Raw genomic sequence first — 56143 nt, 5'->3', positions numbered from 1 at the left:
GCCGCAACATGGCGCTTTTGACATCTGCAGCCGGCTGCTTCAGAGTGCGCGCTTTTTTCTGTCGTAATGAGGTAAGCCAACCATGAATGCAGTGATCGCCGCGGTCGGCATCATGCTGATACTCAGCCTGTCCCGCGTGCACGTGGTCATCGCCCTGATCATCGGTGCCCTTGTCGGTGGGCTGGTGGGTGGCCTGGGCATCGAAGGCACGCTTAAGGCCTTCAACGGCGGCCTGGGCGGTGGCGCCACGGTTGCCTTGTCCTACGCACTGCTGGGCGCTTTCGCCGTGGCCATTGCCAAGTCGGGCCTGGCCCATGCCTTGGCTGACCGTGCACTGGCCATGATCGATCGCCAGGGCCACGCCAATGGCGGCAAGGTCAAATGGCTGATGATCGGCCTGATGCTGGTGGTGGCGGTGTCGTCGCAGAACATCCTGCCCATCCATATCGCCTTCATTCCGCTGCTGGTACCGCCGTTGCTGTATGTGCTGACCCGCCTGCGCATTGACCGTCGGCTGATTGCCTGCGTGATCACCTTCGGCCTGATCACCCCGTACATGTTCCTGCCGGTGGGCTTCGGCAACATCTTCCTCAACGAAATCCTGCTGGCCAACGTCGCCCGTGCCGGTGTCGACGTGAGCGGTGTCAACGTCACCCATGCCATGGCCATCCCGGCTGCAGGTATGTTGGCGGGCCTGCTTTTGGCGGTGTTCATCAGCTACCGCAAGAAGCGGGACTACGACCTGGCGCGCATCGAGCAGGTGGAACAGGTGAGCGTGCAGTACAACCCGCTGACGCTGCTGGTGGCGGGGCTGGCGATTGCTGCAGCGTTCATCGTCCAGTTGTTGCTGGACTCGATGATCATCGGCGCCATGGTCGGTTTCCTGATTTTCTCGCTGTCAGGCATCGTCAAGTGGAAGGACACTGACGATCTGTTCACCGAAGGCATGAAGATGATGGCCATGATCGGCTTCATCATGATTGCCGCCTCGGGTTTTGCCGACGTGATGAAGGCCACCGGTGAGGTGAAAAGCCTGGTAGAAACCTCGGCCCAGTGGATCGACCACAGCAAGGGTATCGGTGCCTTGCTGATGCTGTTGGTCGGGCTGCTGGTGACCATGGGCATCGGCTCGTCGTTCTCCACCGTGCCGATCCTGGCCGCGATCTTTGTGCCATTGTGCGTGCAGCTGGGCTTCGACCCGCTGGCCACAGTGTGCATCGTCGGTACTGCCGGTGCCTTGGGTGACGCAGGCTCGCCGGCCTCTGACTCGACCTTGGGCCCGACCTCGGGCCTGAACGTGGATGGCCAGCACCACCACATCTGGGACACCGTGGTACCGACCTTTATCCACTACAACCTGCCATTGCTGGCGTTTGGGTGGGTGGCGGCGATGACGTTGTAAGGGGCGAGGGTGTCAGCCCTTGTCGGGCGGCGGCGAGATGCGGTTGAGCACGGTGCTGCCGTCCTTGCTGCGGGTCAGGTAGATAGGCAGCACTTTGGGCAGGTTGTTGACCAGGCGCGCGACCTCACGAGTGTTGTAGATACCGCTGATGCGGATGCGGCCGGTGCTGGCATCGGCCAGTTGCAGCGGCGCGTCGAGGTAGCGGTTGATCACTGGCAGCGCCTGCTCCAGGCTCAGGTTGTCGAGCACCAGCTTGCCGCTGCGCCAGGCAAGACTGTTGCCGTAGTCATTGCTCTGCTCCAGCTGCGGCTCGAAATCGCCCTTGTGATAGCTGGCCTGCATCCCCGGGCCCAGGCGGTAGCCACCGGCGCTGCCGTCGCTGGATACCAGCACTGAGCCTTCCACCAGGGTGACCTTGACCTGGTCCTGGTACTTCCACACGTTGAACTGGGTGCCGGTGACGCGGGTCTGGCCATGACCTGCATGCACGATGAACGGGTGGTTGCTGTCGTGCTGCACCTTGAAGAATGCCTCGCCGCGCTTGAGCGTGACCTGGCGCTGGTCCTTGTAGTTGAGGTAGGTGAGCTCGGTGTGGAGATTCAGCTGTACCGTGCTGCCGTCGCTCAGCTCTACGGTCTGCATGCGGTCGCCGGCTTCAAAGTGCTGGTAGTGGTTGGGCAGCCAGCCTTGTTCCCAGCCCACCCAGCCGGCCAGCGGCAGCACGGCCAGGGCGATGGCGGCGGCAGATGCCAGCGGACGCCAGTTGCGCCGGCGGGCAGGCTGACGGGTGGATGGGTTGAAGTCGACGACGGTGGCGTTGCGTGGCAACAGGTCGGCGGTTTGCCAGATTTCCAGCATTGCCTGGTATTCCTCGGCGTGCCGCGGGTCCGCCGCCAGCCAGCGGGCAAACGCCTCGCGCTCGGACGCCGTGCAATCTTCGGCGTGCAGGCGCATGCACCAATGCGCGGCGGCGTCGGTGATGGCATCGTCAGGGCTGGTGTTGAGGCGGTCGTGGTTCATTGCGGCTCCGGATTTTGCGTATTCTACCCTTGCTAGAGGGCTCCCGAGAACCGACGTAATGGCGAATGACTATCAGTTGTGACGGTTTTTCGTCGGATTTGCAACGGTTTTTCAGCGTCTGAGAACCCTTCGCGTAAAGAATGGCGATGGCCGGAATTGCTTTTGTAGGAGCAGCCTTGTGCTGCGAAGAGGCCAGTGTTTGCTGTACAGATGTGGCAATCCTGCGGGGGCCTCTTCGCAGCGCAAGGCTGCTCCTACAAAAAGCGTGCGCTCGGTACGCTGTTTAGAACTGCGCCCCCTCCAGCCCATAAAGGCTGCCACTGCCCGCCTTGATACTGGCTTCCAGCCCCAGAACACGCGGCAGCACGCGCTGGAAAAAGAACGCCGCACATGCAAGCTTGGCCCCATGAAACGCTTCATCCTCCTCACGCCTGGCCAAGGCTACCGCCGCCATCCGTGCCCACATATAGGCATACGCTGTCAGCCCGAACAGCTGCAGGTATTCCACCGCTACCGCACTGACCAGGTTTGCATCCTCGCCTGCCTGTACACGCAGCCAGGCGCTGGTGGCCTCCAGCCCCGCCAGGCTCGCTTGCAAGGCTTCACGGTGGAGTGGTGCAGCAACGCTGAACGCTCGTACTTCGGCGGCAAAGCTGGCCAGCGCCTGGCCGCCGTCGCCCAGCACCTTGCGCCCCAGCAGGTCGAGTGCCTGGATACCGTTGGTACCTTCATATATCTGTGCGATGCGCACATCCCGCACCCGCTGTTCCTGCCCCCATTCGCGGATGTAGCCATGGCCACCATATACCTGTTGGCCGAGTACGCAGCTTTCCAGGCCGTTGTCGGTGAAGAATGCCTTGGCCACTGGCGTCAACAGCGCCACCAGGCGCTGGGCGTGCTCACGCTCACCGGCGTCTTCGGCGTAACGCGCCAGGTCCAGTTGCTGGCCGACATAGGCGGCAAACGCCCGGCCACCTTCGGTGAGGGTGCGCATGGTCAACAGCATGCGCCGTACATCCCCGTGGTGGATGATCGGGTCGGCAGCCTTGTCCTGCGCCCGAGGGCCGCTGGCGGCACGGCTTTGCAGGCGCTCGTTGGCGTATCGGGCGGCGCTCTGGTACGACGCTTCGGCACAACCGATGCCCTGGATCCCGATGGACAGGCGCTCGTAGTTCATCATGGTAAACATCGCCGCCAGGCCCTTGTTCGGCTCGCCCACCAGGTAACCCTTGGCATCGTCGAAGTTCATCACGCAGGTGGCCGAAGCCTTGATGCCCATCTTGTGCTCGATCGAGCCGCAGTGGGCGGTGTTGCGCGCGCCCAGTCGGCCATCGGCCTCGACCAGGTATTTGGGCACAAGGAACAGCGAGATGCCTTTGGCGCCGGCGGGGGCATCCGGCAGCTTGGCCAGTACCAGGTGGATGATGTTCTCGGTCAGGTCCTGCTCGCCGCCGGTGATGAAAATCTTGCTGCCGCTGATGCCATAGCTACCGTCGGCCTGGGGTTCTGCCCGGCTGCGGATCAGCCCCAGGTCGGTGCCAGCGTGGGGCTCGGTCAGACACATGGTGCCGGCCCAGCGGCCTTCGTAAAGTGGTGGCAGGTAAGTGGCCTTGAGCGTCTCGCTGGCGTGGGCATCGATTGCCAGGCAGCTACCGGCGCTCAACGCCGAATACAGGCTGAAGCTGCAGTCGGCGGCGTAGAGCATTTCTTCGAACAGCACACCTAGCATTTTCGGCATGCCCATGCCGCCAAATGCCGGGTTGCCGCCCAGGCCGACCCAGCCGCCTTCGCGGTAGGTTTGCCAGGCTTCGCGAAAACCGTCCGGCGTGGTGACCTGGCCGGCGTCGAAGCGCACACCTTGCTCGTCGCCGTTACGGCTGAGCGGGGCGATCAGCTGGCCAGTGACTTTGGCTGCTTCTTCCAGGATCGCGTCGGCGGTGTCGGCATCGATGCGCTCGGCCAGGGCGGGCAGGCGGGCCCACAGGGCCGGGGCGTTGAACACGTCATGCAGGACGAAGCGCATGTCGCGCAGGGGGGCGGAGTAAGTAGTCATCAGGGGCTCTTGAAGTGAAGACGATATCTGTGAAGGTTGCGCCGTACCCGTGTAGGAGCAGCCTTGTGCTGCGAAAGGGCCGGCATGGCTGAAGGTAGTCTTCGCCGGTGAGGACCCCTTCGCAGCACAAGGCTGCTCCTGCAGGGAAACGTCGGAGCCGTTACGGCTTCAGAGGGCTTTGGCCCGGTCGCGCAGGACGTACTTCTGGATCTTGCCTGTGGAGGTCTTGGGCAACTCGCCAAACACCACGGTCTTCGGCACCTTGAAACCGGCCAGGTGCTCGCGGCACCAGCCGGTGATGTCGGCTTCGCGGGTGTCCTCCCGGCCTGGCTTCAGGGCAATGAACGCGCATGGGGTTTCTCCCCACTTTTCATCCGGGCGTGCCACCACGGCGGCTTCAAGCACTGCCGGGTGTTTGTACAGGGCGTCCTCGACTTCAATGGTGGAGATGTTCTCGCCACCGGAAATGATGATGTCCTTGAGCCGGTCCTTGATCTCGACATAGCCGTCGGCGTGCCACACGGCCAGGTCACCGGTGTGGAACCAGCCGCCCCGGAAGGCTTCGGCAGTGGCCTCGGGGTTTTTCAGGTAGCCCTTCATCACGGTGTTGCCGCGCATGAAGATCTCGCCCAGCGTGTTGCCATCGCGTGCCACCGGCTCGAGTGTCTGCGGGTCGGCGACCATCAGGCCGTCCAGGGTCGGGTAGCGCACACCCTGACGTGATTTGATCCGCGCACGATCTTCCAGCGACAGTTCGTTCCACTCGTCATGCCAGGCACACACGGTCACCGGGCCGTAGACTTCGGTCAGGCCGTAGGTGTGGGTGACGTGGATGCCCATCTCTTCCACGGCGCCAATGACCTTGGCCGGTGGCGCGGCGCCGGCCACCATGGCCTGCACCGGGTGCTCGATGGCTGCCTTGGCCGCCTCGGGCATGTTGACCAGGGCGTTGAGCACAATCGGGGCGCCGCACAGGTGGGTGACCCGGTGTTCGCGGATCAGGTTCAGGATCTTTTGCGGGTCGACCCGGCGCAGGAACACGTGGGTGCCGGCCAGGGCGGTGATGGTCCAGGGGTAGCACCAGCCGTTGCAGTGGAACATGGGTAAGGTCCACAGGTACACCGGGCGGTGGCCCATGGCCCAGGTCATCTGGTTGCCCAGCGCGTTCAGGTAGGCGCCGCGGTGGTGATAGACCACGCCCTTGGGGTTGCCGGTGGTGCCGGAGGTGTAGTTGAGCGAAATGGCCTGCCACTCGTCATCCGGCCACTCCCAGGCAAATTCCGGGTCGCCTTCGGCGAGCAGGGCTTCATAGTCCAGCGCGCTGACCGCACGGCCTTCGCCGTACTCCGGGTCATCCACGTCCACCACCAGGGGTGGGTGTTCGAGCAACGCCAAGGCGGCTTCGATCACAGCATGGAACTCGCGGTCGGTAATCAGCACCTTGGCTTCACCATGCTGCAGCATGAAGGCGATGGCCTCCGCGTCCAGGCGCACGTTGAGGGTGTTGAGCACGGCGCCGGTCATAGGCACACCGAAGTGCGCTTCGAGCATCGCCGGGGTGTTGGGCAGCATCACCGCCACCGTGTCGCCACGCCCTATGCCACGGCCTGCAAGGGCGCTGGCCAGGCGCCTGCAGCGTTGGTAGGTTTCTTGCCAGTTGCGGCGGATGGCACCGTGGATCACCGCCGGGTAGTTGCCGTACACGGCAGCGGTGCGTTCGATGAAACTTAGCGGGGTGAGGGCGACATGGTTGACGGCAGCGGGCATCAGGCCCTGGGCATAGATCGACATGCGGTAATCCTGTAAGGGAGGCAGGCGCTGCTTGTGCGCTTGGCCCCCGATGGCTGATTGTTAGCTCTGTTCAGGGTGCAGAGAGGCGGACGGTGGGCCGCTTTCTCTGTCGCATTTTTACGCGAGTCGCTATGGTAGTAGGAATATCGACTATAGCAATATAGTAAAACTACTATAACAACGAGCCGCCTACCGTGGACCAGACTGCTTACCCCTTGCTTGCCAAGGATCCACAACCCAGCCTTTTGCTGGCAGCCGACGCCACACCACTGGCGCTCAACCCGGCGCTACAAGTGTGGGTTGATGAAGGCCCGGCGCTGAACTGCTGGCTGCCGGCCAACCGCGCCGCGCTGGTGCGCGCGTGCCTGCGCCAGCATCGCGCGATTGCTGATGTCGAGGTGCAGGTGGGGGCGCGCACCGTGCTGTGGTCTTTCATTCCGGACGACCAGGGCCAGCAGGTGCTCGGGCGCTGTCGCGATGCCAGCGAAGAGCGCCAAGGTGCACGCGAGGCCAGCCGCGCCCGGCGCCTGTACCGGCTGATCATTGAAAACACCACCGACCTGATCTCTCGGCACAGCCCGGATGGCCGGTTCCTGGATGCCTCGCCGGCAGCGTTTCGCCTGCTTGGCCTGTGGCCCGAGCAACTGCGTGGCATGGCCGTGTACGCCTTGCTGCACCCGCGTGAGCGCCGCCAGGTGCTGCGTCAGGCGGCCGCTGCCCTGGACCAGGATGGCTACCACACCATGACATGCCGGGTGCGCCAGGCCTCTGGCAGCTACCGCTGGTTCGAAATCGCCAGCCGGGCCATCCGCGAAACCTACACCGGTGCGGTGGTGGAGGTGGTCAGCGTGTCACGCGATATCACCCTGCGCATCGAAGCCCAGGAAAGCCTGGCGCACAGTGCCCGGTTGGTTACCTTGGGTGAGCTGGCTTCGGGCATCGCCCACGAAATCAATCAGCCACTCGCTGCGGTGGTCAACTACGCCAGCGCCAGTCAGCGTTACCTGCAGGGCCTGGAGCGTGATCCACAGGCCCGCGAGCGGGTAGGGCAGGGCCTGCAGCGCATCAGCGAGCAGGCCACCCATGCCGCTGAAGTGATCCGCCACCTGCGCGCCTTCCTGCGCAAAGGGCCACGGCGCCTGCAGGCGCTGGACGTGGCTGAAGTGGCCGGCGAAGCCATGCGGCTGTGCGCCTGGGAAGCCGCACGTGACCAGGTGCTGGTGGAACTGCGCGTGAGCGCGCAACTGCCCTCGGTGTATGCCGACCGGGTGTTGCTGGAGCAAGTGCTGCTCAACCTGTTGCGCAATGCCATAGATGCCAACCGCGAACTGCACGGTGAACAGCCGTCACGTATTCTGCTCGGCGCCGCGCGGGACGGCGACGGGGTACTGGTCGAGGTAGCCGACCAGGGCGCAGGTGTAGTGCCCGAGCGCCTGGATGAAATCTTCACGCCGTTCACCACCAGCAAGGCCGATGGCCTGGGCTTGGGCTTGGGCTTGAGCATGAGCCGCAGCCTGATCGAAGGCTTTGGTGGCAGCCTGTGGGCTCGGGCGGGTGATAATGGCGGTCTGGTACTGTGCTGCCGGCTGGCAGTCAGCAGGGGATAAGGGGGAATGGTGCAAGCGAAAGTGTATGTGGTCGATGACGACCAAGGTATGCGCGACTCGACGGTCTGGCTGCTGCAGTCGGTGGGCCTGCAAGCCTTGCCGTTCGCCAGCGGGCAAGCGTTTCTCGATGTCTGCCTGGACGACGGGCCTGCCTGCGTGCTGCTGGATGTGCGTATGCCGGGGCTGGGCGGGTTGGCGGTGCAGCAGGCGATGCGCGAGCGTGGCCTGGCGCTGCCGGTGATCTTCGTCAGCGGCCATGCCGATGTGCCGATTGTGGTGCGTGCATTCAAGGCTGGCGCCTGCGATTTCATCGAAAAACCCTACAACGACCAGTTGCTGCTCGATAGCGTGCAGGCTGCGCTGGAGCACGCAGGGCGGGCGCGGCAGGGCGACCAGGCACTGGCCATGGTGCAGGCGCGCATCGACGGCCTGACGCCGCGTGAGCGCGACGTTTTCGTACCGTTGGCCCAAGGGTTGAGCAACCGCGAGATTGCTGAGCAACTGGGCATCAGCGTGAAGACCGTCGACCTTTACCGCGGCCGGGTGATGAAGCGGCTGCAGGCGGGCAGCTTGGCAGAGCTGGTGGGTATGGCGATTGCCTGCGGGGCGGTTGAGGCGCTGGGCCTGCGGGCGCAATAACCGCCCTGACGCAGGCCCTTGTAGGAACGGCCTTGTGCCGCGATGGGCCGCAAGGCGGCCCCAAAAATTGCTGCCCTGGCACAAAACTGGGGCCGCTTCGCGCCCCATCGCGGCACAAGGCCACTCCTACAAAGGGCCGCATCTAAGGCAGAAAGTATGAAATTTTCCATAGCTAGCTAATCAAAGCTTTGACATTCACTGCCTAGGCAGTAATATTTCTACACAATTGCCTGAGCAGCTTCCGATGGCCCATTTTTCCCCCGAAAACTTCCAGACCTGCGCCATCGGCATGCTGCTTGGCCGTGCGGCGATCCTGAAGGACCGCATTCTCGACTGGCACCTCGAATCAGAAGGCGTCACCGCCGCGCAGTTCAAGGTGCTGATCATCGTCACCCAGTACCAGGTGGATACCCCGGCCGAGCTGTGCCGCTACCTTGGCCTGGACAGCGGTTCGATGACCCGCATGCTCGACCGGCTCGAGCAGAAGGAGCTGATTGTGCGCAACCGCTGCGCCGACGACCGCCGCCTGGTGCGCCTGGCGCTCACCGCCGATGGCCAGCGCCTGGCCGACCGCCTCCCGGAAATTGGCGCTGCCGCCATGAACGAGTTGTGCGGCGTGCTGGCGCCCGAAGAGCTCAAGGCCCTGGAAGGCCTGCTGGCCAAGGTCCTGCTCGGTGCCGGCGACCCGTTGACGATCCGCCGCTTTGGCGACCGTTGAACCCTGTCACGAATTATCCAAGGTATTGTCATGGCCACTCCCGCAGATACCCCGACTCCCTCCGCCGCGCCCGAGCCGTCGCGCAAGCGCAAGGCCTGGCTGCTTGGCCTGCTGCTGTTGCTGATACTTGCCGGTGCTTGCACCTGGGCCTGGTACAGCCTGGTGGGGCGCTGGCACGAAAGCACCGACGATGCCTACGTCAACGGCAACGTGGTGGAGATCACCCCGCTAGTCACCGGCACCGTCACCAGCATCGGTGCCGATGACGGCGACCTGGTCCATGCCGGCCAGGTGTTGCTGAAATTCGACCCAGCCGACAGCGAGGTGGCGCTGCAGTCTGCCGAAGCCAAGCTGGCACGCAGCGTGCGTCAGGTGCGCGGGCTGTACAGCAACGTCGACTCGCTCAAGGCCCAGCTGGAAACCCGCCAGGCCGAACTGCGCAAAGCCCAGCAGGACTTCAACCGGCGCAAGGTGCTGGCCGATAGCGGGGCGATTGCTGCAGAAGAGCTGTCCCACGCCCGCGATGACCTGAGTGTGGCCCAGGCCGCTGTCAACAGCGCACGTCAGCAGCTCAGCACCAGCAGCGCGCTGGTCGACGACACCGTGGTTTCCTCGCACCCCGAGGTAATGGCCGCCGCCGCCGACCTGCGCCAGGCTTACCTCGACCACGCTCGCACCACCCTGGTGGCACCGGTTACCGGTTACGTTGCCAAGCGTACTGTGCAACTGGGCCAGCGCCTGCAGCCAGGCACCGCGACCATGGCGGTAATCCCGCTGGACCAGGTGTGGATCGACGCCAACTTCAAGGAAACCCAGCTGCGTGAGATGCGCATCGGCCAGCCGGTGCAAATCAGCGCCGACCTGTACGGCAGCGAGGTCAAGTACAGCGGCACGGTCGACAGCCTTGGCGCCGGTACCGGCAGTGCCTTCGCCCTGCTGCCGGCCCAGAACGCCACCGGCAACTGGATCAAGATCGTCCAGCGCGTCCCCGTGCGTATTCACCTGAGCCCCGATCAGCTCAAGGACCACCCACTGCGTATCGGCCTGTCCACCGTGGTGGAAGTCGACCTGCATGACCAGAGCGGCCCAGCCCTGGCCCAGCAGCCCCCGCAGCAGGCCAGCTACACCACCCAGGTGTATGACCGTCAGCTGGTCGAAGCCGACAACCTGATCGCCCGGCTGATTCACGAAAACAGCGCACCCGGCAAGACGGCCCAGCGATGAGCAACAACGCCGCTGCCCAGTTCACGCCGCCGAGCCTGCTGCTGACCACCATCGGGCTGTCACTGGCGACGTTCATGCAGGTGCTCGACACCACCATCGCCAACGTGGCGTTGCCGACCATTTCCGGCAACCTGGGGGTGAGTTACGAGCAGGGCACCTGGGTCATTACCTCGTTCGCGGTGAGCAATGCCATCGCCTTGCCGTTGACTGGCTGGCTCAGCCGGCGGTTTGGCGAAGTGAAACTGTTTATCTGGGCCACGTTGCTGTTCGTGCTGGCGTCGTTCCTGTGCGGTATCGCCCAGTCGATGCCCGAGCTGGTCGGTTTCCGCATATTGCAGGGCGTGGTCGCCGGGCCGTTGTACCCGATGACCCAGACCTTGCTGATTGCCGTCTACCCACCGGCCAAGCGGGGGATGGCCTTGGCGCTGCTGGCGATGGTCACGGTGGTAGCGCCGATTGCCGGGCCTATCCTGGGGGGCTGGATCACCGACAGTTACAGCTGGCCGTGGATCTTCTTCATCAACGTGCCCATTGGCCTGTTTGCCGCCGCCGTGGTGCGCCAGCAGATGCGCGCCCGGCCAGTGGTCACTAGCCGCCAGCCCATGGACTATATCGGCTTGCTGACGCTGATCATCGGCGTCGGGGCGTTGCAAGTGGTGCTCGACAAAGGCAACGACCTGGACTGGTTCGAGTCGTCGTTCATCATTATTGGCAGCCTGATTTCGGTGGTGTTCCTGGCGGTTTTCGTGATCTGGGAACTGACCGACCGCCACCCGGTGGTCAACCTGCGCCTGTTCGTGCACCGCAACTTCCGCGTCGGCACCATCGTGCTGGTCGGCGGTTATGCGGGGTTCTTCGGTATCAACCTGATCCTGCCGCAATGGTTGCAGACGCAGATGGGCTACACCGCCACCTGGGCGGGCCTGGCGGTGGCACCGATCGGCTTGCTGCCGGTGATCATGTCGCCGTTCGTGGGCAAATACGCGCACCGCTTCGATCTGCGTGTGCTGGCGGGGCTGGCGTTCCTGGCGATCGGCACCAGTTGCTACATGCGTGCCGGGTTCACCAGCGAGGTGGACTTCCAGCATGTGGCCTTGGTGCAGCTGTTCATGGGCATTGGCGTGGCGTTGTTCTTCATGCCGACCTTGAGCATTCTGCTGTCCGACCTGCCGCCGCACCAGATTGCCGATGGTTCGGGGCTGGCGACCTTCCTGCGAACCTTGGGCGGTAGTTTTGCCGCGTCGTTGACGACCTGGATCTGGATTCGCCGGGCGAACCAGCATCATGCCTATCTCAGCGAGAACATCAGCCAGTTCGACCCGGCGACGCGACATACGCTGGAGCAGTTGGGCGGGGCCAGCCCGCAGAGTTATGCGCAGCTGGAGCAGATACTCAATGGGCAGGCTTACATGATGTCGACGGTGGACTACTTCACCCTGATGACCTGGGTGTTTGCCGGGTTGATCCTGCTGGTGTGGTTCGCCAAGCCACCGTTCACTGCCAAGGCTGGGCCGGCATCGGCGGGGCATTGAGCTAAGTCAAACGACCAGGGTTGAGCATTTTTGCTCTTGCTCTTGCTCTTGCTCTTGCTGTTGCTTCTAGGCGCGCGGTAGCTCAGGCGACGCAGATTGCGACTTCAGGAGGCCGAGCGCAGGGCTTGCGGAGGGAGGTGACGGGCATGGATGCCCGTCAAGCGCTGGGCCCCAGGATGGGGCCTGCAGCGCGGTCCTCCCGGGAGCAAGCCCGGAGCGAGGGGACCCCGGAGCGCAGCGCAGGGGCCGGATGATGGGAGCGGACGGCTTTGGTTACTTTGGCCAAGACCAAAGTAACCCGCCGGAAGGGCGGAAAGGTGACTCAGCGCCACCTGCGCGAACGAATGTCTACACTTGTATCAAGGCGCACATCGTAAAAGCCAAGAAGCTTAAGTGGTGGTTCTGATATGTCGAAAACTCCATTTGCGATGGCGACGCATACTCACCTTTTCGCCCTTACGGCGAGTCACTTTTTGTCAAACGCGACTGTAGAGACCGGACACATGGTGGACACGTGTACGGAGACATGGTTGACACTTTCTGGCAGCCCACTTGCCAGGATTTTCACCATGCCTTGGAACGTGAGAAACGCCATGAGCCTGAAAGAAGAGTTCGTATCCCTGGCGCGACAACCGGATGCCAATATTCGAGCGTTATGCCGACACTTCAGTATCAGCCCCCAAACCGGATACAAATGGCTGCGCCGTTTTGAAGAAGGCGGCTCGGCCGCTTTACAAGAACGATCTCGGCGGCCGGCTAGCAGCCCTCGCTTGACCGAGGCTAGCTTGGAAGCCCAAGTCGTAGCCCTTCGACAGGAGCATCCGGCCTGGGGTGGACGCACAATCAGCAACCTGCTGAGCAAGAGGATTGCCCCCAGTACCGTCACCAACGTGTTGCACCGCCATGAACTGATCCAGAGTCCTGAAAAGACGCGAGAGGCTCGGCTTAGGTTTGAACACGATGCGCCCAACGATCTCTGGCAGATGGACTTCAAAGGCCACTTCGCCCTGCAGCAAGGCCGGTGCCACCCGCTGACCATTCTTGACGATCACTCCCGCTTCAACTTGGCCATTCATGCTTGCGAAAACGAGCGAGGAGCGACGGTCAGAGAGAAAATGATCGAGGTCTTCCAGCGCTATGGCCTACCGGTACGAATCAACGTCGATAATGGTGCTCCCTGGGGTTCGCCGCGCAACCCTGGAGAGGTGACAGAACTAAGTATCTGGTTGATTCAGTTGGGAATAAGGATCAGTTTTAGTCGCCCGTACCACCCTCAGACGAATGGCAAGATTGAGCGTTTCCACCGCTCCTTGAAGGCTGAAGTACTCGATGGTCGGCAGTTCTCGACCCTGGAGCAAGCCCAAACGGCGTTTGATCGATGGCGTGAAATTTACAACCTACAGCGACCTCACCAGGCTTTGGGGTATCAAGTACTGATGGCCAGATATCACAACAGCCCGTGGGCCTACCCCAATCGGCTTGAGGAGTTTGAATATGGGCCGGACGATATCCTCGCCAAGGTTTATCACAGTCGCTTCCGCTTCCAGAAACGCTATTTCAGCATCGCAAAAGGCTTGGTTGGGCATACTGTAGCGATTCGCCCTGGGCGGGATGGCGGGGACATGTTCGATGTCTATTTTTGCCATCAGCGGCTGCGAACCATCGACGTGAATAAACCTGATTACGGACCATAATGTGTCAACCATGTCTCCGTACACGTGTCAGCGATGTGTCCGGTCTCTACAGTCAAACGCGACAAAAAGTAACCAAAAAACGCTGCGCTCCGATCATCCGGCCCCTGCGCTGCGCTCCGGGGTTCCCTCACTCCGGCCTCGCTCCCGGGAGGACCGCGCTGCAGGCCCCATCCTGGGGCCCAGCGCTTGACGGGCATCCATGCCCGTCACCTCCCTCCGCAAGGCCTGCGTTCGGCCTCCTGAAGTCGCGAAGATCAAGATCAAGATCAGAGCAAGAGAGGGTAGGGTCACGGTTATGTGAGCTGACCTCGGTCATTCCCATCCGTAGCCTTTTCGCCTATTGTCGATCCTCCCTTCCCCAAGCGATTGGCAAATTCATGGAGAACGTCATCGTCATCACCGGCGGCAGCCGCGGTATCGGTGCCGCCACGGCGCTGTTGGCGGCCCGCCAGGGCTACCGCATTTGCATCAACTACCACGCCGACGACCAGGCCGCCGAAGCCACCCTCAGCCAGGTCCGCGCCCTGGGCGCCGAGGCTATCGCCGTGCGCGCCGACGTCAGCGTCGAGGATGAGATCATCCACCTGTTTCAGCGCGTCGACGAAGAACTCGGCCCGGTCACCGCACTGGTCAACAACGCCGGCACCATCGGCCAGCAGAGCCGCGTCGAGGACATGTCGGAGTTCCGCCTGCTGAAGATCATGAAAACCAACGTCGTCGGCCCCATGCTCTGCGCCAAGCATGCCTTGCTGCGTATGGCGCGCCGGCATGGCGGGCAGGGCGGGGCCATCGTCAACGTGTCATCGATGGCGGCACGCCTGGGCTCGCCCAACGAATATGTCGACTACGCCGCCTCCAAGGGCGCGCTCGACACCTTCACCATCGGCCTGGCCAAAGAAGTGGCAAGCGAGGGGGTGCGGGTCAATGGCGTACGCCCGGGCTACATCCACACCGGGTTCCATGCCTTGTCTGGCGACCCTGACCGGGTCAGCAAGCTGGAGCCCGGTCTGCCCATGGGGCGCGGCGGGCGCCCCGAGGAAGTGGCCGAAGCCATCCTCTGGCTGCTCTCGGCCAAAGCATCCTACTCCACCGGCAGTTTTATCGACCTGAGTGGCGGGCGCTGAGCGCCCGCTTCTTCAATCTTCAAGCATCTGGCTGACTCGCGTTGCCAGTGCTGACAGGGTGAACGGCTTGGTCAGAACACTCATGCCGTCCTCCAGGGTGCCAACAGCAAGTACGGCATGCTCAGCGTACCCGGTGACGAACAATACCTTGAGACCCGGGTAGGACAAGCGCAGCCTGTCGGCCAGTTGGCGCCCATTGATACCCCCCGGCAACCCGACATCGCTGATGAGCAGGTCGGGGCGGGGGCGGCCTTCCATCCCGGCAAGCGCCATGGGGCCGTGTTCGAACATCCTGACTGTATGCCCCAGGTCATGCAGCGCTTCCTCAATGACCAGGCGCATCGCGCTTATGTCCTCGACCACTACAACCTCACGCACGGTGCTTGCTGGGGGATACGTCACTGACTTTTCCGGGTCGGGCAGGCGAAAGTCTGGACGCGCATGGTGCCGCGGCATGAACATGCTCACCCGCGTCCCCTGGCCCTGCGTCGACTCGATTTGCAACTGCCCACCTGACTGCCGCACGAAGCCATACACCATCGACAGACCAAGCCCGGTACCTTGCCCCAAGGGTTTGGTGGTGAAGAACGGGTCGACAGCGCGCGCCTGAACATCATCCGTCATGCCGCGTCCGTTGTCCTCGACGCTCAGGCATAGGTATTCGCCCGGCGCCAGATCCAGTGGCTTGGCACGTTCTGGAGACATCGGCAGATTATCCAGCGTTATCCAGATCATGCCCCCGGCAGGGAGGGCATCGCGGGCATTGATGCAGAGGTTGAGCAGTGCGCTTTCGAGCTGTGGCGGGTCGACACGCGCGACCCACGCAGCCTCGTTGCAACAGCAGCTGAGGGTGATGTGCGGGCCAATCGTGCGGCTGATCAGCTCCAGCATGCCACCGACCAGCTCTGAAACGTTCGTGGGGCATGGTTGCAAGGTCTGCTGGCGGGAAAATGCCAGCAAACGGTGGATGAGTGCGGCAGCCCGTTGCGAGGCATTGTGCGCACTGTCCAGCAGCGCAGGAAGCGTTGCGTGTTGATGCTCGTCGGTCACCCTGTACCTGGCTAGCTCAAGAGCGCCAAGCACGCCACCGAGCAGGTTGTTGAGGTCGTGGGCAAGCCCGCCCGTCAACTGGCCGACCGCTTCCAGCTTTTGCGCCTGCTGCAGGGCTGCTTCGGCTTTTTGGTGTTTGGCCACCGCCAGTGCCACACGTTCCTCCAGCTCTTCGTTCAGGAGCCGTAGTGCATTTTCAGCTTGCTTGCGTGCAGTCACATCACGAAAGATCACTGCGACCAGGTGATCATCGCAAGTGTCGATTCTAATCGCTGCCAAGCCCAGGCAACGCCCGGTAGTGAGCAGCTCATGCTCGAAGTACAGCGATTCTCCAGTGCGCTCCACGGTGCCAAAATAATTCAGCCAGACATCCGCCTCGTCAGGAATTACTTCACGCAGCCTGCGCCCCACTACATTGCTGAGCCCTGCATGGCGGCAGTAGGCCGGGTTGGCCATCAGGTGTACATAGTCACTCAGAGGCCCCAGGGGGCCGTCGATGAACCTGATGATGCAAAAGCCCTCCTCCATGTTCTCGAACAGAAACCGATACCGATCCGCCTCTTGCATGCGTTGAGCAATGCCTGTGAGTGCGGACTGCAGCTGGCGATTGTGCCGTTCGAGGTACGCAATTCGATCGTGCAGGTGTTGCAGTTCTTCGGCTACTCCCGAAGGGCCGTCATTGCTCATCCCTAGCGCTCCGTGTCCACAGCCTTTTGCCGCAGTAATTTTTTTACTTCGTCTACCAAGGTAGCATCGCCTGCGCTACCACCTGCGGCGACATAACTCATTGTCTTCGACAGCCAGGTGAAGATAGTCGCCTGGCAGCAAACCCAGTGCTTGCGCCCGCTGCCGGCCGACGCTGAGATTTTCACCGTAGAGCAACACCTTGTCGCCGTCCGGTAGGGCATCGCGTGCATTTAGGCACAGGTTGAGCAGGGCACTTTCCAGCTGAGGTGTGTCAATGAACGTTGGCCATAGCTGGTCGTTGATACTGTAATGCAGCTCTATGGCGGGGCCGACACTGCCTCCAGCTATGCCGGGGATGCCGGCGTGCTTGGCGTAGGCGGCGTTGGCGATGACGTGCACATAGTCGCTGAGAGGGCCATGCGGGCCATCCAAGAATTCGAAGATGCAGAACCCCTCGTCCATCGTGTCGAACAGAAAGCGGTAGACGCTGTTGTCTTGATCCTGCTGTTGCTGAAGCTGTGCCTCCAGTTGCGCGTTATGTTGACGCAATGTCTCGATTTCCCGGCGCAGGCCGGAGAGGTCGCGGTGGGGCATGGCGACATTCCTGAAAAGTATCAGTCAGACTTTACTGTGGCTGACCGTCGAACGTATAGCCGTTCATTGCGGCGGGTTTGCCAACAGGTTTTCGATTTGCTGGTCGAGTGACGCCACGCTGAATGGCTTGTACAGCACGCTACAACGCATTGATGGTGCGACACCTGCCTGGTCGGCGCTATAACCGGTGATGTAAAGCACTGCCACCTCTGCGGGAAGGGCTGCAGCCAACTGCGTGCCGTCGATGTCGCCCGGAAGACCGATATCAGTGATCAGCAGGTCAGGCCGCAAGCCACCCTGGAATGCAGCCAGTGCACTGCGCCCATCGTCGAAAGTGCGCACATCGTGCCCTAGCTCTTGCAGTAATTCTTCGATCACCAGGCGCAGGTTTACCTGATCTTCCACGAGCATGATCAGGCGAGGTGTGCATGGAGCTTTGGCGAGCGTGGGTTGAGGGGGCGCAGGCGCAGCCACTATTGCCGCAGTATCCTTGGGCAGATACAGGTCAATACGGGTCCCATGCCCAGGCTCGCTAACGATCTGCAATTGCCCGCCCGACTGGCGGATGAAGCCGTAGACGATCGACAGCCCAAGGCCTGAACCCTGTCCCAATGGTTTGGTAGTGAAGAATGGTTCCAGCGCGCGTTGGGCCACGTCGGCGGTCATGCCAATGCCGTTATCGCTGACACTGATCTGCAGGTAGTCACCCGCAAGAAGCTCCAGTGCGTGGGCCTGTGCCTGATCCAATGGAGTGTTCGCGCAACAGATACATACACTGCCACCCAAGGGCATGGCATCGCGAGCGTTGATGCACAGATTGAGCAAAGCACCTTCCAGTTGCAGAGGGTCGATCGCTATCAGCCATTGGCCGGCCAATGTCCGGTCAACGAATTCGATATCTTCATGCAGCGAGCTCTTGATCAGGTCGTGCATGCCAGCCACCAGCTGAGATACATCTGTGGTTTGCGGGATCAGCGTTTGTTGGCGTGAGAATGCCAGCAGACGTTGGACCAGAGAGGCGGCACGCTTGGCGTCCTGCCGGGCGATGGCAAGCAGCCGTGTAGCTTCCGGGTAACGCTGTTGTGCCTGGCGTTCGGTGGCCACCTCCAAGGCTGCGAGAATGCTGCCCAGCAAGTTGTTGAAATCATGTGATATACCCCCGGTCAGCTGGCCGACGGCTTCCATCTTCTGGGATTGGCGCAAAGCGTTTTCGATTTTCCGCAGCCGCTCCTGCTCAGCGACGCGTTCTGTGATGTCGTAGGCAAACAGGTAACCGCCCTGGATTTGCTGCTGAGCGTCACGCAAGGGGTTGTAGCGCAGTTCGTAATGGCGCAGTGTCTGCGCAGCCCCTAGGGCGATGGTCTCGATGAATGCCTCGCCCGCCAGGACGCGTGGCCATACCGGCTCCAGTTGGTTCTTGATATCCGGCTGGCGTGACAGGAATTGCGGAATGTAGTCGCCGACCTTGGGTACGAAACCGCGCAGGCGCTTGAACGTATCCTGTGCTGTGCGGTTGATCGCCAGCAACCTGAAGCTGCGATCGGCAGCGAACACGTTGGCCAGGCTGTGGTCGACCAACTCGCCAAGCAGCCTGCTGTTGGCTTGCTCCTTGTCGACCCTGTTCGACAATTCCTGGTTGAGTACCTGCAGGTTATCGAGGGTTATCTGTTCGCCCGGTACCCCGGTAAAGATGACCGCTACTCGTTTCTGGCTGGGAGGCTCCAGGCGATGCACTGACAGCTTGAGCCAGCGGTCGGTCAGCGCCAGCCGCTCCTCGAACTGCAAAGGTTGCCCGGACCGCGCCACTTCGGCAAAGCGCGGCAGCCAGGTGCCGATTTCGTCCGGGATCGTTTCACGTGCCGTCTGGCCCAAGTGTTTGGGGTGGGCGGTATGTTGCAGGCAGGCGTCGTTGGCAAGGATGTAACGGTAATCGTACAGCTCGCCATCACTGTTCTCGAGCATTTCGAGTACACAGAAACCTTCGTGCATGTGGCGAGCCATGACGTCATGACAAGCCGCCTTGAGGCGCAGTTCGGCATTTTGCGCCTCCAGTTCGAGCAGTCTTTCTTGTAGTCGCTCTATGCAAGCTTGGGTGTTGTCTTGAGACATGCTGGCTATCCTGCCTGCGAGACCGACAACTATAGCTGGCCTGCACCCGTTTTCCTTCAGAACGAGCGAATGATTCGCCCCAGGGTTTCCATGGCCTGTTCGGCGCCATCGTGCCAGGGGCTGCCGTAGTTCAGGCGGATGCAATTGCCGAAGCGGCGGGTGGGCGAAAAGATCGGCCCCGGGGCGATGCTGATGCCCTGCGCCAGGGCCATGTGGAACAACTTGAGGGCGTCCATCTGCTCGGGCAGTTCCAGCCACAGGAAGTAGCCCCCCGAAGGCTGGCTGACCCGTGTCTGCGCCGGGAAGTGGCGGGCGATGGCCGCCAGCATGTTGGCCTGCTGGCCCTCCAGGGCGTAGCGCAATTTGCGCAGGTGCCGGTCATAGCCGCCGTGTTGCAGGTAGTCGGCTATTGCTGCCTGCGCCGGCATCGAGGCGCACAGCGAGGTCATCAGCTTCAGCCGCTCGATCTTCTGCGCAAAGCGCCCGGCCGCCACCCAGCCGATGCGGTAACCGGGTGCCAGGCTTTTGGCGAACGAGCCGCAGTGCATGACCAGGCCTTGGGTATCAAAGGCCTTGGCCGGCTTGGGCGCCTGCTGCGAGTAGTACAGCTCGGCGTACACGTCGTCTTCGATCAATGGCACCTGGTGACGCGCCAGCAGTTCCACCAGCGCCTGTTTTTTCGCCTCTGGCATGCTGGCGCCTACCGGGTTCTGAAAGTTGGTCATGCACCACACGGCTTTTACCGGGTGCTTTTCCAGCGTCTGTGCCAGTACCCCCAGGTCCATGCCTTCGCGCGGGTGCACGGGGATTTCCACAGCCTTGAGTTTGAGCCGCTCCAGCACTTGCAGGCAGGCATAGAAGGCGGGGGCCTCGATGGCCACCAGGTCACCCGGCTGGGTAACCGCCTGCAGGCACAGGTTCAAGGCTTCCAGGGCACCGTTGGTGATCAGCAGCTCTTCCATCGGCAGCATCAGCCCACCGACCATGTAGCGCAGGGCAATCTGCCGGCGCAGCTGCGGGTTGCCGGGCGACAGGTCGGTCACCACCATGCGCGGGTCCATGCTGCGGCTGGCGCTGGCCAGCGAACGCGACAGGCGCTGCAGCGGAAACAGTTCGGGGCTGGGGAAGGCTGAGCCGAACGGTATGGTGTTGGGGTCCTTGATCGAGTCGAGGATCGAGAACACCAAGCCGCTGACGTCCACGTCCGTCGATTCGCTGACCGGCTGCAATGCCTGCGGCTCGCTGAACTGGCGCGGGGCGTGGGCGTTCACGAAATAGCCGGAGCGCGGCCGGGCACGGATCAGCCCGCGCCGCTCCAGCAGGTAGTAGGCCTGGAACACGGTGGACGGGCTTACCCCGTGGGTCTGGCTGGCGTAGCGTACCGAAGGCACGCGTTGGCCGGGCCCCAGGACGCCGGAGCGGATCAGTTCGGCAATGTCGTCGGCGAAGCGTTCGTAGCGTTTCATTCTGGCCTTCTGTCGAAGCCTGGCAGGCAAGGTGGAGTCAGTGTAAGGGATCAGCGGTTCATCGGTGCGACGAAGCGGCTTTGGGCCACGCTGCGAATGGCAGGGTCGTCGCGCTCGCTGATTTCGAAGCTCAGCGTTTGCGAGCTGCTGGCCGGGCGCTCGGCCAGCATCGCGACCGATACCGGCAGTTCGCTCATTTCGCCGGCCGGGATCACCAATGCGGTAGTGCCCTGCAAGGTGAAACCGTCAGCGTCCAGCAGGCGCAGCGCATAGTGCTGGGTGCGCTCGGTCTTGTTGATGACCTTGAGCAGGTAAATGTTCTCGATCTGGCCCTGGGCGTTTTCACGGAACAGGCCGCGGTCCTTTATCACGTCCAGCGAAACCATCGGGCGCATCTGCAAGGCCACCACCAGTGCTGCGATCATCACCCCGAGCGCAGCGACGTAGCCCAGCAGGCGCGGGCGCAGCCAGTGGGTGGTGCCGCCCTGCAAACTGTGTTCGGACTTGTAACCGATCAACCCGCGGGCGTAACCCATCTTGTCCATCACCCCGTCGCAGGCGTCGATGCACGCCGCGCATCCGATGCAGGCCATTTGCAAACCATCGCGGATATCGATGCCGGTGGGGCACACTTGCACGCACAGCGTGCAGTCGATGCAGTCGCCCAGGCCTTGCGCGCCTACGTCACTGCCTTTCTTGCGCGGGCCACGGGCTTCACCACGGCGCGGGTCATAGGCAACCGCCAGGGTGTCCTTGTCGAACATCACAGCCTGGAAGCGCGCATACGGGCACATGTGCAGGCACACCGCTTCGCGCAGCAGGCCTGCATTGATGTAGGTAGCAGCGGTGAAGAACAGCACCCAGAAAAGCGCCACGCCGCCCAGTTGCAACGTGAACAGTTCTGCGGCCAGTGGGCGGATTGGCGTGAAGTAGCCGACGAAGGTCAGCCCGGTGACTACACCGATGGCCAGCCACAGGCTGTGTTTCAGGGTGCGTCGCGCTAGTTTGTTCAGGCTCCACGGCGCGGCGGCAAGCTTGATGCGCTGGTTGCGGTCACCTTCTATGACCTTTTCACACCACATGAACAGCCAGGTCCAGGTGCTTTGTGGGCAGCTGTAGCCGCACCACACGCGGCCGGCGTACACGGTGATGGCGAACAGGCCGAATGCGCAGATGATCAGCAGCGCCGACAGCAGGATGAAATCCTGTGGCCAGAAGGTGGCGCCAAAGATGTGGAATTTGCTCTCGCTCAAGTCCCACAACACCGCTTGGCGGCCGTTCCAGTTGAGCCATGCAGTGCCAAAGAACAGCACAAACAGGGCGCCCGCAAAGCTGATGCGCAGGCTACGGTACAGCCCGGTAAAGCTGCGGGTGTGGATGCCGCTGTCGATGCGTCGCGGTTGTTGGCTGGCTGGGGCGGCGGCGATCTCTGTAAAAGGGATTCTGTTATTCATGGTTCGGTGCTCATCAGGCCTCGATCAGGCATGAGCACTATGGGCCTGAGGCTGTTATCAGCACAGGCTCAGATTTTGTGATAAAAACCGTATCAGATTCCCTGGTCGGCGCCGCCAGGCCTTAGATCACCGAGCCTGGCACGCTGGTCTTCAGATGCCTGCGGCTATCCACCGCACCCGCCACGGTCAGTGCATCGGCCTCGGATTCGGTGATGGGCACGCGTTGGCCTGCGAGCAAGGCCACAGACATGCGCAGTTGTTCGTCGGTGATTATTTCGATATCAGGGCCATCACCCTCGATGCGCAGGTCTTCGCCGATCAGGGTGCAGCGACGGGTGTTTTCGTCGATTTCAACGGGCATGGTGAAATCCTCCTCGGGGTTGTAAAGGGTGGACTGCGGTGAGGGGGTGGTTGCTGCATCAACAGGCTGAACGGCACTTTGACCTGTGTACAGAGGTCAACCTTTGCACAGGGTGCATAGGGCATGCCCGCGAAAAGGCCGAACCTGGCCACACAATGCTCAGCATGGGAACCACAGTGATGGACGTCATCTGGCAAGCAATCCAGGCTGAATTCGCCGATGTAACCGATGAGCGCGAGGTCACTCGCATTCTGGTGCGCCTGCTGATGGCAGCCATACTTGGCGCGGTGCTGGGCTTCGAACGCGAACACAAAGGCAAATCCGCCGGGGTACGCACCCACATGCTGGTCTCGCTGGGCGCCGCGCTGTTCGTGCTGGCACCCAGCATGGCCGGGGCTGATGAGCAGGCGCTAAGCCGGGTGATCCAGGGTATCGTCGCCGGTATCGGCTTTCTGGGGGCGGGTACCATCCTCAAGGGAAACGGCCAGGACACCAGCCATGTGAAAGGCCTGACTACCGCCGCAGGGCTATGGATGACCGCTGCCATCGGTACGGCTGCCGGTATGGGCCGCGAAGCCACGGCGTTGATCAGCACGGTACTGGCCCTGCTGGTACTGGGCACGATGCCGTTGCTGGTGGAGAAGGTCGAAGGACAGAACGAGGAAAAGCAGGAAGAGGAGGAGGGCAGGAAGCACTAAGGGGAGCCGAAGCTCCCCCCAAAGCGTTGCTGCTTGCTCTTTTTTTATTATTGAGACCGGCTTTTTGTTGTTTTTGTCAGCCTGCCTTGGTGTTGCGAGCGACCCCCATGCGGGGTCAAGAGCAAACGTATTTTTTTGAGCGCTGACCAGCTTTCATCATTGATCCGAACCTGGCTGTAGCTACCTTGAGGTAGTTTTATTGTTCTGTGCCAGACCGCGGGGCGTACCCCTGAAAAGCGTGTCGACTCCAAAAAGATCTGCTTGCTACGCCTCTGCCGTGTTGTTCTTGTTATGTCAGAGCCGTTACCTGTTGTTTTTATTGGGTGTCACATTTTTTTTGTTCTTGTACCAAAGATATAGCAGGGTGCGTGCCAACTTTTTCAAATCCTTTAAAATCAAGCGGTTAGCGATTTCCATTGAAACTGCCAGGCCTGAAATTTTGTCGATTTGTTTCCCTGTTACCCGATTTTTTGCTGTGAAACGTGGGGCCGGTAACACTCCACCCACACGTATGTGACACCCGTGTGACTTACTGCGCGTTGCGCGCCCGCGCTACCCGCGACCCATTGCCGCGGCCGAGCACATCGCTGATGCGTTGACCGGCGGCGATCAGCCGGTCCAGGTCGATACCGGTAGCAATGCCCAGCCCCTGCAGCAGGTACACCACATCTTCCGTGGCGATGTTGCCGGTAGCGCCTTTGGCATAAGGGCAGCCACCCAGCCCGGCCACCGAGCTGTCGAACACATTGATACCTTCGAGGAGGCTGGCATAGACGTTGGCCAATGCCTGGCCATAGGTATCATGGAAGTGCCCGGCCAGTTGCTCGCGCGGTACCAAGGCCGAAACCACCTCGAAGAGGCGCCGGGTATCGCCGGCGGTACCTGTGCCAATGGTGTCGCCCAGCGACACCTCGTAACAGCCCATGTCATGCAGGGCGCGGGCCACCGGGGCCACCTGTTCAGCGCTGACCTTGCCTTCATAGGGGCAGCCGAGTACGCACGACACATAGCCGCGCACCCGTACACCGTGGCTGCGCGCGGCGTCCATGATCGGTTCGAAGCGCTTGAGGCTGTCGCTGATCGAGCAGTTGATGTTGCGCTGCGAGAACGCTTCAGAGGCAGCTGCGAACACCGCCACCTCCTTCACCCCTGCAGCCACGGCGTCCTCGAAGCCGCGCAGGTTTGGCGCCAGCGCCGCATACGTCACGCCGGGGCGCTGCTGGATACCGGCGAACACCTCGGCGGAACCGGCCATCTGTGGCACCCACTTGGGCGAGACGAAACTGCCCACCTCGATATAGGCCAGGCCCGCTGCGGTGAGGTCGTCCACCAGGCGCACTTTGTCGGCAACGCTGATGGGCTGGGCTTCGTTCTGCAAACCGTCGCGGGGGCCTACTTCGACCAGACGGACTTCTTTGGGCAAGGGCATGGCGGGTTTCCTGTGGCGTTCAGCGGTTGTCTTTGTTGTTCAGGGTGGCGGCCAGGGCTTGTTCACAGCGCTCCTGGGCGGTGTCCAGTTCCAGCTGCATCTGGTGGATGTCGAGCATCTGCTGTTCCAGCTGGGCACGCCGTTCGGCAATTTTCGCCAGCATGCTGTTGAGCTGTTTGAGGTTGCCGCTGGTGGGGTCGTACAGCTCGATCAGCTCGCGGCACTCGGCCAGCGAAAAGCCGATGCGCTTGCCGCGCAGGATAAGCTTCAGGCTGACCTTGTCGCGTGGCGTGTAGATACGTTCCAGGCCTCGGCGTTCGGGGCTCAGCAGGCCCTGCTCCTCGTAGAAGCGGATGGCACGGGTGGTGATGTCCAGCTCGCGGGACAGGTCGGAGATGCTGTAGGTCTGGGTGCTCATGCTGGGGCTCGGCGTGGGGTATGCGGTTATCCTGAGGGTAGGTTGACGTATACGTCAAGCAGGGGCTGAAGATGCGTGTTGCCTGCGCCGGCATCTTCGCGGCCAACCACAATTCATTCCGGCTGCACCGACCGACGATATCCATTGGGCGTCTGCCCATTCAAGCGCTTGAACCAGCGGGCAAAGTACGTCGGGTCGGTGAACCCCAGGCTATCCGACAGCTGCCCGATACTCATCCGCGTATATATCAGGTTGCGCCGCGCTTCCAGCAACAAACGCTGGTGCAGCACCTGCAGCGCAGTCTGCCCACTCAGCGCCCGGCACAACTGGTTCAGTTGCAGGCTCGGAACATTCAGCCGCGCGGCGAAGTCCTCCATCGACAGGTGCTCGCGGTAATGCGCTTCGACCAATCGCAGGTACTGCCCCAGCAACTGGCGGTCACGCTCATCCCGATTTCGCGGCGCTTGCCCCAACTGCTGGCGGCGGCTGATCCACACCATCAGCGCGGTCACCAGCGCTTCGAGCATGGCCGCCCGCGCGGGGGCATTGCCCTGGTATTCCTGCTGCAAGGTGCTGATCAGGCTGCGCAGGTGCACGCGGTCCTGGCCCAGCGGGTAACACGCCGGTTTCGCAAGCACCGTCAGCGGCGCGCCCAGGCGCTGTTCCAGGTTCGCCACCAGTGCGGTGCCAAAGGTCAGCACATACCCCTGGATATCGGCACTGAAGCGAAAGCCATGCACGGTCATGGGCGGCACCACCTGGATCGCCGCCTCGCCGATGGCACTGCGCACGCCTTCGATCTCTACCTGCGCCTGGCCGCGCTGCACATAAAGCAGCTGGAACAGTTCGGCATGCTGGTGCAGCTTTATTTCCCAATGGTGCAGGCGGCTACGCGCCGGGATGGACTCGCAGTGCAGCAGGTCGGTGCCGGGCCAGGCCTGATTTTCGCCATACAGCTTGAACAAGGGCACGCCGGGGAGGGTGGATTTCATGCGGGCTGGTCTGTCCGTTAATCGAACGATTTTTGTAAAAGTGCAGGTTATTCATGGAATAGCACACTTAATAGGCTTTTTTTGCCAGTAAAAATGCAAGGGCAAACCCTAACAGCAGATGCCGCCCCACTGCCAGTCCAGGGCCGGCATCGTCCGAACAGAGACAACAACAATGAAAACTCAGGTTGCAATTATTGGCGCAGGCCCGTCTGGCCTGCTGCTGGGCCAACTGCTGCACAAGGCCGGTATCGATAACGTCATCGTAGAGCGCCAGACGCCCGAGTACGTCCTTGGCCGCATCCGCGCCGGTGTGCTGGAGCAAGGCACGGTCGACCTGCTGCGCGAAGCCGGTGTGGCCGAGCGCATGGACCGTGAAGGCCTGGTGCACGAAGGTGTCGAGCTGCTGGTTGGCGGGCGCCGTCAACGCCTGGATCTCAAGGCCCTGACCGGCGGCAAGACGGTGATGGTGTACGGCCAGACCGAAGTCACCCGTGACCTGATGCAGGCCCGTGAAGCCACAGGTGCACCGATCATCTATTCCGCCAGCAATGTCCAGCCGCATGAACTGAAGGGCGAGAAACCGTACCTGACCTACGAAAAAGACGGCCGTGTGCACCGGGTGGACTGCGACCATATCGCCGGCTGTGACGGCTTCCATGGTGTTTCCCGGCAAAGCATCCCCGAGGGCGTGCTGAAGCAGTACGAGCGGGTTTACCCGTTTGGCTGGCTGGGCCTGCTGTCGGACACACCGCCGGTCAATCACGAGTTGATCTATGCCCACCACGCGCGTGGTTTCGCGTTGTGTAGCCAACGCTCGCAAACACGCAGCCGCTACTACTTGCAGGTTCCTTTGCAGGACCGCGTCGAGGAGTGGTCAGACGAGCGTTTCTGGGACGAACTCAAAGCCCGCTTGCCCGCTGAAGTAGCGGCGGATCTGGTGACTGGCCCAGCCTTGGAAAAAAGCATCGCGCCTCTGCGCAGCCTGGTGGTCGAACCCATGCAGTACGGCCACCTGTTCCTGGTGGGTGACGCTGCGCACATCGTCCCGCCCACCGGTGCCAAAGGCCTGAACCTGGCAGCCTCGGACGTCAACTACCTCTACCGCATTCTGGTCAAGGTGTACCGCGAAGGGCGTACCGACCTGCTTCAGCAATACTCGCCGCTGGCCTTACGCCGGGTATGGAAGGGCGAGCGTTTCAGCTGGTTCATGACCCAGCTGCTGCATGACTTCGGCAGCCACAAGGATGCTTGGGACCAGAAGATGCAGGAAGCCGACCGCGAGTACTTCCTGAACTCCCCTGCGGGCTTGCTGAACATTGCCGAGAACTATGTGGGGCTGCCGTACGAAGAAGTAGTCTGAGTTTCTGTGTTGCCTGTGCTTGCCGGCGATCACGGGCGAAGCCCGTGCCATGCAAGCCTTGCCTACTGGGCCAGCAGCGCCTCCATCTCTCGATACCCCCGCTGGCGCGCATGTTCCAGCGCGGTGACCCCATCCTTGTCGGCAATCTGCCGGTCCGCCCCCGCCGCCAGCAGCCGGCGCACAATCTCCACATGCTGCGGCCCACCATCCCCCAGAATCACTGCTTCCATGAGCGCGGTCCAGTGCAGCCGGTTCAGGTGGTTCACGTCCACTCCGGCATCAATCAGTATTTGCACGGTCTCGACATGCCCGCGCTCGGCCGCCGGAATCAACGCAGTTCCCCCGTACCGGTTAGTGCTCTTGAGGTCGGCACCGTGGCTCAGGGTCAGCCGCAGGATGTCGTTCAGGCCCCGTGCGCCGGCATACAGATAAGGGCTGTCATCGATATTGTCCTTAGCGTTCACGTCGGCACCGGCGTCGATCAGCGCTTGCGCTGCCGCCACCCGGTTGCCGTGGGTGGCCACAAGCAGGGCAGTGCGACCTTGCTCATCACGGCTTTCCAGCCGGGCGCCTTGTGTCAGCAACTGGTGCAAGGTGCCCACGTCGTCGTGGCGGGCGGCGTTGTGCAGGCGGTTGTCCATGGTGGTGTTCTCGGCGTGGGCGACAAGGCTGGTGAACAAGGCGAACAGCATGGCTACGACGGGTTTACGCATAGGGTGGGCTCCTGAATGACCTGCCTGGATCCTGGATAAATCCACATCAGGTCTTGAACTCAAGTTTACGCATGGCGGACAGTGGCGTGCTGAACAGACAAGTCAGGAAACAAAACGATGAAGTTCTCCACACCGCTGATGAGCGCGCTATGCCTGGCGATCGGCAGTGGCTGGGCTTGTGCCGACCAGGTTTTGCCCGCGCCACCCGAACTCGCCTCCGGCTACCGCACCGGTCTGCAGCCGGTGCACGCCAGCCGGCATATGGCCGCCGCCGCCAACCCGCTGGCCAGTGAAGCGGGGCGGGCGATGCTGCGTGCCGGTGGCAGCGCCATCGACGCGGCCATCGCCATGCAGATGGTGCTGACCTTGGTCGAGCCGCAATCCAGTGGCATTGGCGGTGGGGCCTTTATCCTCTATTGGGACGGAAAGCGCGTGCAGGCTTTTGACGGCCGCGAGGCAGCCCCGTCGCAGGTCACCGAAAAGCTGTTCTTGCAAGCCGATGGTTCGCCGATGCCGTTCAGGTCGGCGCAGATCGGCGGGCGTTCAGTGGGTGTGCCGGGGGTACTGCGCGCGCTGAAGCTGGCTCACGAGCAGCACGGCAAGCTGCCTTGGCAGCAGCTCTTTGCCCCGGCCATTGCCCTGGCACGTAACGGTTTCCCCGTTTCCGAACGCCTTCACACACTGGTGGCGGGCGACCCCTATATTGTCCGTTCACCGGCCATGGCTCGCTACTTCCTGGATAAAAACGGCAAGCCGCTGGCAGTGGGCACGACGTTGCGCAACCCCGAACTTGCGCAAACGTTCGAGCAGATTGCCGCGCACGGTCCGCAGGCGTTCTACACGGGTGAGATCGCCCAGGCCATCGTGGCCAAGGTGCGCAGCCGCACCAATGCCGGTTACCTGTCGTTGCAGGACCTTGAGCAGTACACTGCCAAGGAGCGCGAGCCGGTGTGCGGCCCCTACAAGGCCTGGCGCATCTGTGGCATGCCGCCGCCATCATCGGGTGGGGTGACGGTGTTGCAGACGCTGGGCATGCTTGAAGCCGTGCAGCGCGCAACGCCACAACGCGACCTGGCGGCGCTGCGGCCGCTGGCGAGCGCGTCCCCGGCAGGCCTGGAGGCACCGCCGTTGGCCGTGCACCTGATCGCCGAGGCCGAGCGCCTGGCCTACGCAGACCGCGCTCAGTACCTGGCTGACAGTGATTACGTGCCGGTCCCGGTCAAGGCCCTGACCGACGCCACCTACCTGGCCAGCCGAGCAGCACAGATCGGCGAGTACAGCATGAAGCGCGCCCGGCCGGGCCAACCGCAAGGCGCCGACCTGGCCCTGGCTCCCGACCGCTCGCCATTGCGCATTTCTACTTCGCACCTCAGCGCAGTGGATGACAATGGTCAGGCACTGGCCATGACCACCTCGGTGGAGGCCGCGTTCGGTTCGCACCTGATGGTCAAGGGCTTCCTGCTCAACAACCATCTGACGGACTTCTCGTTCATCCCCCGGGAGCACGGCAAGCCTGTGGCCAATCGGGTGCAGCCGGGCAAGCGGCCGCTGTCGGCGATGGCGCCGACGCTGGTGTTTTCGCGTGCCTCTGGCGAGCTTGTGGCCAGCCTTGGTTCGCCAGGCGGCTCGCAGATCATTGGCTACGTGAACAAGGCGCTGATCGGCTTGCTGGATTGGCAGCTCGACCCGCAGCAAGCGGCCGGCCTGCCCAACTTCGGCAGCCGCAATGCCGGCACCGAAGTGGAAGCCGGGCTGGCCAGCCCATCGCTGGTCCGCCAATTGGCAGCCTGGGGCCATGAGGTAACGCCGATGACCATGACCAGCGGCATGCAGATCATCCAGCGCAACGGCGAGGGCTGGTCGGGTGGCGCAGACCCTCGGCGTGAAGGTGTGGCCCTGGGCGACTAGCCATGGTAGAACGCAGTCTTGCCATTCAGCAGTTGAATACCAAGATGTCTATCAGCGTGAAATCGAATAGAGCCCTGTTCGACCTCGATCTGCTACGCGCCATCGTAGTGGTGGCCGATTGCGGCAGCTTCACCACGGCGGCGGCGCGCCTGCACTCGACCCAGTCGACCATCAGCCAGAAGGTGCGCCGCCTGGAGGACATGGTCGGCCACCGCTTGCTGGTGCGGGGTAATCGCGATGTGCTACCGACCGACGCCGGGCAGACCTTGCTCGGCTACGCGCGGCACATGCTGGCGCTGAATGACCAGATGCTCGAAGCCCTGGCCGGGGCGATGGTCGGCACCACCGTACGCCTGGGCGTGCCGGAGGACTTCGTTGGCGGGCGCACCACCAATGCACTGTCGGCGTTCAGCCGGCTGCACCCGCAAGTGAAACTTGAAGTGACCAGCGGCCTGTGCCGCGACCTCAGCCAAGCCTACGACAATGGCGAACTCGACCTGGTGCTGCTCAAGCAGCGACGCAACACCCGCGAGGGCGTGGCATGTTGGCCAGAGCGCCTGCAATGGATCGACAGCGCGCGCACGCCAGCCTTCGAGCTGGATCCGATTCCGCTGGTGACCTTCCCGCCGCGCGGCCTGTACCGTGAAGACATGATCAATGCGATCGAAAGCATGGGCCGGCGCTGGCGCATCAGTTTCACCACCTCCAGCCTTAGTGGCATCCAGGCGGCAGTCGCCGATGGCATGGGCATCAGCCTGCTGCCGCCAAGGGCGGCAACGGCCGAGCATCGGGTGCTGGGGGCAGTGCAAGGGCTGCCGGAGGTCGACAGCTATGAAATCGTCATCGTCCACCGGCCGACGGCCGATGTGATGGTCAAGGCATTGGCCGAGGTCATGACACAACTGCTGGCGGGTGGTGGGATCTGACGATCTGGGCAGTGAACGCCCCGGTGTTCAATGGGTATCCAACATCCGGGGCGCAGCTCACATCACTGCGGGAGCGGGCGTGCCCGCGAACACGGGCGAAGCCCGTGCCAGGCACCGTGTTGGAGCCTTCGCGGGCGTGCCCGCTCCCACAGGAAACCGAGTCGGCCGACGGTTGATGGGTCAGGCGCAAGCCGCAGCCACGCGGGGCGACAGGTGAATGCCGGCAATCATGCAGCGCACCGAGCCCCCAGCCATTTCGATGGTCGGCACGTCCAGCGGCACCAGCCGCGCCGAGCGCTCGATACGCTGGCGCTGGTCGGCGCTCAGGCTGTCGAAGGCCTTGCGTGACAGCGCCAGAATACGCCCGTCACGCCCGGACAGTTCGATGGCGTTGCCGGCAAACTGGCTGATCTGCTGGTTGCTCAGGTCAATCACATCGCGGCCCGACTCGATCAGGCGCATGCGCACTTCCTTTGCCCGCGCCTTGTTGGTGAACGTGTCGAAGCCCACCAGGGCAAACTCGGTGGCCACGCACATCAGTACGTTGGTGTGGTAGATCGGCGTGCCTTGCTCGTCGGCAGTGTCGAATACCATCGGCTCGAAGTTGAAGTGCGTACTGAAGCGCTCCAGGGCTATCGGGTCGGCGCGGTTGGAGCGCGCGGTGTAAGCCACCCGCGACAGGTGGTCGAATACCATGGCGCCGGTGCCTTCGAGGAACAGCTCGTCTTGCTCCAGCCCTGAATAATCGATTACATCCTGCACACGGTACTCATGCTTGAGCATCTCGATCACATCGGCGCGCCGCTCGCGGCGGCGGTTGCGCGAGTACATCGAGTAGATCGCGATGTGTCCACCGGGGTGGGTCGAGAACCAGTTGTTGGGAAACACCGAGTCCGGGGTGTTGTGCTCGCCAAAATCGTCGAACAGGTGTACGCGCACGCCTTCGGCCTCGAGGCGGCCGACGGCCTGGGTGACTTCATCACGGGCAACCTCGGCGAGCGCCTGTGCGGCGAGGCTGGGGCTGCTGCGCTGGAATGAGTTGTCGGCTGCGGTTTCCGGGTTGGGAGTGAACGCATGTGGCCTGACCATGACCACTGCTGCAGGTGCTTGAATCGAACGCGCTGGGAATGCCATCTGGGAGTACCGGGTAGGAAGCGGGGTTAGGCAACGCGTCGGATGCGGCTTTTGGCAGCGCGGCCGCGGGTGTGGCTGAACAGGTCTTTCGGGTCGTCTTCCACCCATGGCACCAGGTCGATCTTCGAGCCCATGCCGCGCTTTTCAGCTTGCTGTAGTACGTAACGTAGTACGGTGTAGTCCTCCAGGGCGAAGCCCACCGAGTCGAATACCGTGACCTGGCTGTCGCTCTGGCGCCCCTCGGTCTCGCCGCGCAGAACACGCCACAGGTCAACCACCGGGAAGTCAGCGGGCAGCTGCTGGATGTCACCTTCGATACGGGTTTGCGGCTCGTACTCGACAAACACCCGGGCGTTGCGCAGCACATCGGCGTGCAGTTCGGTCTTGCCCGGGCAGTCACCCCCCACGGCATTCAGGTGCATGCCGGGTTCGAGCATGTCGGGGGTGATGATGGTGGCGTAGGCCTTGTCGGCAGTGACCGTGGTGATGATGTCCACGCCTTTCACCGCTTCGGCCACCGAGCCGGCCCGGCGAATGGTGAGGCCGCTGTATTCCTTGAGGTTGGCAATCAGCTTGGCGGTGGCCAGCGGGTCGGTGTCGTAGGCAACGATTTCTTCGATGCCCAGATGCTTGTGGAAGGCCAGCGCCTGGAATTCGCTTTGCGCGCCGTTGCCGATCAGCGCCATCTTGCGCGAGTTCGGTCGGGCCAGTGCCTGGGCTGCCATCAGCGAGGTAGCCGCAGTGCGCAGGGCGGTGGCAATGGTCAGTTCGGACAGCAACACCGGGTAGCCGGTTTCGACATCGGCCAATACGCCGAAGGCCATCACGGTATGCAGGTCACGCGCGGTATTGGCCGGGTGGCCGTTGACGTATTTGAAGGCGTAGCGGCTGTTGTCGGCGACCGGCATCAGTTCGATCACACCCACTTCCGAATGGCTGGCAACCCGTGCGGATTTATCAAACTCCTGCCAGCGTTTGAAGTCTTCACGAATGGCCGCAGCCAGTTCACCTATGAACGGCGCTACGCCGATGTCGTGCACCAAGTCCGACATGGTTGGAACATCAATGAAATACGTCATGCTCTTGCACCTTGTTATTGTGCGCTGCCCTTTGGATATTGCAGGGTGAGCGCATAGGATTATCGAAGTGTCGCCGGCTCGAACATTTTGATGAAAGGTTGCGTCAACAGGAAGAATGCAGGTTGCCAGTTTCGCCAACTTTCTAGACAATCTGCCACCCCAAAGTAGCAATCTGATTATTTGGCAGGCATATGGACACTATCGATCGGGAACTGATTGCGCTGTTGCGGGACAATGCACGTACCCCCGTGCTGACCTTGGCAAAAAAACTCAAGGTGGCCAGGGCAACGGTGCAAAACCGCATCACCCGCCTCGAAGAGCAGGGCGTGATCATCGGCTACACGGTACGCTTGCGCTCCGATGCGCTGGACCAGGGCGTGCGGGCGATCACCAGCATCGGCATCAGCGGCCACCACGCCGCAGAGGTCAAGCACGCGCTGCGTGGGCACCCCAACGTGGTGGCCATTCACACCACCAATGGCCGCTGGGACCTGATGGCAGAGCTGCGCGCAGACACCCTGGAAGCGTTCGACCGGGCGCTGAACACCATTCGCTCCATCCCGCACATCGAGAATACCGAGACCAGCATCCTGCTCTCCACCTACAAAATGTGACCGCTGGGTCAGGCCTTTTGACAGGCGCATTGCGCAAACTGTCACCCGCGCTTTCCACAGTGCAAAAAATCCCTTTGGCTGTGCGCATTCTGTAGCGTTCCGCTTGGCCCAAGCCACTGGCAGAATGAAACTGTTTTCGTGCAAGGGTACAAGGCGCACCACCCAGGGTGCGTTTCAAACAATAAAAAAGCCCGCAGCGAAGTTGCGTCGGGCGTGAGTGTCCGTTTTCGTTATTACCTGCGCTTTTATCATTTTCAATCACAGGGGAACCTGCACCTTAGTGCCAATTAAATGGTGCGGCGCGGGGCGCTGAAGTTTTACCAAAAAAGAATAAGAGGTCGACTATGCATCAAACGTGCAATGCGCAAAGCGCTGCTCCGCAAGAGGGCCGAGTGCTCAAGCGACGGCTGGAAAACCGACACATACAGCTTATTTCGATCAGTGGCGCCATTGGTACCGGTTTGTTCATGGGCTCGGGCAAGATCATTGCGCTGTCTGGCACTTCGATCATCCTCGTCTACGCCATCATCGGTTTTTTTGTGTTCTGCATCATGCGCGCCATGGGCGAAATGCTGCTGGCCAACCTGCAGATGGAATCGTTCGCCGACCTGGTGCACAACTACCTGGGGCCACGGGCCGGTTACATTCTCAGCTGGTCGTACTGGCTCAGCTGGGTGGTGGCGGCGGTGGGCGACGTGGTGGTGGTCGCAGGGTTCGTGCAGTACTGGTACCCCGATGTGCCTACCTGGCTACCGGCTTTCGGCACCATGTTCCTGTTGCTGGGCCTGAACATGCTGGCGGTGAAGGCCTTTGGTGAAGTGGAGTTCTGGTTCGGCCTGATCAAGATCGTCGCCATCGTGCTGCTGGTGGTAACCGGCCTGGTGATGGTCGCCACCTCCTATACCTCGCCGGGCGGGGTGACGGCGTCGTTCAGCCACCTGGTGGCGCCTGGCGTGGTCATGCCGCATGGCATCCTTGGCTTCCTCGCCGGGTTCCAGATCGCGATTTTCTCCTTCGTCGGCACCGAGCTGATCGGCACCGCAGCGGCGGAGGCCAAAGACCCCGAGAAGACCCTGCCCAAGGCGATCAATACCATCCCCGTGCGTATCCTGCTTTTCTACATCTGTTCGCTGGTGTGCATCATCAGTGTGGTGTCCTGGGCCAATGTGCCGGCCAACCGCAGCCCGTTCGTTGAATTGTTCCTGCTTGGCGGGTTGCCCGCTGCTGCTGGCATCATCAACTTCGTGGTGCTGACTTCGGCGGCCTCGTCGGCCAATAGTGGCGTCTACTCGGGCTCGCGCATGCTCTACGGCCTGTCGCACCAACAACAGGCGCCGACGGCGTTCGGGCGCCTGTCCGGCTCGGGTACGCCGGTGCGGGCGCTGGTGTTTTCCGGGGTGTGCATGGCGATTGCGCTGACGCTGCTGTTCGTGATCCCGGAAGTGATGACCGTGTTCACCCTGGTGTCGACCATATCCGCGGTGATGATCATCGTTACCTGGTCGCTGATCCTGCTGTCCTATTTCGCTTACCGCCGACAGAATCCGCAGGCGCATGAGCAGTCCAGGTTCAAGCTGCCCGGCGGCAAGGTCACCGCCGCGCTGGCGCAGCTGTTCCTGATTTTCGTGCTGTGCCTGCTGGCGCTGGAACCGGACACCCGCACGGCGCTGTACGTGATGCCGTTGTGGTATGCGGGCCTGTTGCTGGCCTATCGGCGCAGGACCAAGGCCTCTGCGCAACCGCAGACAGCGACTGCTACATAGGACCATGGGCTGCTGCGCAGCCCATCGCCGGCAAGCCAGCTCCCACTTGGACTGCGCGAGTCTCACGATTTGCGCTGTACCTGTGGGCGCTGGCTTGCAGGCGAGACACCTCAAGGCTGGCGTTCAGCAACCGCCCGCAACGTACGCAACGTCACCACCGGTGCATCCACCACGAACCGGTTGGCCAGCCAGCCGGGCACATCGCCGGCAGGGTCGGCCTGCAACTGGTAGGTCACCTCCGTCTCTCGCTCGCCCAGTGGTTTCATCCGCCACTCACCGCTCAGATGCTGAACCCGGATCAGGCCGTCAACCTTGGGAATCCTGTCGGGCTCGGCGCTCAGGCGCCGCAGCAGCGTGCCGTCGTCCAGGCGTTCGCTGGTCACTTTCAGCACAATGTCCCGCGGCATCGTCGGCCACGGCAGGTTGGTGGTCAAGTACACCCAGGTATTTGCGCCATCCACTTCCAGCAAACGCATCTGGTCACAGGCGTATAGCCATTTGCAGGCTACCCGCAGGTTCTCTTGCAGGTCGGTGAGGGTGCGCACGCTGGCTTTCATGGTGCTCACACCACGAAATTGCTGGTAGGACGAGTCAGCCGCGCCACTGAGGTACACGCGGATGCCTTCGCGGTCGTAGGCCAGGTTCCAGTCATCGTCGGCCGGGGCTGGGGTACACAAAAGCATGGCAGTGAGCAGCAGGCAGCGGTTCATGGCCGGTACCGCGCGGGGGATGGGTGTTTGAGTATGCGCGGCAAACAGAAAGCCCGCCAGGTTGGCGGGCTTGCGGGCATCAGCGTGGGCTTAGCGCTTAGGGTTCAGCGTCAGGTGCACGTGACGGTTCACGTCTTTGTACAGCAGGTAGCTGAAGTTGCCTGGGCCGCCCGCGTAGCAGGCTTGCGGGCAGAAGGCGCGCAGCCACATGAAGTCGCCGGCTTCCACTTCGACCCAGTCCTGGTTCAGGCGGTACACCGCCTTGCCTTCCAGCACGTACAGGCCGTGTTCCATCACGTGGGTTTCAGCGAACGGGATCACGCCGCCCGGCTGGAAGGTGACGATGTTCACGTGCATGTCGTGGCGCATGTCGGCCATGTCGACGAAACGGGTGGTTTTCCAGCGGCCTTCGGTGCCCGGCATCTCGATGACGGTGGCGTTGTCGCGGTGGGTGACGAACGACTCCGGTACGTCCAGGCCTTCAACTTTCTGGTAGTGCTTGCGCAGCCAGTGGAAGGTGACGTTGGACTTGCTGTTATTGCGCAGGCTCCACTCGGCGCCCGGGGCCAGGAAGGCGTAGCCGCCTGGTACCAGGGTGTGGTGTTTGCCTTCAACGGTGATGTCCAGCTCGCCTTCGACAATGAACACCACGGCTTCGGCGTTAGGGTCCAGCTCAGGACGCTCGCTGCCGCCTTCCGGGGCCAGCTCGACGATGTACTGGGAGAAGGTTTCGGCAAAACCGGTCAGCGGGCGGGCGATGACCCACATGCGCATCTTGTCCCAGAACGGCAGGTGGCTGGTGACGATGTCACGCATCACGCCCTTTGGGATGACAGCATAGGCTTCGGTGAACATGGCACGGTCAGTCAGCAGCTCGGTTTGAGCTGGGTGCCCACCGTGGGGGGCGAAGTACGAATGGTTCGACATGGACAATCTCGACTTGTTGTTCTCTCCCCGTGCCGTGAACCGCACCGGCCGGTGCGGCGCAGGGGATGTGGCAACAGAATAGGGTCGAGCGCGCGCCATCCACAAATTAAATGTTGGAATACCCGGTATTTGATCGCTGAATGTCTACCTGGCGTCCGGCGTGCTTTTCCGGCAGCCGATCGCCTTGGCCGAACAGTTTGTGGCGCAGGCTGCCTTCGGCGTAGCCCGACGGGTAGCGGCCGCGGCGTTGCAGCTCGGGGACCAGCAACTCGACCACGTTGGCCAGGTCGTCCGGCTGCACGGCGTAGGTCAGGTTGAAACCGTCGATGCCGGTCTGGTCCAGCCAGCTTTCCAGCTGGTCGGCGACCTCGCTGGCGGTGCCTACCAGCACCGGGCCGCGACCACCCAGGCCAACGAACTCGGCGGCCTCGCGTACGGTCCAGCGGCGGTTCGGGTCGGCGGCGGTAAACGCGGCCAGGGCAGCCCGGCCGGCGTCGTTTTCGACGTATTCGATCGGCGCATCAGGGTCGAGGCCGGCGAAGTCGATGCCGGTCCAGCCCGACAGCAGCGCCAGGGCAGCATCCAGGTCGACGTAGCGACGGTACTCGGCGAAGCGGGCCTCGGCCTCTTCCCGGGTAGGGGCGACGATCAACAGCGCCTGCGCATAGATCAGCACTTCATCACGACCTCGCCCGGCGGCTTCGGTGGCCTGGCGAATGCCGTCGGCGTAGCGGCGCAATACGGTGGGGGTCGGGCCGCTGATGAACACGCATTCGGCGTGGCGCGCGGCAAACTGCTGGCCGCGTGCCGAAGCGCCGGCCTGGAACAGCACCGGCGTGCGCTGCGGTGACGGCTGGCACAAGTGCATGCCGGGTACCTGGAAGTGCTCGCCCACATGGTTGATAGGGTGCACCCGGGTTGGCTCGATGTAGCGCCCGCTGTCGCGCTCCAGCAGCACCGCGTCATCGTCCCAGCTCTTCTCCCACAGCTTGTACAGCACCTGCAGGTATTCCTCGGCCAGGTCGTAGCGCTGGTCGTGGCCCAGCTGGCGCGCCAGGCCGAGGTTGCGGGCGGCGCTGTCGAGGTAGCCGGTGACGATGTTCCAGCCGACCCGGCCATTGCTCAGGTGGTCGAGTGTGGACATGCGCCTGGCGAACGGGTAGGGGTGCTCGTAGGTGAGCGAGAAGGTAACGCCAAACCCCAGGTGCTCAGTGACCCCGGCCATGGCTGGCACCAGCAGCAGCGGGTCGTTGACCGGTACCTGCACGCCACCGCGCAGGGCGGCTTCAGGGCCGCCCTGGTAGACGTCGTAGATGCCCAGCACATCGGCAATGAACAGGGCGTCAAACAGGCCGCGTTCCAGCAGGCGGGCCAGGTCGGTCCAGTAGCTCAGGCGGTTGAAGGCCACACTGGTATTGCGTGGGTGGCGCCACAGGCCAGGTGACTGGTGGCTGGCGGCGTTCATGCTGAACGCGTTGAAGCGGATCGGGCGGGGCATGTCAGGTGCGCTCCACTCAAGGCAACACGGAAGCCGGGTAGACCGCGTCGGCCACCTGCAGCTTGTGGGGAATCAGCCCCAGGCCCTGGAAGGTGTCAGCCAGTTTCTGCTGCTCGGCGACGATCTGTGGGGTGATTGCCACAGCGTTGTAGTTGCGGCGCTCGCTGGCCACTTCCAGCACGTTGGCGCTGATGCCTAGCTGCGGTGCCAGAAGTGCGGCAACCTCTGCAGGCTTGGCGTTGGCCCACTGGCTGACCTTGCCCAGTTCGCTAAAGAAGGTCTTGAGCAGCGCACGGTGCTGGTCGGCATAGCTGGCGGTGGACAGGTAGAAGGTGCGGTTGTTGGACAGGCCGCTGCCATCACGCAGGTTTTTCAGGCCTGGCTGGCTTTCTGCTGCGGCGAGGAACGGGTCCCACAGGGTCACGGCCTGCACGCTACCCGACTGCAAGGCGGCCACGGCATCGGCGGCATTGTTGACGTAGGCGGGGGTGATGTCCTGGTAACTCAGGCCGGCCTGCTCCAGTGCGACGGCCAGCAGGTACTGGGCGTTCCAGCCACGGCCTGTGGCTACGCGTTTGCCTTTCAGGTCCTGCACGCCGGCCACATGGTCCTGCTCGCGCACCACCAGGCCGATGCCGCGTGGATAAGGCTGCTCGGCGGCCAGGTACACCACCGGTTTGCCGGCGGCCTGGGCGAACACCGAAGGTGCGTCTGCGGCGTGGCCGAGGTCGATGGCGCCGGTGCTCAGGGCTTCGAGCAACTGCGGGCCGGCGGCAAATTCGTGCCAGCTGACCTTCACGCCTTGCGGGGCCAGGGCCTTTTCCAGGGCGCCGCTGCCTTTGAGGATGTTGATGCTGTTGAACTTCTGGTAACCGATGCGCAGGGTCTTGGCGTCGTCGGCCAGGGCTTCGGACCAAGGCAGCAGACTGGCGACACTGGCCAGCAGGCCGCCAATCAACAGGCGGCGCAGGGGGGAGAAGGCACGGGTTGGCATTGGATGCTCCTTGAAACGGGGTGGAAAGCGATGCGCCCAGACTAAGGAGACGGCGTTTGGCTTTCAATTTTTATATTCCGTTTCGTTAGATTTTTTTGTTATTTTTATATCCTTTTGTTTTGTAACGATTTGCATTCTTTCGACATTTTTTTCACATTCGCTTGCTAGCATCCCCGGCATTCCGAGGAGCCCTACATGCCGCAATTCCTGCGCAAGCGCAGCACCCGCATCGCCCTGACCGCCACTACCGGCTTGCTGGCCGCTACCCTGGGTTTCTTCGCCTGGCAGAGCTTCTACCCGGTCCAGGCCGCTTCTGGCTGGGATGTCCAGGTCCTGCATCGTGATGTGGCCAAGGCCGCATCGCTGTTGCCGCAAACGGATGGCAGCCTGTTGGTCAGCCGCGAACTGGATGATGGTCGAGGCAGCATCCTCAAGATCACCGCGACAGGCGACCGTGTAGTGGTAATCGACAACCTGTCCAAGCCCGATGGCATGGTCGCGGCACAAGGCGGCTGGGTGTTCAGCCAGGAAGGCGGCCAGGCGCCGGTAAGCCTGGCCCGCGATGGCCAGGTTACCCACCTGTTCGACGGTGATAGCGTGCAGGGTCTGTGGAATGACGGCGACCATCTGTATGCCATCGAAGACCGCAAGGGCAATGGCCGCCTGATGCGTTATGACTGGGCCAGCGGCCAGCTTGATGTGCTGCGTTCCGGCCTGACCGAAACCGAAGGCCTCACCCGCTGCAACGACGGCCGCTTGCTGTACACCGAAAAAGCCAATGGCAAGGTTCGCGCCCTGTCTGACGATGGCAAGGACCCGGTGGTGGTCGATGGGCTGCGCAACCCCACCTTCCTGTTCTGTGACCAGCGTGGCCTGTGGGTCAGTGAAGACAACACCCACCGCGCACGCTTGTTGCTGATCGACGCTGACGGCGTCCAGCACACCATGCTGACCTTCCTCAAGGCGCCGCAGTCGATCGTGGCGGACGGCAAGGGCGGCTACCTGTTGGCCGAGGGCGGGCGTAACCGCGTGCTGCACCTCACTCCGCCACCAGCGCACGACACCGCCCAGCGTTAGCTGGGCAGGCGCCGCTTGCGCGCTGGCAGCAGGCCCAGCACCAGCATGCAGCCGAGCAGAATCACCAGGCCACCCGCCGCCTGTAACAGGCTGAGGGCTTCATTGAGAAACAAGGCGCCCACCAGTACCGCCACCAGCGTGACCACGAATTCCACGCTGATGGCGCGGGTGGCGCCGATCCGTGCCACCAGGCCGAAGTACAATACGTAGGTGGTAGCGCTCATCACTGCGCCGCTGATCAACAGGTAAAGCCAGTCGCCTGCTTGTGGCATGCTGGGCACCGGTACTACCAGCAACAGCGGCAGGGTCAGCAGCCCGCCAGCCAGGAACGCGCCGCAGGTGACCGTCCACGGGTCCTGGCCGCGCAGGTGCAGGCTGGCGTAGTTGCTGCCGTAGGCGGCGCTGATGGCGCCAAGCAGCGAGGCGATGCAGCCGTGGATGAAGTCGTCATCGACCGCGCGGGCCGGAAAACCGACCAACATGGCGATGCCGGCAATGCCCAGCAGCAGCCCGGCCAGGCCTTGCGGGGTTATTTTCTCCAGCCCCCAGACCCGCCCGATCAGCATCGAGAACAGCGGAATGGTGGCGACAAAAATGGCCGCCATCGCTGTGCCGATGCGTGGAGTGGCGTACGACATGCCGATCAGTTGCCCGGCCACGGTGGTCGCACCCACCACCAGCAAGGGTACCAGCAGCGGCCGCAGGCGCAGCGGGCGGCGCAGCAGGGCTGCAAGGATCGCCAGGGTGCAACTGGCAATCAGTGCCCGCTGGCTGACCGCGCCCACCCAGCCAAAGGCATGCACCACCTTGAGCAGCACCAGGAACGAAAAGCCCCAGGCTATGGCCAGGAACAGGTAGGCGGCGAGGTCGCGCGGTTGCATGAGGCAGGGTCCATCCATGGGCAGGGGCAGGCAGGCTAGCGGGTTGCAGGGCGTGATATCAAGGCCGGCCAGGCGCAAGGCATTATGGCTACTCGACCAACAGCGTGCTTCCCTGCATGGCCGCGCTCGCGGATAATCCCCGGTATTCCAATAAATAGCCTGTGAGTGGGTATGAGTGATTCCGTAGTGAGCCTTGGCCAGCCTGAAACCGAGGGGGGGCGCAAAACGCGCAAAAACAACCCCGAGAAAACGCGCGAGGACATCCTCCAGGCGGCCATCAACGAGTTCGTCCAGCAAGGGCTGGCCGGCGCACGCGTCGATGCTATCGCCGAGCGCACGGCAACCTCCAAGCGCATGATCTACTACTACTTCGGCAGCAAAGAGCAGCTGTACTGCGAATGCCTGGTGAAGTTGTACGGCGATATCCGCAAGACCGAGCAAAGCCTGGACCTGGAGTCGTTGCCGGCTGAGCAGGCGATCCGTCGGCTGGTGGAATTCACCTTCGATCACCATGACCGCAACGTCGATTTCGTGCGGATCATCTGCACCGAAAACATCCATTATGGCGAGTACGTCAAGCAGTCGCCGGCGATCCGCGAAATGAGCAGCCTGGTGCTCGAAGCCCTGGGCAACACCCTGCGCCGTGGCGTGCAGGAAGGCGTGTTCCGCGCCGGTATCGAGGTGATCGACCTGCACATGCTGATGAGCTCGTTCTGCTTCTATCGGGTGTCGAACCGCCACACCTTTGGCGAGATCTTCCAGATCGACCTGTCTGACGACCAGGTCAAACTGCGCCACAAAGCCATGATCTGTGACGCCGTATTGCGCTATATCTGCGCCTGAACCCCGCTTACTCGCCCAGCCGTTGCTCGCGTGACGGCGGGTAGCCGAAGTACGCCGCATAGCACTTGCTGAAGTGCGACACCGAAACAAACCCGCAGGCCACTGCCACTTCCATCACCGACAGGTCCGAATACTGCAGCAGCCGGCGGCTTTTGGTAATGCGCAGTTCCATGTAGTAGCGCCGTGGCGAGGTGCCCAGCTGAGCCTGGAACAGGCGGTCGATCTGCCGGCGCGAGCGCCCGCTGTAGGCGGCCAGCTGATCGAGGCTGAGGGTTTCCTCCAGGTTGTTTTCCATCAGTTCGACGATGGTGCGCAGGTGCAGGCTCATGGATTTCTTCGCCCCCGGGCCAACCTGGCGGTAGCGGGCCCCGGAGAACGACAGGATTTCCTCCACGCCTTCGGCCAGCCCGTCGCCATACAGCCGGCGTACCAGGCCCAGCATCAGTTCCATGGCACCATTGGGGCTGGCGGCGCTGAGGCGGTCGCGGTCGAGGGTGAAGCTGGCCGGGGTGATGCGGGTTTGCGGGCTGCGCTCGGACAGGCTGGCGCGCTGCTCGGGGTGGATACTGCAGCCATAGTCGTCCAGCACCCCGGCGCGGCCAAGGAACCAGGCACCGTTCCACAGGCCGCCCAAGGCCATGCCGTGGGCGGCGCAGTCGTCCAGCAGGCGGTCGAGTTCAGGGTACTTCAGTGGGGTGCGCAAGCCGCCGCAGATCACCAGCAGGTCCAGTTCTTTCAGCGCCCCGGCGGACAGCTCGGTGGCCACCAGTTCCAAACCCAGGTCGCTGGTCACCCGGTCGCCATCCATCGACAGCGGGGTGAACTGGAAACTGTCGGCGCGCAGCAGGTTGGCCGTGACCAGCACGTCCATGGCCACGGTAAAGCTGGCCATCGAGAAGTGTTCGAGCAGGACGAAATCAACCCGATAGGGGGCCTGGGCATTGGCGCTGGTGGGTTTTAGCCGCAGCATGTTGCTGGTGCTGGTCTTCTTGCTGAACTGACGTGGCGTGGGCACTCTGGACTCCGCTTCCTGGCTGGCCCGCAGAGTGTGGCGGGTGGCTGGGGGAAAGACAATGTCCCGGGTGGGTGTGTCGTATTTCAGGTCGTGTTCAGGCAACCTGTCTGGCTTGGCCTATTGCCGCCATGTTGCCCCCTGTCACTGAGGACGCCCTTGATGAAGTACGCCGTTGCCCTGTTGTTCAGCCTTTTGCCGCTGCTGGCCAATGCCCTGGAACCGGGCGAGAAGCTGGCCCCGTGGACGCTGCTCGACCAGCACGACCAGGCCTACAGCCTCGATACCGGCACGCACATCCTGCTGGTAGCCCGCGACATGGACGGTGCCAAGCTGGTCAAAGCGGCGCTGGGCGAGCAGCCCCGGGGCTACCTGGAGGCGCGTGATGCGGTGTTCGTTGCCGACATCCAGCGCATGCCGGCGCTGATCAGCAAGCTATTCGCCATTCCGGCCATGCGCGATTACAACTACCGGGTGCTGCTCGATCGTGAGGGGCAGGTGGCCAGCCGCTACCCCGGGCAGGAAGGTCAAGTTCAGTGGTTGCAGCTAGAACAGGGCGTGCTGGTGAGCCAGCGGGCGTTTGCCGATGCCGCAGCATTGATGGCAGCGCTCGAGCGCGCCCCACAGCATTGATAGCATGACGCCGCTCCGGCAACGGTTCGCAATGCCATACTGTTAGCCAAATCAATCTGAACCCTCAACGCTGTTGGTAACCCAATGCATTACATGCCAAACGGGAGAGCGCTCATGGAAATAGGAACGATCTGGATCATCATCGCCGCCTTGGTCATCCTGCTGGAAATCTGGGCCATCTGGCACATCATCGGCAGCGACCGGCGCGCCGAGCGCAAGATGCTGTGGGTCGTGTTCGTCGTCTACGCCCCATTCCCCGGTTTGTTGTTCTGGGCCTGGCGCGGGCCGCGGGCGGTGAAGGGCAGGGCGGTCCTGCAGGAGAAATGAGGGTTTCCGGCATCAGGCGTGGGGGGAGCGTGATGCCGTCGATGTTCACTTGGGCAGGATCTGGAAGCGAAGGGCTGGGCCCAGCCCATCAACCATCAGGCAGCCGTAGAATTTCACGGTCGACAATACCCGCAGCTGTTTGAGCGCTTCGTGGATGTAATCGTGCAGCAGTTTTTCAGCTTCGCGCTTGCGGTCTGCGAGGGTGGTGCTTTGAAGCGTGATCACGCCGAGCAGGGTGGTTTCGATCTGCTCGACGGTGTTCAGGCCGAGCTTCTCTCGCAGGTGCAGGCGTGCCTGCGCGGCATCCGCTTCATCGTGGGCAGGGTTGTGCGGCTTGATGGTATAGGCCAGCTGAAAATCATATTTGCTCATGCGCTTTTCCTTGTGACGTGCAGGCCTCCATGCCGGGTCTTGCAATCTACCGCCTGAACGCTGCGGCGCAAACAGACGCGTGGTTCAAGCATGGCAATGCGTTGTGCGAAATGTCCTACCCTGCGCTTGACCTCGAGTTAACTTCAGGTCTGATACTGCGCCACTCTTCCAACCGAGTGAGGGCTTGTCGTGACCAAATCAACCGCATTCCAGTTGAGCAACCCTGAAGGCCTGTACGACCCCAGTGGCAATGCCTATTCCCATGTCGCCGAGGTGCGCGCTGACAGCCGCTTGCTGTTCATCGCCGGCCAGGGCGGGGAGGACAGCAACGGCCAGTTGTCGCCACTGTTCGCCGAACAGGCCCGTCAGGCGCTGGCCAACCTTGAACTGGCCTTGGCGTCCAAAGGTGCCAGCCTGGCCCAGGTGTTCAAGCTGACACTGCTGATTGTCGAGCATTCCGAAGCGCGCCTGCGCCAATGGGTGGTTGAGGCCGACAGGGCCTGGGGGCCGCACATGAAACCGACCTGCACGTTGATCCCGGTACCCCGGCTGGCGCTGGATGGCATGCTGGTGGAAATCGAGGCTATAGCGGCGCTGTAGCTGTAGCTGTAGCTGAAGCTGTAGCGCTTGGCGCTGGCACCACGGCGCTAGAAGAAGCTGCGCTGCGCCTTGAGCGTAACCACACTGTCGCAATAGGTGTTGATGCCCGAATAGGCATCGCAACCGCCGCCACTGAGATTGGAGTTGCTGTAGATCAGGTTAAGGTCGATGCCTAGCCAGGGCCGTGACAGCTCCAGCGACCAGTCGGAAAAGGCATTCACCTGGCTGCCGTCGCCAATGGTGAACGGCGTGCCCAGGCGATGGTGGGCAAGCTTGACGGTGAGGTCGACATCGAACAGGGGCAATTGGCCAAAGTCGGCGAACAGGGTGCCGGTGCGGTTGCCGGGGTTGTCGCGCAGCGCGCCGCCGAAGCGATTGCCCAAGAGCGAGATGCCACCGTACAGGGCATAGCTGTCGGGGCCTGCGATAGTCGGCTGGCTGTAATGGATCAACCCCACTTCATAGCCCAGGCTGCTGTCGAACTGGTGCTTGTAGCCCAGGTAGCTGTCCAGGCGCAGGGTCGAGTTGGGGGTGACGCCCATGCTTGGGGCGTACTGGCCCAGGTACCAGCCACTGGGGTGGCTGAAGTCGAGACCACCGTGGAATGCGCCGACGGCACTGGGTGAGATAAGGCCTTGGGCCATGCTGCGCGAGGGTGTGGTGCCGAGTGTGAAGTCGAAGTCGCCCAGTTCGCGTTTTATCTGCTGGGCCATCAACACTGGGCTGAACAGCAGTGCAGCACTCAGCAACAGAAAGGGCCTGGTCATGGTCTCCGTCCTGGAAGGCTTGCGGTTGAGCGGTAGAGGATACCTGCGCAGGTGAAAGGAGGGAACCTTTGCCTGGCCCGCTCAGCCTTTGGTCGAACGGTCTGCGTCGGCGGCTTCGGTCACCACGGGCAGGTTGTCGGCCCGTTGTATCACCCGGCGTTGCTGCTCGTAGTCGTCCAAGGACAGGCCGCGGCGCTGCAACGCTTCCAGTTGCAATTGGCGGGTTTCTTCGGCGCTGTACGCACGCAGTTCAGGGTGGCTGGCGCAACCGGCCAGTACAGCAATGCTGGCAGCGGCCAGGGCAGTGAGGAGGAGGCGGGCCTTGGTGTTCATCGAGCAGCTCCGGAATGCAGGGGATTCGCCAGGTTCGAATCGATGGAGCTAGGTTATTAAGCCTGCGCGATCAGTAGAAATTGCCTTGTTCGATAGTCACTATTGACGCAAGCATCAGTGCTAAAAGTTTGCGCCCCCGCATCTGGCCAAACGCATCGCCATTGCTACCCTTAACCCACGCAATCTGACCTGTTGGGGATAAGCGATGCGCATGCCATTGTTTGCTTTGCTGTCGGCGCTGATGTGCCTGAACGCGGCGCCCGGCCTGGTGCTGGCGCAAGACGTACCAGCCCCCGACCCAGCCCCGCAAGCCGACACGGTCGCGGCCAAGACCCCGGTGTTCACGCAAGAGCAGCTGGACCAGATACTGGCGCCGGTTGCGTTGTACCCCGATCCGCTGCTGGCCCAGGTATTGATGGCGGCCACTTACCCGGGGCAGGTGAGCGAAGCGGTGGCCTGGTCCAAGGCCAACCCCAAGGCGTCGGGCGATGCTGCAGTCAAACAGGTAGCGAAGCAGCCGTGGGACCCCAGCGTGCAAGCGCTGGTAGCCTTCCCGCAGCTGCTGGCGACCCTGGGCCAGGACCCAGTGTGGGTGCAGCGCCTGGGGGATGCGTTCCTGGCGCAGCCCGACGATGTCATGGGCGCGGTGCAGCGCTTGCGTCACCAGGCGCAGGCGGCCGGTAACCTGCAAAGCAACCAGTACCAGAACGTGACCGTGCAAGCCGCACCGGCGCCACAGGCTGCCAGCAGCCCACCCTCCACCATCATCATTCAGCCGGCCGACCCGCAAGTGGTGTACGTGCCCAGCTACAACCCGACCACCACCTATGGTACCTGGGCCTACCCGGCCTCACCGCCCGTGTACTACCCGCCGCCGCCGATGTACTACCCCGGTTCCGCGCTGGTGGCGGGCCTGGCCTTTGGTACCGGCGTGGCGGTTGTCGCCTCGTTGTGGGGCGACTGCGACTGGGGCCACAACGACATTGACATCGACGTGAACCGTTACAACAACATCAACGCCAACAACCGCATCACCAACAATCAGAACAAATGGCAGCACAATGCCGTCAACCGTGAAGGCGTGCCTTACCGCGATGCCCGTAGCCGCCAGCAGTATGGCCGCCAACTGGACGGCGCCACCCAACGCACCGCCTTCCGTGGCGACGACGCGCAGCGGGCGCAGGCGCGGGACAAGGCCCGGGCCTCGATGGACCGCGCGGGTATGGAACGGCCGGCCACCGACAACCGCCAGGCACGCCAGCAAATGCGCGAAGCGCAGGCGGGTAATTCGGTGGGCAACCGCATGCAATCCCGTGGCGATAATGCCAGAGCAACCGACCGTCGCCAGGAAACACGCAATACCCAAGGCCGGCAGGTAGCACAAAACCGGCCGGCCAACATCGCCGGCCAAGCGCGTAACAATGCCTTTGATGGCGTGCGTTCGCCGTCACGCACCAACTTGGAGGCCAACCGAGGTCGTACCAGCCAGTCGTTTGCCCAGCGGCCCAATGCATCCCGTGCTGCCGGCCACCAGATCTCCCGGCCCAGTGCGCCAGTGCGGCGCGGCGGAGGGGGCCGTCGATGAAACGTCCAGTTTTTGCAGCAATGCTGCTTGCGACAGGCTTGGCATGGGCTTCCCTGGCGGCTGCACAGGAAGCATTCCCGACGCCGGAGAAGGCCGTGGAGTCCTTCATTGCGGCGCTGGGCATGGAAAAGGCCGATGAAGCCCGCCTGGCCCAGTTGCTGGGTGATGACTGGCGCACCTACATACCGCGTGGTGGTGTAGAGCGCAGCGACGTGGACACCTTTCTGCAGCAGTATCGCGCGCAGCACAGTCTCGACATGGCAGGCGAGGGCAAGGCAATCCTGGCGGTGGGCAGTGGTCACTGGACATTGCCCATACCGTTGACCAGAAGCAGCCAGGGCTGGCGCTTCGACCTCAAGGCCGGCAGCACCGAAATCCGCACCCGGCGCATCGGCCGCAACGAACTGGGTGCCATGCAGGCGTTGTTGGCTTACCACGACGCGCAGATGGACTATGCCAGCCAGGACCGCAACGGCAACGGTGCGCTGGAGTACGCGCAGAAGATTTTCAGCGAGCCCGGCAAGCATGACGGGCTGTATTGGGATGACGACGGCGATGGCCAGGTCAGCCCGCTGGGGCCGTTGTTTGGCCAGGATGTGGTGGGTGATGACTGGTATGGCTACCACTTCCGCATCCTCGACGCACAAGGGCCCTCCGCCCCCGGTGGCGCCTACAGCTACCTGATCGGCAACCAGATGAGCCGTGGCTTCGCCATGGTCGCCTGGCCGGCCAGGTACGACGACACCGGGGTGATGAGCTTCATGATCAGCCATGACGGCCAGGTGTTCGAAAAAGACCTCGGGCCGCACGGCGACAGGCTGGCCAAGGAAATGAAGCGCTTCGACCCGGATGACAGCTGGAAGGTGGTGGATGTGGCAGCGGGGGATTGAGCCCGCAAATCACTGCAATCGCGCAGCCCTGACTTCTCGCGCCGTGCACCCGTAGTGCTGGCGAAACGCCCGGGTGAATTGCGCCTGGTCGGTAAAACCCCAACGGAATGCCAACTCGCCGATGGCCAGGTGGCAATGCGGGTCGCGCAGTTGGCGGTGTACGGCCTCCAGGCGCTGTTGGCGCACCCATTCGCCAAGGGTGTAGGGCGTGATCGCGAACAGCTTGTGCAGGTAGCGCAGCGACAGCCCGCAGGCGCTGGCGATGGTTTGTGGCGACAGTTCGGGGTCGCCCAGATGTTGCTGCACATACTGCTCGACCCGTGTCAGGTGCAGGGTGCTGAGGTTGTTGCCTTCGCTGCCCAATACTCGCTCATCCTGTTGCAGGGCCAGCAGCAGCGTGGCCGAAGCCTGTTCCAGCAGTAGATGCCGGGCAGCGGCCGGGCTGGCGTCGAAATGGCGGGCGCACAGGTCCAGTTGCTCTACAAAGATGCGCCCCAGGCCCTGGCTGGCATCGAAGCAATGCCGGGTATAGCGCTTGTGCCCGAGCAGGTTGGCCTTGAGTGCCCGCTCGGGCAGCTTTAGCACCCACAGGTCGTTCTGCGTGCCGTAATGGAAGCGGTAAGGCGCATCGCCGCGCTCGACGATGAAACCGCCCGGGCTGCAACTGAGCGGGTGGCCGTCCTGTTCGAAGTGAACTTCGCTGCTGCGCGGCACCGTCACCAGGTAGAACGCCTCATGGTCCTGGCCAACGTGCGCCTTGCTGCGCGAGTAGCCCAGCGGGCTGGAGCGCAGGCGTGAAAGGCTCAGTGGCGTGCTGGGCGTGCTCCAGCGCTGCAGGTGGCCATCGAATGGCTGCTCGCTGGCAAACTCCAGGCTCAACGGGAAATAGGTTTCACTGATGGCTTCGGCCCAGCGCGCCTGGCGCTCCGGCTGTGCCCAGCCGTGGGTCGAGATTTCTGTGGGCATGGTGGGTCCTTTTTCAAAGAGGGCAGCATTGAAAAAAGGAACTGCAGGCAAGCTACTCAAGCAGCTCTTGTTATTGTGCAAGCCGCCCGGCAGCGCAAGGCTGCCGAGCGGCTTCAGGCCCATGATCGGCGCACGCCGACCGTTTGATCAAGCCCCGCGTGTCACCCGGTAGGTGGCCGAAGGCTCCAGGCGCGCCTGCCAGCCAGGAGGCAGGACGATGTTGGTGGTGTCTTCCTCGATGACGCAGGGGCCATGCACGGTCTGCCCCGGCAGCAGGCGGTTGCCGTTGAACACCGGCGTGGGCTGCCATTGGCCCTCGGCACTGAACAGCATCGGGCGGACACTTTGCGCGGCCGGCGCGGGTGGTTGGGCCGGGCCCTGCAACTCGGGCTGTGGCGGACGCGGCAGGTGACCAATTACCGAACACTCCAGGTTCACCAGCTCCACCGGGCTGTCGGGCTCGCTGTACGAGTACAGGGTCTGGTGGCGGCTGTGGAAGCGGCTGATCAGTGCGGCCAGCCCCGTGTCATCCAGTGCATGCTGCTGCAGGTCCACGCTGCATTCATGGATTTGCCCCAGATAGCGCATTTCCAGGGTGTAGTGGCAGCTGCTGGCCTGGTCGCCAAAACCGTCTTCACGCAAGTTTGCCAGGCCTTGCTGGCGCAGTTCGGCCAGCGCCTGGTTGAGCTGCACAAGGTTCACGTGCCCGCCGTCCAGTCGCATGGACAGGCTGGTGAGCTGGTCGTAGCGTACGTCGGACAGGATCTGGCCGAATGCGCACAGGCCTGAGGCCACCTTGGGGATCAACACGGTCTGCATGCCGATTTCCTCGGCCAGGCGCACCACGTGCATGCCCGCTGCGCCACCCGCGCCGATCAGGGCGAAGTCGCGCGGGTCGTGGCCGCGTTCGATGGACACGCGGCGGATGCCGTTGACCATATTCAGGTTGACCAGGGTGGTGATCCCGAATGCTGCGCGTTCCACGCTGATGCCTAACGGTTCGGCGATATTGCTGCGGATAGCGTCCAGTGCGGCTTGGCGGTTCAGGCGGATGCTGCCGCCCAGTAGCGCGCCGTCGGGCAGGTAGCCCAGGGCCAGGTTGGCGTCGGTTACCGTGGGTTCGCTACCGCCTTTGCCATAGCAGACCGGGCCAGGCATGGCACCGGCGCTGCGTGGGCCGACCTGAAGCATGCCGAACTCGTCCAGGTGGGCGATGGAGCCGCCGCCGGCGCCGAGGGTCTCCACCTGGATCATCGGCACGCCGATGCGCTGGCGCAGGAAGTCGACGTCCTTGCTGAAGTTGGTACGGCCGGCGTTGGTCAGGGTGATGTCGAACGAGGTGCCGCCCATGTCCACGGTGATGACGTTATCGATACCGAACGGCCTCGCCACCGCCAGCCCCGCCTGTGGCGCCGAGGCGGGGCCGGAGTTGATGGCATTGACGGCGCGCTCGCGCATCAGGTGTCCGGGCGCCAGGCCACCGTTGGACTGGAAATAGCGCACTGGCTGCTGCGCGCCAAGCTCCTGGAACAGGCTGTCGATGCGCGCCACATAGCGCGCCATCACGGGGCTTAGGTAGGCGTTGACCACGGTGGTGGAGGTGCGGGTGTACTCGCGAATCTGTGGGAACACCTCGCAGCCGGTGCAGACGAACACCCCGGGCAGGGCGGCCCGTACCAGCTCGGCGGCCCGTTGCTCATGGCTGGGGTTGCGCACCGACCACAGGAAGGAAATGGCCACGGCCTGCACGCCTTCGGCACGGAAGTAGTCGATGGCGTCATGAATGGCGCGCTCGTCCAGCGGGCTGTGCTCACGTCCATCGCCGAGGATGCGGCCACCTACCGGGCGGCGCAGATGGCGTGGGGCAAGCATGTGTGCCGGCGGATAATGAGCGTCGTAGCGGTGGCCTTCTTCCTTGTGACCCAGGCGGATTTCCAGGCTGTCCTCGTGCCCCTCGGTGCACAGCAGGCCCACCTTGACCCCGGTTCGCTCGATCAGCGCATTGAGGGCCACTGTGGTGCCGTTGATGCACAAGTCGCAGTTGGCGATCAGCTCGGCCGGGCTGCGCCCGGTGGCGTCGGCGATCTGTGCCAGGCCGGCGCGAATGGCCAAGGTGCCATCCTGCGGCGTGGACGGGGCCTTGAACAGCTGCACGCCGCCGTCGCGGTCGGCCAGGATGAAATCGGTGAAGGTGCCGCCGGCATCGATGCCCAGGCGATATTGATTACGCATTATGGTTCTCCGGGCAGCGCGGGGTGCGGGCAAGGCGGGTTGCGGTTTCGTCGAGGCGGCCATCGTCATCGACGACCACGCCATACTCCAGGGCTGCCCCTTGTGGCGAGACCAGGCCGTTGCGTACATCCTCCAGTACTGCTGCGACCGGGCGGCGCAGCGGGTCGCCGTAGCCACCACCACCGGGGTTGATGTTGATGATGCGTTCGCCGGGTTGCAGGGTGAGCATCGGGTTTTGCGTGTAATGGTCTTCGCTGCCATCGGCGTGGCGGTGGATCAGCCGGCCCAACTTGGGCTCGAGCAGGGCATTGCGTGCCCCGGCGGCACCGGCGGTGGGCAGCTGGCGGCCCTCGCCGAAGCCGACCACAGTCATGGCGTGGTCCAGCGGTTCGATCTCCAGGCGGGTGCCCGAACCACCGCGCAATTCACCGGCGCCACCACTGTCGGCCATAAGGCTGTAGCGGTGGATCAGCACCGGATAAGCGTGCTCGAGCAGCTCGATATCACCGCTCATCAGCGCCCCGAAGCAGCACAGCGGGCCGCAGGCGTGCCATCCATCCATCACCTGGTTGGCACCGGCACCGGAAATGATCGAGGCCAGCACCATGGTCACGTACTCGCTGTTGCCGTTGCGCGGGTCGTGGCCGGCGATGTTGATGCCGCTGGTGTGCCCCCAGGACGCTGTTACCCGTTTGGGCGAAGCCTGTTCCAGCGCGGTGCGCACCGCATCGGCCAAAGTTTCCATTGGCGTGGTGGTGCAGTTGACATGGGGCGCCGGCTCCTCGGCGTTGCACAGGGTACCCCTGGGCCCGACATCGACCGTGACGCAGCGGTACAGGCCTTCGTTATAGGGCGGCGCCACCTGGGCGAACATCATCAGCCCCAGGTATACGCCCGACACCGAGTTGCCCTCGTAGGAGTTGATGAAGTAGGGCACTTGTGGCGGGCTGTCGATACGCACGTGGGCCTGGTCACCACGTATCTGCACATGGGCGGTGATGGCCAGTTCGCCAAGGCCGTGGCCGGCATCTTCGAGCACGGCGGTACCGCTGTAGTCACCATCTGGTACATCGCGCAACAATGCGCGCATGTGCCGGTCGGCCATGTTCTTCAGCTCGGCAATGCAGGCCCGCACCTGGGCCACGCCGTACTTGTCCAGCAGCTCCAGCAAGTGCCGCTCGCCGACCTTGCAGGCGCCGTACTGGGCGTTAAGGTCGCCTTCCTGATAGGGGCGGGCGCGCATGTTGGTGAGCATGAAGTTGATCACGTCTTCGCGGCGCTTGCCCTTTTCCCACAGCTTGACCGGTGGAATGCGCAGCCCCTCGGCGTAGATCTCCTTGGCGTCGGGATTATAGCCGGCGGGTACAGGGCCGCCGATATCGGTCAGGTGGCCTTTGCACACCGTCCAGAACACCAGTTCGCCTTGGTAGTACACCGGCTTGTACATGCAGCAGTCGAGAATATGGCTGCCCTTGTAGGCGGGGTCGTTGTGGTAGATCACGTCGCCTTCGGCAATGTCGTCGCCAAAGAATTCGGCCACGCATTTCATGGCCGGGATAAGCGAGCCCAGATGGATGGGTATGTCCTGGCCTTGCAGGATCATTTCCGGCAGGTGGTCGAACAGCGAGTTGGAATAGTCGTGGGCCAGGTTGAACACACTGGAGCGCCCGGTCTTTTCCAGGGTCAGGGTCATTTCGCGTTGCGCTGTCTCCAGCGCACCCCGGACAACCGCAAGGGTGATCGGATCTACTGTCTGCATAGGTCACCAACGTTTGTTCTTGTGCTTTGGGTGCGTGCCGCGGCGGCGCGGCGCGTGGTGACAGGCTACGGGGCAGGGCGGGGGGAAGGCTTGTCGCTGGGTGTACTGGTTGTTGTGTTATGGCGCACTACCGGGGGCGCTTAGGCAAGAGAACGTGACCCCCTGTAGGAGCGGCCTTGTGTCGCGATGGGCTGCTCAGCAGCCCCAAAATCTGGCAGGTTAAGACCTACTGCCCCAGCATCTGCTGCACCAGCCATTGCCCCGCCGGCCCAAGCGCCCGCCGGCTCGACCAGGCCACATCCATATCCACCCGGCGCGGGTAACCCGCTATCTGCAACTCCACCAGCTCGTTGCCAAACCGCGCCACCAGCGCCCTGGGCAGTTCGGCCCAGCCAAACCCGCGCACGGCAAATTCCAGCAGGGTGAGGTAATCCGGTGCTGACCAGGCCTGGCCGCGGCCGCGGTGCAGGCTGGGGGCATAGGTCTTGATGTACAGCTGTCGCGCGTTTTCAAGGTGTTGCGTTTGCACCGTTTTCAGCCCCGCCAACGGGTGCTCGCTGGCCACATACACACCGAACTCAGCCTGCTCGGGCAAGCGCGCTACGGCAACGTCGGCGGGGTAGCTGGGCTGTGTGGCCAGAATGCCGACGTGGGCCAGGCCCTGCTGGATCATATCGATCACATCAGCGTCTTCCGCCGGGCCGCAGCGCAATTCGGTGTGCGGGTAGTGCTGGGCAAAGCGGGCCATCACCGCGCCCTGGAAGGTGACGCTGTAGCTGTCCGACATCACCACCGAGACCAGCGCCTCGACGTTTTGCGCCAGCCTTACCGCCAGGGCATCGAGCTGGGCGCTGGCGTCCAGGATCGCTTCGACATGGCTTAGCACCTGTCGGCCCGCTTCGTTCAGCGTGGGGTGGCGGCCACCGCGATCAAACAGCGGGCAGCCGATATCGGCCTCGAAATTGGCAATGGCGATGCTGATCGTGGACTGGCTTTTGCGCAATTTGCGCGCCGCAGCAGAGAACGAACCCAGCGATGCGGCTTCGACAAAGGCGACCAGAGCTTCGGGTGAGTAGCGCATGGTATTGATAAAACCGATGGTAGCTATGTCGCGAGTATCAGTTCTATCGAAGAAGATAGGAAGCACGACTCACGCAATGGATGGAATTTGCAATGAAAACGGTCTCCTTCACCGAACGCCTGGTACACGCCGTGGGCTATGAAGTATTTGCTGTGCTGCTGTGCGCACCGCTGTTGTCCTGGGTGATGGGCAAATCGCTGGCGACGGCGGGTGCGTTGGCGGTCACCCTGTCGATGATCGCCATGCTGTGGAACATGGTTTACAACGCGCTGGTTGATCGCTGGGTGCAGACCGAACGCATCCACTGGAAGGCCAGTGCGCGCTTTGTGCACGGCCTGGGCTTCGAGGCCGGGCTGGTGGTGTGGTGCCTGCCGGTGGCGGCGTGGATGCTGGATATTTCGCTGCTGCAGGCGTTCATGGTGGAGCTGGGCTTCTTCGTGATCATTTTGCCTTACACCGTGCTGTACAACTGGGCGTTCGACAAAGCCCGGCATGTGCTGATGCAGCGCCGCGTGGCATAAAGTTGTTCGCGCAAAGCCGAAAGCTTGCACAGTCCCTGTGGGAGCGGGCAAGCCCGCGAAGCAGGCGACACGGTGGATGGCACCGGCTGCGCCGGTGTTCGCGGGCACGCCCGCTCCCACAGGGTCATCAACACCTTCAAAAAAAACGGGGCATGCCATCGCTGGCATGCCCCGTTTTATACAGCTGATACGGCTCAGGCGACCTTGACGATCCAGCCTGCCGGTGCTTCAACATCACCGCTCTGGATGCCGGTCAGCTCGTTGTAGAGCTTCTGGGTAACCGGGCCGACTTTTTCCAGGTCGTGGAACACGTGCAGCTTGCCGTTGTACTCGATACCGCCGATCGGGGTAATCACCGCAGCGGTACCGCAAGCGCCGGCTTCGATGAAGCGGTCCAGCTTGCTGATTTCGACGTCGCCTTCGATCACGGTCAGGCCCAGACGCGATTGCGCCAGTTCCATCAGCGACAGACGGGTGATGCCCGGCAGCACCGAGGCCGATTTCGGGGTAACGAACTCGTTGTTGGCGGTGATGCCGAAGAAGTTGGCCGAACCGACTTCCTCGATCTTGGTATGG

Annotated in this window: 50 protein-coding genes and 1 pseudogene (1 of these 51 only partly in view); 22 read left to right on the top strand and 29 right to left on the bottom strand. The window is 62.8% G+C overall.

Going from position 1 to position 56143, the window contains the following annotated elements; translation table 11 throughout:
- Positions 1 to 82 precede the first annotated feature (82 nt).
- On the top strand, positions 83 to 1402 hold the full coding sequence (locus ABI582_RS06835) for a Na+/H+ antiporter family protein (RefSeq protein WP_019473295.1): 1320 nt from the start codon (positions 83 to 85) through the stop codon (positions 1400 to 1402).
- Between the two features lie 12 nt (positions 1403 to 1414).
- Here the strand turns inward: ABI582_RS06835 and ABI582_RS06830 are convergent, their stop codons facing one another.
- The 3 genes from ABI582_RS06830 to ABI582_RS06820 form a co-directional block, all read right to left on the bottom strand.
- Positions 1415 to 2422 (bottom strand): FecR family protein, encoded by a 1008-nt coding sequence (locus ABI582_RS06830; RefSeq protein ID WP_442118750.1) that lies wholly within the window; start codon positions 2420 to 2422, stop codon positions 1415 to 1417.
- A gap of 283 nt (positions 2423 to 2705) precedes the next feature.
- The gene (locus tag ABI582_RS06825) at positions 2706 to 4475 is read right to left on the bottom strand and encodes an acyl-CoA dehydrogenase C-terminal domain-containing protein (RefSeq protein ID WP_442118749.1); all 1770 of its coding nucleotides are present in this window, start codon (positions 4473 to 4475) and stop codon (positions 2706 to 2708) included.
- A 168-nt stretch (positions 4476 to 4643) separates the two neighbouring features.
- The gene (locus tag ABI582_RS06820; RefSeq protein WP_338744199.1) at positions 4644 to 6266 is read right to left on the bottom strand and encodes an acyl-CoA synthetase; all 1623 of its coding nucleotides are present in this window, start codon (positions 6264 to 6266) and stop codon (positions 4644 to 4646) included.
- 194 nt (positions 6267 to 6460) lie between these two features.
- Between ABI582_RS06820 and ABI582_RS06815 the strand changes: the two genes are divergently transcribed.
- The 7 genes from ABI582_RS06815 to ABI582_RS06785 all read left to right on the top strand — a co-directional run bounded on the left by ABI582_RS06815 (position 6461) and on the right by ABI582_RS06785 (position 14804).
- Positions 6461 to 7873, top strand: a complete 1413-nt coding sequence (locus ABI582_RS06815) for a sensor histidine kinase (RefSeq protein ID WP_442118748.1) — start codon at positions 6461 to 6463, stop codon at positions 7871 to 7873.
- Positions 7874 to 7879: 6 nt separating this feature from the next.
- The gene (locus ABI582_RS06810) at positions 7880 to 8512 is read left to right on the top strand and encodes a response regulator transcription factor (protein WP_442118747.1); all 633 of its coding nucleotides are present in this window, start codon (positions 7880 to 7882) and stop codon (positions 8510 to 8512) included.
- Between the two features lie 244 nt (positions 8513 to 8756).
- Positions 8757 to 9230 carry a MarR family winged helix-turn-helix transcriptional regulator gene (locus ABI582_RS06805; protein ID WP_086974202.1) on the top strand — a complete coding sequence of 158 codons (474 nt, stop codon included), beginning with the start codon at positions 8757 to 8759 and terminating at the stop codon, positions 9228 to 9230.
- A 30-nt stretch (positions 9231 to 9260) separates the two neighbouring features.
- Entirely contained in the window at positions 9261 to 10454 is a 1194-nt protein-coding gene (locus ABI582_RS06800) for an HlyD family secretion protein (RefSeq protein WP_258651855.1), read from the top strand.
- Positions 10451 to 11986, top strand: a complete 1536-nt coding sequence (locus tag ABI582_RS06795) for a DHA2 family efflux MFS transporter permease subunit (RefSeq protein WP_442118746.1) — start codon at positions 10451 to 10453, stop codon at positions 11984 to 11986. Before ABI582_RS06800 ends, ABI582_RS06795 begins: the two co-directional genes overlap by 4 nt.
- Positions 11987 to 12555: 569 nt before the next feature.
- Positions 12556 to 13680: an IS481 family transposase gene (locus ABI582_RS06790; protein ID WP_442118745.1), complete on the top strand. Its 1125-nt coding sequence runs from the start codon at positions 12556 to 12558 to the stop codon at positions 13678 to 13680.
- A gap of 377 nt (positions 13681 to 14057) precedes the next feature.
- Positions 14058 to 14804, top strand: a complete 747-nt coding sequence (locus tag ABI582_RS06785; RefSeq protein ID WP_442118744.1) for an SDR family oxidoreductase — start codon at positions 14058 to 14060, stop codon at positions 14802 to 14804.
- 12 nt (positions 14805 to 14816) lie between these two features.
- Here ABI582_RS06785 and ABI582_RS06780 read toward each other — a convergent pair whose 3' ends face one another.
- The 6 genes and pseudogenes from ABI582_RS06780 to ABI582_RS06755 all read right to left on the bottom strand — a co-directional run bounded on the left by ABI582_RS06780 (position 14817) and on the right by ABI582_RS06755 (position 22525).
- A complete protein-coding gene (locus ABI582_RS06780) occupies positions 14817 to 16541 on the bottom strand; it encodes an ATP-binding protein (protein WP_442118743.1) in 1725 nt (574 codons plus the stop codon).
- 339 nt (positions 16542 to 16880) lie between these two features.
- Positions 16881 to 17135: pseudogene (locus tag ABI582_RS06775) on the bottom strand (hybrid sensor histidine kinase/response regulator); the annotation flags it as partial.
- A gap of 63 nt (positions 17136 to 17198) precedes the next feature.
- Positions 17199 to 19244, bottom strand: coding sequence for a PAS domain-containing protein (locus tag ABI582_RS06770; RefSeq protein WP_442118742.1), 2046 nt, complete (start codon positions 19242 to 19244; stop codon positions 17199 to 17201).
- 56 nt (positions 19245 to 19300) lie between these two features.
- Positions 19301 to 20710 carry a GntR family transcriptional regulator MpaR gene (gene mapR, locus ABI582_RS06765; RefSeq protein WP_338744194.1) on the bottom strand — a complete coding sequence of 470 codons (1410 nt, stop codon included), beginning with the start codon at positions 20708 to 20710 and terminating at the stop codon, positions 19301 to 19303.
- Between the two features lie 50 nt (positions 20711 to 20760).
- Positions 20761 to 22164, bottom strand: coding sequence for a cytochrome c oxidase accessory protein CcoG (gene ccoG / locus ABI582_RS06760; protein ID WP_442118741.1), 1404 nt, complete (start codon positions 22162 to 22164; stop codon positions 20761 to 20763).
- A 121-nt stretch (positions 22165 to 22285) separates the two neighbouring features.
- Positions 22286 to 22525, bottom strand: a complete 240-nt coding sequence (locus ABI582_RS06755) for a DUF3203 family protein (RefSeq protein WP_442118740.1) — start codon at positions 22523 to 22525, stop codon at positions 22286 to 22288.
- Positions 22526 to 22704: 179 nt separating this feature from the next.
- Here ABI582_RS06755 and ABI582_RS06750 point away from each other — a divergent pair, with 179 nt between their 5' ends.
- The gene (locus ABI582_RS06750) at positions 22705 to 23223 is read left to right on the top strand and encodes an MgtC/SapB family protein (RefSeq protein WP_049276615.1); all 519 of its coding nucleotides are present in this window, start codon (positions 22705 to 22707) and stop codon (positions 23221 to 23223) included.
- A gap of 529 nt (positions 23224 to 23752) precedes the next feature.
- Here ABI582_RS06750 and ABI582_RS06745 read toward each other — a convergent pair.
- The 3 genes from ABI582_RS06745 to ABI582_RS06735 all read right to left on the bottom strand — a co-directional run bounded on the left by ABI582_RS06745 (position 23753) and on the right by ABI582_RS06735 (position 26062).
- Complete coding sequence (locus tag ABI582_RS06745) at positions 23753 to 24652, bottom strand: hydroxymethylglutaryl-CoA lyase (protein WP_338744191.1); 900 nt, start codon at positions 24650 to 24652, stop codon at positions 23753 to 23755.
- A 19-nt stretch (positions 24653 to 24671) separates the two neighbouring features.
- Positions 24672 to 25070, bottom strand: a complete 399-nt coding sequence (locus ABI582_RS06740; RefSeq protein WP_132843420.1) for a MerR family transcriptional regulator — start codon at positions 25068 to 25070, stop codon at positions 24672 to 24674.
- 113 nt (positions 25071 to 25183) lie between these two features.
- Positions 25184 to 26062: a helix-turn-helix domain-containing protein gene (locus tag ABI582_RS06735; RefSeq protein WP_442118739.1), complete on the bottom strand. Its 879-nt coding sequence runs from the start codon at positions 26060 to 26062 to the stop codon at positions 25184 to 25186.
- Positions 26063 to 26234: 172 nt separating this feature from the next.
- On the opposite strand from ABI582_RS06735, the gene pobA reads away from it, so the two are divergent.
- On the top strand, positions 26235 to 27422 hold the full coding sequence (gene pobA / locus ABI582_RS06730; protein ID WP_442118738.1) for a 4-hydroxybenzoate 3-monooxygenase: 1188 nt from the start codon (positions 26235 to 26237) through the stop codon (positions 27420 to 27422).
- Positions 27423 to 27484: 62 nt separating this feature from the next.
- On the opposite strand, the gene ABI582_RS06725 is transcribed toward pobA, so the two are convergent.
- On the bottom strand, positions 27485 to 28135 hold the full coding sequence (locus tag ABI582_RS06725; protein ID WP_442118737.1) for an ankyrin repeat domain-containing protein: 651 nt from the start codon (positions 28133 to 28135) through the stop codon (positions 27485 to 27487).
- A gap of 117 nt (positions 28136 to 28252) precedes the next feature.
- Between ABI582_RS06725 and ggt the strand changes: the two genes are divergently transcribed.
- A complete protein-coding gene (ggt, locus tag ABI582_RS06720; protein ID WP_442118736.1) occupies positions 28253 to 30043 on the top strand; it encodes a gamma-glutamyltransferase in 1791 nt (596 codons plus the stop codon).
- Between the two features lie 44 nt (positions 30044 to 30087).
- A complete protein-coding gene (locus ABI582_RS06715) occupies positions 30088 to 30969 on the top strand; it encodes a LysR substrate-binding domain-containing protein (RefSeq protein ID WP_442118912.1) in 882 nt (293 codons plus the stop codon).
- A 180-nt stretch (positions 30970 to 31149) separates the two neighbouring features.
- Here ABI582_RS06715 and ctlX read toward each other — a convergent pair whose 3' ends face one another.
- Positions 31150 to 32058 carry a citrulline utilization hydrolase CtlX gene (gene ctlX, locus ABI582_RS06710; RefSeq protein ID WP_442118735.1) on the bottom strand — a complete coding sequence of 303 codons (909 nt, stop codon included), beginning with the start codon at positions 32056 to 32058 and terminating at the stop codon, positions 31150 to 31152.
- Between the two features lie 71 nt (positions 32059 to 32129).
- A complete protein-coding gene (locus tag ABI582_RS06705) occupies positions 32130 to 33182 on the bottom strand; it encodes an ornithine cyclodeaminase (protein WP_132843406.1) in 1053 nt (350 codons plus the stop codon).
- 191 nt (positions 33183 to 33373) lie between these two features.
- Here ABI582_RS06705 and ABI582_RS06700 point away from each other — a divergent pair, with 191 nt between their 5' ends.
- Entirely contained in the window at positions 33374 to 33796 is a 423-nt protein-coding gene (locus ABI582_RS06700) for an Lrp/AsnC family transcriptional regulator (RefSeq protein WP_016499380.1), read from the top strand.
- A 344-nt stretch (positions 33797 to 34140) separates the two neighbouring features.
- Entirely contained in the window at positions 34141 to 35559 is a 1419-nt protein-coding gene (locus ABI582_RS06695) for an amino acid permease (protein ID WP_041167696.1), read from the top strand.
- A gap of 110 nt (positions 35560 to 35669) precedes the next feature.
- Here ABI582_RS06695 and ABI582_RS06690 read toward each other — a convergent pair whose 3' ends face one another.
- The 4 genes from ABI582_RS06690 to ABI582_RS06675 all read right to left on the bottom strand — a co-directional run bounded on the left by ABI582_RS06690 (position 35670) and on the right by ABI582_RS06675 (position 39688).
- Positions 35670 to 36269 carry an START domain-containing protein gene (locus ABI582_RS06690; RefSeq protein ID WP_338744185.1) on the bottom strand — a complete coding sequence of 200 codons (600 nt, stop codon included), beginning with the start codon at positions 36267 to 36269 and terminating at the stop codon, positions 35670 to 35672.
- Between the two features lie 90 nt (positions 36270 to 36359).
- Positions 36360 to 37196, bottom strand: a complete 837-nt coding sequence (locus ABI582_RS06685; RefSeq protein ID WP_016499386.1) for a bifunctional allantoicase/(S)-ureidoglycine aminohydrolase — start codon at positions 37194 to 37196, stop codon at positions 36360 to 36362.
- Positions 37197 to 37302: 106 nt separating this feature from the next.
- Complete coding sequence (locus ABI582_RS06680; RefSeq protein WP_442118734.1) at positions 37303 to 38694, bottom strand: LLM class flavin-dependent oxidoreductase; 1392 nt, start codon at positions 38692 to 38694, stop codon at positions 37303 to 37305.
- A 16-nt stretch (positions 38695 to 38710) separates the two neighbouring features.
- Entirely contained in the window at positions 38711 to 39688 is a 978-nt protein-coding gene (locus ABI582_RS06675) for an aliphatic sulfonate ABC transporter substrate-binding protein (RefSeq protein ID WP_442118733.1), read from the bottom strand.
- A gap of 195 nt (positions 39689 to 39883) precedes the next feature.
- On the opposite strand from ABI582_RS06675, the gene ABI582_RS06670 reads away from it, so the two are divergent.
- Positions 39884 to 40765, top strand: a complete 882-nt coding sequence (locus ABI582_RS06670) for a hypothetical protein (RefSeq protein ID WP_442118732.1) — start codon at positions 39884 to 39886, stop codon at positions 40763 to 40765.
- On the opposite strand, the gene ABI582_RS06665 is transcribed toward ABI582_RS06670, so the two are convergent.
- A complete protein-coding gene (locus tag ABI582_RS06665; protein ID WP_442118731.1) occupies positions 40762 to 41646 on the bottom strand; it encodes a DMT family transporter in 885 nt (294 codons plus the stop codon). The genes ABI582_RS06670 and ABI582_RS06665 overlap by 4 nt on opposite strands.
- 171 nt (positions 41647 to 41817) lie before the next feature.
- Between ABI582_RS06665 and ABI582_RS06660 the strand changes: the two genes are divergently transcribed.
- Positions 41818 to 42489, top strand: a complete 672-nt coding sequence (locus ABI582_RS06660; RefSeq protein ID WP_016499391.1) for a TetR/AcrR family transcriptional regulator — start codon at positions 41818 to 41820, stop codon at positions 42487 to 42489.
- 7 nt (positions 42490 to 42496) lie between these two features.
- Here the strand turns inward: ABI582_RS06660 and ABI582_RS06655 are convergent, their stop codons facing one another.
- Positions 42497 to 43504, bottom strand: coding sequence for a GlxA family transcriptional regulator (locus ABI582_RS06655; RefSeq protein ID WP_132843393.1), 1008 nt, complete (start codon positions 43502 to 43504; stop codon positions 42497 to 42499).
- 159 nt (positions 43505 to 43663) lie between these two features.
- On the opposite strand from ABI582_RS06655, the gene ABI582_RS06650 reads away from it, so the two are divergent.
- Positions 43664 to 44134 (top strand): FAD/FMN-containing dehydrogenase, encoded by a 471-nt coding sequence (locus ABI582_RS06650; protein WP_442118730.1) that lies wholly within the window; start codon positions 43664 to 43666, stop codon positions 44132 to 44134.
- Between the two features lie 114 nt (positions 44135 to 44248).
- Positions 44249 to 44461 carry a PLDc N-terminal domain-containing protein gene (locus tag ABI582_RS06645; RefSeq protein ID WP_028613816.1) on the top strand — a complete coding sequence of 71 codons (213 nt, stop codon included), beginning with the start codon at positions 44249 to 44251 and terminating at the stop codon, positions 44459 to 44461.
- 45 nt (positions 44462 to 44506) lie between these two features.
- On the opposite strand, the gene ABI582_RS06640 is transcribed toward ABI582_RS06645, so the two are convergent.
- Positions 44507 to 44833 carry a hypothetical protein gene (locus tag ABI582_RS06640; protein ID WP_442118729.1) on the bottom strand — a complete coding sequence of 109 codons (327 nt, stop codon included), beginning with the start codon at positions 44831 to 44833 and terminating at the stop codon, positions 44507 to 44509.
- A gap of 189 nt (positions 44834 to 45022) precedes the next feature.
- On the opposite strand from ABI582_RS06640, the gene ABI582_RS06635 reads away from it, so the two are divergent.
- Positions 45023 to 45433, top strand: a complete 411-nt coding sequence (locus ABI582_RS06635) for a RidA family protein (RefSeq protein ID WP_442118728.1) — start codon at positions 45023 to 45025, stop codon at positions 45431 to 45433.
- Positions 45434 to 45480: 47 nt separating this feature from the next.
- Here the strand turns inward: ABI582_RS06635 and ABI582_RS06630 are convergent, their stop codons facing one another.
- Together ABI582_RS06630 and ABI582_RS06625 are read right to left on the bottom strand one after the other, a co-directional pair.
- Positions 45481 to 46200 (bottom strand): TorF family putative porin, encoded by a 720-nt coding sequence (locus ABI582_RS06630; RefSeq protein ID WP_368975390.1) that lies wholly within the window; start codon positions 46198 to 46200, stop codon positions 45481 to 45483.
- Positions 46201 to 46281: 81 nt separating this feature from the next.
- A complete protein-coding gene (locus ABI582_RS06625; protein WP_258911138.1) occupies positions 46282 to 46533 on the bottom strand; it encodes a hypothetical protein in 252 nt (83 codons plus the stop codon).
- A 205-nt stretch (positions 46534 to 46738) separates the two neighbouring features.
- Here ABI582_RS06625 and ABI582_RS06620 point away from each other — a divergent pair, with 205 nt between their 5' ends.
- Positions 46739 to 48118 (top strand): DUF3300 domain-containing protein, encoded by a 1380-nt coding sequence (locus ABI582_RS06620; protein ID WP_442118727.1) that lies wholly within the window; start codon positions 46739 to 46741, stop codon positions 48116 to 48118.
- On the top strand, positions 48115 to 49008 hold the full coding sequence (locus ABI582_RS06615; protein ID WP_442118726.1) for a DUF2950 domain-containing protein: 894 nt from the start codon (positions 48115 to 48117) through the stop codon (positions 49006 to 49008). The genes ABI582_RS06620 and ABI582_RS06615 overlap by 4 nt, the downstream gene beginning before the upstream one ends.
- A 9-nt stretch (positions 49009 to 49017) precedes the next feature.
- Here the strand turns inward: ABI582_RS06615 and ABI582_RS06610 are convergent, their stop codons facing one another.
- From ABI582_RS06610 to ABI582_RS06595, 4 genes are all read right to left on the bottom strand, one after another.
- Positions 49018 to 49974 carry a helix-turn-helix domain-containing protein gene (locus ABI582_RS06610; RefSeq protein ID WP_442118725.1) on the bottom strand — a complete coding sequence of 319 codons (957 nt, stop codon included), beginning with the start codon at positions 49972 to 49974 and terminating at the stop codon, positions 49018 to 49020.
- 147 nt (positions 49975 to 50121) lie between these two features.
- The gene (gene capA, locus ABI582_RS06605; RefSeq protein ID WP_442118724.1) at positions 50122 to 52206 is read right to left on the bottom strand and encodes a caprolactamase subunit alpha; all 2085 of its coding nucleotides are present in this window, start codon (positions 52204 to 52206) and stop codon (positions 50122 to 50124) included.
- Positions 52199 to 53965, bottom strand: coding sequence for a caprolactamase subunit beta (gene capB / locus ABI582_RS06600; RefSeq protein ID WP_442118723.1), 1767 nt, complete (start codon positions 53963 to 53965; stop codon positions 52199 to 52201). The genes capA and capB overlap by 8 nt, the downstream gene beginning before the upstream one ends.
- 226 nt (positions 53966 to 54191) lie before the next feature.
- Positions 54192 to 55046, bottom strand: a complete 855-nt coding sequence (locus ABI582_RS06595) for a LysR family transcriptional regulator (protein ID WP_442118722.1) — start codon at positions 55044 to 55046, stop codon at positions 54192 to 54194.
- 92 nt (positions 55047 to 55138) lie between these two features.
- Here ABI582_RS06595 and ABI582_RS06590 point away from each other — a divergent pair, with 92 nt between their 5' ends.
- Positions 55139 to 55567, top strand: a complete 429-nt coding sequence (locus ABI582_RS06590) for a multidrug/biocide efflux PACE transporter (protein ID WP_442118721.1) — start codon at positions 55139 to 55141, stop codon at positions 55565 to 55567.
- 194 nt (positions 55568 to 55761) lie between these two features.
- Here the strand turns inward: ABI582_RS06590 and ABI582_RS06585 are convergent, their stop codons facing one another.
- Positions 55762 to 56143, bottom strand: the 3' portion of a protein-coding gene (locus tag ABI582_RS06585) for a branched-chain amino acid aminotransferase (protein WP_016487380.1). Its footprint extends 638 nt past the window's final position; only the last 382 of its 1020 coding nucleotides appear in the window; the start codon falls outside the window, past its right edge; it ends in the stop codon at positions 55762 to 55764.

The sequence above is a fragment of the Pseudomonas sp. SAS7 genome, assembly GCF_052112345.1.
GTDB lineage: Bacteria > Pseudomonadota > Gammaproteobacteria > Pseudomonadales > Pseudomonadaceae > Aquipseudomonas > Aquipseudomonas putida_Q.
This window is presented reverse-complemented; position numbering and strand designations above follow the sequence as displayed.

Excerpts from the sequence above, each read along its gene's own strand:
- ABI582_RS06835 (WP_019473295.1), top strand. The coding sequence starts at position 83 with ATGAATGCAGTGATCGCCGCGGTCGGCATCATGCTGATACTCAGCCTG.
- ABI582_RS06830 (WP_442118750.1), bottom strand. The coding sequence starts at position 2,422 with ATGAACCACGACCGCCTCAACACCAGCCCTGACGATGCCATCACCGAC.
- ABI582_RS06825 (WP_442118749.1), bottom strand. The coding sequence starts at position 4,475 with ATGACTACTTACTCCGCCCCCCTGCGCGACATGCGCTTCGTCCTGCAT.
- ABI582_RS06820 (WP_338744199.1), bottom strand. The coding sequence starts at position 6,266 with ATGTCGATCTATGCCCAGGGCCTGATGCCCGCTGCCGTCAACCATGTC.
- ABI582_RS06810 (WP_442118747.1), top strand. The coding sequence starts at position 7,880 with ATGGTGCAAGCGAAAGTGTATGTGGTCGATGACGACCAAGGTATGCGC.
- ABI582_RS06805 (WP_086974202.1), top strand. The coding sequence starts at position 8,757 with ATGGCCCATTTTTCCCCCGAAAACTTCCAGACCTGCGCCATCGGCATG.
- ABI582_RS06800 (WP_258651855.1), top strand. The coding sequence starts at position 9,261 with ATGGCCACTCCCGCAGATACCCCGACTCCCTCCGCCGCGCCCGAGCCG.
- ABI582_RS06795 (WP_442118746.1), top strand. The coding sequence starts at position 10,451 with ATGAGCAACAACGCCGCTGCCCAGTTCACGCCGCCGAGCCTGCTGCTG.
- ABI582_RS06790 (WP_442118745.1), top strand. The coding sequence starts at position 12,556 with ATGCCTTGGAACGTGAGAAACGCCATGAGCCTGAAAGAAGAGTTCGTA.
- ABI582_RS06785 (WP_442118744.1), top strand. The coding sequence starts at position 14,058 with ATGGAGAACGTCATCGTCATCACCGGCGGCAGCCGCGGTATCGGTGCC.
- ABI582_RS06780 (WP_442118743.1), bottom strand. The coding sequence starts at position 16,541 with ATGAGCAATGACGGCCCTTCGGGAGTAGCCGAAGAACTGCAACACCTG.
- ABI582_RS06770 (WP_442118742.1), bottom strand. The coding sequence starts at position 19,244 with ATGTCTCAAGACAACACCCAAGCTTGCATAGAGCGACTACAAGAAAGA.
- mapR (WP_338744194.1), bottom strand. The coding sequence starts at position 20,710 with ATGAAACGCTACGAACGCTTCGCCGACGACATTGCCGAACTGATCCGC.
- ccoG (WP_442118741.1), bottom strand. The coding sequence starts at position 22,164 with ATGAATAACAGAATCCCTTTTACAGAGATCGCCGCCGCCCCAGCCAGC.
- ABI582_RS06755 (WP_442118740.1), bottom strand. The coding sequence starts at position 22,525 with ATGCCCGTTGAAATCGACGAAAACACCCGTCGCTGCACCCTGATCGGC.
- ABI582_RS06750 (WP_049276615.1), top strand. The coding sequence starts at position 22,705 with ATGGACGTCATCTGGCAAGCAATCCAGGCTGAATTCGCCGATGTAACC.
- ABI582_RS06745 (WP_338744191.1), bottom strand. The coding sequence starts at position 24,652 with ATGCCCTTGCCCAAAGAAGTCCGTCTGGTCGAAGTAGGCCCCCGCGAC.
- ABI582_RS06740 (WP_132843420.1), bottom strand. The coding sequence starts at position 25,070 with ATGAGCACCCAGACCTACAGCATCTCCGACCTGTCCCGCGAGCTGGAC.
- ABI582_RS06735 (WP_442118739.1), bottom strand. The coding sequence starts at position 26,062 with ATGAAATCCACCCTCCCCGGCGTGCCCTTGTTCAAGCTGTATGGCGAA.
- pobA (WP_442118738.1), top strand. The coding sequence starts at position 26,235 with ATGAAAACTCAGGTTGCAATTATTGGCGCAGGCCCGTCTGGCCTGCTG.
- ABI582_RS06725 (WP_442118737.1), bottom strand. The coding sequence starts at position 28,135 with ATGCGTAAACCCGTCGTAGCCATGCTGTTCGCCTTGTTCACCAGCCTT.
- ggt (WP_442118736.1), top strand. The coding sequence starts at position 28,253 with ATGAAGTTCTCCACACCGCTGATGAGCGCGCTATGCCTGGCGATCGGC.
- ABI582_RS06715 (WP_442118912.1), top strand. The coding sequence starts at position 30,088 with ATGTCTATCAGCGTGAAATCGAATAGAGCCCTGTTCGACCTCGATCTG.
- ctlX (WP_442118735.1), bottom strand. The coding sequence starts at position 32,058 with ATGGTCAGGCCACATGCGTTCACTCCCAACCCGGAAACCGCAGCCGAC.
- ABI582_RS06705 (WP_132843406.1), bottom strand. The coding sequence starts at position 33,182 with ATGACGTATTTCATTGATGTTCCAACCATGTCGGACTTGGTGCACGAC.
- ABI582_RS06700 (WP_016499380.1), top strand. The coding sequence starts at position 33,374 with ATGGACACTATCGATCGGGAACTGATTGCGCTGTTGCGGGACAATGCA.
- ABI582_RS06695 (WP_041167696.1), top strand. The coding sequence starts at position 34,141 with ATGCATCAAACGTGCAATGCGCAAAGCGCTGCTCCGCAAGAGGGCCGA.
- ABI582_RS06690 (WP_338744185.1), bottom strand. The coding sequence starts at position 36,269 with ATGAACCGCTGCCTGCTGCTCACTGCCATGCTTTTGTGTACCCCAGCC.
- ABI582_RS06685 (WP_016499386.1), bottom strand. The coding sequence starts at position 37,196 with ATGTCGAACCATTCGTACTTCGCCCCCCACGGTGGGCACCCAGCTCAA.
- ABI582_RS06680 (WP_442118734.1), bottom strand. The coding sequence starts at position 38,694 with ATGCCCCGCCCGATCCGCTTCAACGCGTTCAGCATGAACGCCGCCAGC.
- ABI582_RS06675 (WP_442118733.1), bottom strand. The coding sequence starts at position 39,688 with ATGCCAACCCGTGCCTTCTCCCCCCTGCGCCGCCTGTTGATTGGCGGC.
- ABI582_RS06670 (WP_442118732.1), top strand. The coding sequence starts at position 39,884 with ATGCCGCAATTCCTGCGCAAGCGCAGCACCCGCATCGCCCTGACCGCC.
- ABI582_RS06665 (WP_442118731.1), bottom strand. The coding sequence starts at position 41,646 with ATGCAACCGCGCGACCTCGCCGCCTACCTGTTCCTGGCCATAGCCTGG.
- ABI582_RS06660 (WP_016499391.1), top strand. The coding sequence starts at position 41,818 with ATGAGTGATTCCGTAGTGAGCCTTGGCCAGCCTGAAACCGAGGGGGGG.
- ABI582_RS06650 (WP_442118730.1), top strand. The coding sequence starts at position 43,664 with ATGAAGTACGCCGTTGCCCTGTTGTTCAGCCTTTTGCCGCTGCTGGCC.
- ABI582_RS06645 (WP_028613816.1), top strand. The coding sequence starts at position 44,249 with ATGGAAATAGGAACGATCTGGATCATCATCGCCGCCTTGGTCATCCTG.
- ABI582_RS06640 (WP_442118729.1), bottom strand. The coding sequence starts at position 44,833 with ATGAGCAAATATGATTTTCAGCTGGCCTATACCATCAAGCCGCACAAC.
- ABI582_RS06630 (WP_368975390.1), bottom strand. The coding sequence starts at position 46,200 with ATGACCAGGCCCTTTCTGTTGCTGAGTGCTGCACTGCTGTTCAGCCCA.
- ABI582_RS06625 (WP_258911138.1), bottom strand. The coding sequence starts at position 46,533 with ATGAACACCAAGGCCCGCCTCCTCCTCACTGCCCTGGCCGCTGCCAGC.
- ABI582_RS06620 (WP_442118727.1), top strand. The coding sequence starts at position 46,739 with ATGCGCATGCCATTGTTTGCTTTGCTGTCGGCGCTGATGTGCCTGAAC.
- ABI582_RS06615 (WP_442118726.1), top strand. The coding sequence starts at position 48,115 with ATGAAACGTCCAGTTTTTGCAGCAATGCTGCTTGCGACAGGCTTGGCA.
- ABI582_RS06610 (WP_442118725.1), bottom strand. The coding sequence starts at position 49,974 with ATGCCCACAGAAATCTCGACCCACGGCTGGGCACAGCCGGAGCGCCAG.
- capA (WP_442118724.1), bottom strand. The coding sequence starts at position 52,206 with ATGCGTAATCAATATCGCCTGGGCATCGATGCCGGCGGCACCTTCACC.
- capB (WP_442118723.1), bottom strand. The coding sequence starts at position 53,965 with ATGCAGACAGTAGATCCGATCACCCTTGCGGTTGTCCGGGGTGCGCTG.
- ABI582_RS06595 (WP_442118722.1), bottom strand. The coding sequence starts at position 55,046 with ATGCGCTACTCACCCGAAGCTCTGGTCGCCTTTGTCGAAGCCGCATCG.
- ABI582_RS06590 (WP_442118721.1), top strand. The coding sequence starts at position 55,139 with ATGAAAACGGTCTCCTTCACCGAACGCCTGGTACACGCCGTGGGCTAT.